The sequence below is a fragment of the Marinobacter bryozoorum genome, from assembly GCF_023156245.1.
In the GTDB taxonomy this organism is placed as follows: Bacteria; Pseudomonadota; Gammaproteobacteria; order Pseudomonadales; family Oleiphilaceae; genus Marinobacter; species Marinobacter bryozoorum.
The window spans coordinates 56,511-111,819 of record NZ_JAKZAH010000008.1 but is presented as its reverse complement, the minus strand read 5'-3'; the positions used below and the strand labels follow the sequence as shown (position 1 = coordinate 111,819).

The following is a 55,309-nucleotide window of genomic DNA, read 5'->3' as shown; positions in this document are numbered from 1 at the left end:
GTATGCCGTGCTCGTCACAGATCTCACGGACTTTCTTCAGGAAGCTCGTCGGGGCAGGATAGAAGCCACCCTCACCCAGCACCGGCTCAAGGACGATCGCCGCGGTGTCTTTCGGGTTGGCATCGGTTTTCAGAGTCATTTTCAGGCCACGAATGGCCTCATCCTCGGATACGCCATGGTAAGGCACAGGGAACGGTGCCCGGAAAACCATGCCAGGCATGGGGCCGAAGTCCGTCGCGTAGGGGTTTACCTTGCCGTTCATTGCCATGGTCATAAAGGTACGGCCATGATAGCCACCATCGAAGCAGATCACGTTGGTCTTACCGGTTGCTGCCCGGGCTACCTTGACGGCGTTTTCCAGGGCCTCGGCGCCGGAGTTGGCCAGCATTACCTTGGCGTGGCCGCGCACCGGCACCACCTGGCTTAGCTTTTCGGCCACGCGAACATACCCTTCATAGGGCATGACCGTCTGGCAGGTGTGCATCAACTTTTCCAGCTGGGCCTTGACCGCTTCAACCACTTTCGGGTGACGGTGGCCAATATTAAGGACGCCAATACCGCCGGCAAAGTCGATCATCCGTTTACCGTTGGCATCCCACAGCTCGGCATTGCGGGCGTGATCCGCAAACTGTTCGTTCGGGCTGGCAGCACCGGCGGCCACGTACCGTTCTTTCAGCTTTTGCAGTTCTTCGTTAGTCATGCTTTGCCTCGGGTCTGTTCAGGGGGTTGATGTACTCTCAGTATGGTTGAATAAAGGCCCAACTTGCCACCCTCGCGCGGGGAAAACCTTCACCTCTCCCGAAAAATAAATATAACTAATGCAGAGCTATCAGAACAATTCAGTTGATTGATTCGACGCCCGGTTTCATAGTGGCTCCTACACATACACAACCCACGTCCACTGCCTGGAGGCATCTATGGATTTTCAGTATTCCGCCAAGGTCGAGTCGCTGCGCAAACAGTTAACCGACTTTATGGATGAGCACATCTACCCCAACGAAGCGCTTTACCAGCAGCAAAAAGAAGAGAACAACGAACGGGGACGGGCTTACGCCAGGGTGCCCATCGTCGATGAGCTCAAGGAAAAGGCTCGGGCCCAGGGCCTGTGGAACCTGTTCCTGCCAGAAGAGGAGTACGGCCCCGGCCTGACCAACCTCGAGTACGCCCCGCTGGCGGAGATCATGGGCCGCGTGCTCTGGTCGTCTGAAGTGTTCAACTGCGCCGCACCGGACACCGGCAATATGGAAGTACTGGCCCGCTACGGCAGCGAGGAGCAGAAAGCCACCTGGCTGCAGCCACTGCTGGACGGCAAGATCCGCTCATCCTTTGCCATGACCGAGCCTGCCGTAGCCTCCAGCGACGCTACCAATATCGAAACCCGTATCCAGCGCGACGGTGACGAGTACGTTGTTAATGGTCGCAAGTGGTTTATTACCGGTGGCTGTGGCGAAGAAACCAAGTTCTTCATCGTGATGGGCAAGTCGGATCCGGATAACGCCGACCGCCACAAGCAGCAGTCGATGATCATCGTGCCGAAAGACACTCCCGGGGTTACCATTGTCCGGGACATGCCGGTGTATGGTTATTACCATGCTCCCAAGGGCCATCCGGAGATCCTGTTCGAAAACGTGCGGGTGCCGGCCAGCAACCTGATCCTGGGCGAGGGCCGTGGATTCGAGATCGCCCAGGGCCGCCTGGGGCCGGGCCGGATTCACCACTGCATGCGGGTGATCGGCCAGGCTGAGCGCGCCTTTGAAATCATGTGTCAGCGGCTGGTATCACGCCAGGCCTTCCACAAGAAACTGTCCGACCAGGGCGTCTGGCGTGAACGCATTGCCGACTGCCGGATCGACATCGACCAGACCCGCCTGATGGTACTGCAGGCCGCCCAGATGATGGACCTGGTGGGCAACAAGGTCGCCAAGCAGCAGATCGCCATGATCAAGGTGGCCGCGCCGGCCATGGCCCTGAGGGTCATCGACTGGGCTATCCAGGCCCACGGTGCCGGCGGCTACACCGAGGACTTCCCGCTGGCGGACATGTGGGTGTACGCCCGTCACCTGCGCACTGCCGACGGCCCCGACGAGGTTCACCGTAACGCCATTGCCAAGGAAGTGCTGAAAGCTTACCTGTAACCTTTCACCTGAATCCGTGACTTCAACGAGCTGAACTCACGCCCAAAGCCTGCAATAACAAGGCTTAGAGCGATATAATAGCATCTGACATCCATTCACCCAGTTAGTGCTTTCGGCTCATGCGTACCTTTACTCTCCAGCAATCCCGAACCGAAGTCTATACACCCAACGGCGGGCTGGCCCTGGTCGGTCATTGGCTGAACCGGCATACATCGCTCACCAAAACCGCCCGCACCGTCGTCAAGCGGCACGGTATTCCGAACATTGAACTGATCCGGACCTATCTTGGCCTGATCACGCTGGGCAAAAGTGACTTCGAGGCGGCCGAGCCGGTTCGAACGGACCCATTTTTCAAGTCTGCGCTGGGCATCAAGCAATCGCCATCGTCGGCCCGGTTGCGCCAGCGATTTGATGAAGACGCTCAAGGCCTGACCCCCCTGCTGGACGATGCCAGCGTCGAGTTTCTTCAGTCCGTCGAAGCTCCGGTGTCACCTCTGGCGATGGGCCACGTTGCGCTGGATATGGATGTCTTTCCCATGGACAACAGCCAGACTCATAAGGAGGGTGTCAGCTACACCTACAAGGGCTACGACGGTTATGCACCGCTGGCCGCCTACCTGGGGCAGGAAGGCTGGTGCCTGGGTTGCGAGCTGCGCCCTGGCAGCCAGCACGCCAACAAGGGATTTCTCGATACCCTCAAACGGGTGTTACCCCGGGCTCGATCACTGACGGATAAGCCCATTTTGTTGCGCCTGGACAGCGCACACGATGCCCGTGCCAATCGCGATTTCCTGCGCGAGCAGGACCAGATCGACTTCCTGATCAAGTGGAACCCTCGTAAAGAAGATCCGCTCGTCTGGGCAGACAAGGCCCAGGCCCGGAAAGCCTGGTCACTGGAGCGCGACGGCAAAATGGAAGCGGTTCTGTCAGAAACGATTCCGGACGAGCCCGGTCTGCGCCGCATCGTGAAGGTCACCGTTCGTACCTGCGATGCCGAGGGCCAGCTGTATCTCGAACCGGAAGTCAGCCTCGAAGGCTGGGTGACCTCGTTGCCGGCCGAAGTAGCCGACGAGCAACACATCATGGCGCTGTACAGCGATCACGCCACCAGTGAGCAGTTCCACAGCGAGTTCAAGACCGACCTGGACCTGGAACGACTTCCGTCCGGGAAATTCGACACCAACAACCTGGTCATGGCCTTCGCGACGATGGGTTACAACGTGTTGCGCTGGATGGGTCTGCGACTGACCGGCCCGGATGCACCGGTTCGCCACCCGGCCAAGCGTCGCCGCCTGAGAACCGTGATGCAGGAAATCATGACTATGGCCTGCCGCCTGGTACACAGCGGCCGGCAGTGGATCCTGAGATTTGGTCGGCACTGTCCAGGCTTTGCGGTTTACCGAGATCTTTATCGGGGCCTTGCTTCCGCCGGATAGGCCAACTCAACCACTGGCAAAAAACAATCCTCCCGGAATCCTCTGCCGGGACAGCCCGCTATTGCCTAAACACTGCATGCTGGTTATTTATCAACCAATCTCGGACCATCGGTTGCTCCCGCTCTTTGCTTCCTGACCTCAAAGTCAGAATCTCACCCAGTTATCGCCTCTTGTTGGCGCAGAGGTGGGCTTGACGGGTATATTGGCGAGCGAAGTCACTGATTCAGGTTTCAGGTCAGCGCGCCGGGACTTGTCAGACCCGGCGCGCTGTTACCCTCACTCCATCCGTTCCCTGCTCACGTCCTGATGGACCGCCCGCAGACACCCGACCGACGTCTTCTTACACAAAGCGTTACGCCCCGTTACGGCACCTGCACTGAAGATTAACTACACTTCACTATACTCAGGAGCAGCCAGTCTCAACACGGAGGACGCCGGCTATGCCCTTCGGCGCCGATTCCATCGCCTGCCATAACCCCAGCGCACTGTTTGAACTGTGTAATGAGCGTTATTTCAACTACGCTTTGCGCCCGGATAATGGCTTTTGCGTGCGCTATGGCAACACCGGCCAGCACCTGGCGCGGCTGCGCACCTGCCCCGACAACCTCACCCCTCGTGCCATCAACCTGAGTCCGCGTCTCAGGGACCACCCACAGGCCCTGCGGAGCGCTCTGGTGAGGGAAATGATTCCCATGCTGGGACGACAATGCTACCGGGATACCGGCGACAGCCGCTTCCTGGATCAACATCCCCTGCATGGCCATCTGTTCATCGAACCGGGTATCGGGGCGTTTTTCCTCGCCCAGATGGAGCTACTGAACCTCGCGTTCCCGGAGCTTGCGCTCACAGTCAAACCCAGGTTCGGCAGCGGCTCGCTGTTTGACCAGCGGCGGATCCCTGCGGCCAGGGTGCTTGTGGTACCTGTCGACGCCCTGGCCAACACCGGCATTATCTACCGCCTGCATGACAGTGCACCTGCCGACTGGAAACAGTTGCGTGAAACCGCCTGGTTGCATCACGGCGCCCGCGAGGTGCAGCTGCTGAAAGTGGCCGGGGCGCTGGCGGAGGGCTTGCCGGTACTGCGGAAGGATAACCAGCCCCGCGCCAACCTGCGCCCGAAGCTGGAAGAGGATTTCGACCTGCTGGTCCAGGAATTACGCGACCATCGACTGACTGCAGAGTTCCAGGCAACCGATATCGATGCAGCCCCCCGGTCCGTCAGTGAGCAACTTGCGCGGTGGCGTCCGGAGACTTACTCGAGTTACTGAACTCCCCCGTGATCACCCGCAGCTTGCCTGGATGGCAGGACGCATTGAATGGCGTCTGCCCCGCGACGTCGCCATCCACGGTTACCGTTTTTGGCTGACGGGTGCTGATCCGACACCAGGGACTATGCACTTCAACCACCGTACGATTGTCCCTGGGCGGACGGCCCAGAAGGCGCGTCAGTACAAAGGCCGCCAGCAGGCCGGGTATGGACGCCGGCCGGATGGCCACGATCACCAGCGCACCGTTGGTGATACCGGCGTTAGGCACCTCACTGCCTCCACCGAAATAGGCACCGTTGGCCACGGCGATGGATAGCCACCGGCCCGTAAGCGTCGCCTGATCAGTACGTATAACCGCCCGGAATCCCCGCCTGGAAAAAATTCGCCGGACCAGCGACAGGGCATAACTGACCTGGCCAAAGAGTTTCTTGGATGAACCGTCAGCATTGGCGTCACGGGCAGGCATGGTACCCAGACCGACATGGGCGACGTTCAGGAAGATGCCGTTATCGTATTCGGCAATATCGACCCATTCGGCCCGGTCTGCGGCGACAGCCTCACAGATGGCATCCGGGATATTCTCGATGCCCAGGTTACGGAAAAAATCGTTGGCGGTACCGGAGGGCAGTACCGCCAGGGTTGCCCCGGCATCGAGACAGATTTTCGCGGCCGCATTCACCGAGCCATCGCCACCAGCGGCGAGCAGGCGGTCACCCGGGGCCAGGGCATCAACCCAACGCTGGTCCTCAAGGTCACAGACCCTCAGGTCGGTTATCCCGACCTCGGCCAGGTGCGACTTCCAGAAATCCCCGTTGCACTCGCCGTCGCCGGCATGGGGGTTTGCCAACAGCCAGTCTGTCATTATGGTCCTCCGATACCGGTTGCGCCCCCTGCGGGGTGAACCTTCAGGTTAACGCATCCGGCCATAACGGCGGTAACAATCCGTTAAGGGCGACTGTCAATCAAGGGCTGCGTGTTCTCCCGTTCGGCCAGGTACCAGGGCCTCGGCGGCGTGCCGGCGAAAGGCTGTGCCAACCGGTTCTCCACGCTGTTATAGACGAAGAACAGGTTGGCCCGGGGCCACGGCGACATATTGCGATTGGACGCGTGCAGCGTGTTGCATTCGAACAGCAACAGCGAGCCCGCCGGCCCCGTGGGCGCCTGGATACTGTCGGTGCCTGCCAGTTGTTCGATGTCTGACCGGGACGGCAGGCCCACCTGTTGATGCTTGAGTGAACTGGCCCAGTTTTCATCCGGCGTCCGCCCCACGCAGGGTACGAACTGGTTATGCGAGCCGGGAATCAGCATAAGCGGTCCATTGAATGCATTGTTCTCCGTCAGCATGATGGACGCGCTCACGGCTCGCATGGCGGGCATGCCGTCCTCACTGTGCCAGGTCTCGAAATCCGAGTGCCACTCGAAGCCATTACCGCAGAATCCGGCCTTGCTGTTGATTCGGGACTGGTGAATATAAACCTCGGAACCCAGGATTTGCCGGACCATATCCAGCAAGCGGGGGTCACGGGTCATGCGATCAAATGCCTCGGAGAGCTCGTGCATGGCGAATACAGAGCGGATCTCCTGCCGCTCCTGGTCCATGACGACCTGCTCAAGGTCCGTAATATCCCTGCGGCTGGCCATATCACGCAACTCTTCCAGGAAGGGCGACACGGCGGTCTCCGGAAAGAAGCCTTCCATCCAGAGGAAGCCATCCCTTTCAAAACGATCCAGCTGTTCGCGATCCAGGGGACCACGCTCCCGTGTTGCGCCAGCGCTGTGAACGACCGGCTCCTGGCGGGGAAACATATCCGGTACGAAGTCATCTCGGGTCGGATAAAAATCGGTTCTCTGTAACATTTCTAATTTCTCCACATTCCCTATTGGGTGTCAGAAGTGTTCCGTAGGCCCCGAATAACGCGGGTGGAACGGCTTTTGGAATGTAAAGAAACGTAACAAAGGCATTTTGAGGCAGATATAACACAGGTTATGACCAACCGTGTCGGGGAGGCTCGGGGGCACTAATAACCAAACCTTAATCGGGAGGTAGCTTTCCCGACAGGTCCGGCTAAGGGGAGGATGCGTCAATCGCTATATCGGTGCCGATTCGGAGGTTAATGCCCGGTCCGCGATATGATCCGGTGTTTCCGCCTGATGGCGCCGGATATATACGTCTACCAATTTCTCAAGAACAAACCGGCGAACGGGCTTGTGATAACAGGCCTGCATGCCGGATTTCAGGCAGCGTTCCCGAAACTCGGGGGTGTCGTTGGTGGAAATACCAACGATAGGCACGTCTGACGGCAGCAGCTCCCGCAGACGGATCTCGTGGGCTGTCTCGGGACCATCGAGTCGCGGCATCTGGCCGTCCATCAACACCAGGTCCCAGTGGCCTTCCCGGACGGTTTCCAGGGCTTCCATGCCGTCCGCGGCGCTGACGGGCTCGACATTCAGCCGGATTAACTGCTTGCGGAGGATCATCCGGTTAATGGGGTCATCATCCACCACCAGCACCCGTGGCAGTGACTGCGCCTCCGGCGTAACATCGTCTGCCTCGCTGTTATGGGACTGCCAGGGATCAACCCTGATATCCGCGACCGGGGAGTTGGCTGCCGCCTTTCGTTCTCGGCGACGCCGCACCCGCTCGTTACCGAACTGCAGCATCTTGATCCACAGGATCAGGGCCGCCTCCAGCACCAGAATGCCACCAATCAGCACGAACGGACCGTAAACCGGTAGTCCCGGCTCTCGCCAGCTGTCTCCGGGCACAGTAAGACTGTTCCACACAAGGGCAGGAACAATCGCTGCTGCCGCCACGACCAGGTAACTGACAAGCCGGAACCCTCGGGCCTCATGCAAGCGCGGGATAGTGGAGAGAAAGCGTTTGAGCCCGCCGGCTAAGGCGATCCAGCGGGCTGGTTCAAGCTCGGATTTTCTGCGGACAATTCCCATTGCTGTCCTCCAAGGTGGTCATAAGGCATCGCGAAGATACCTTTTGCGACCCAAAAAACCGGAGATTCCATCTCGACCGGAGAGTGACAGTGGTGTGTGCCTTCCGTTACAGGATTTATTGTTCGGGGCTCCACGTCACTCTTCTGGCAAGACAACCTGTCCAAACCATGAATTCTGGTTCACATAATGTAACACTCTGCAACATACTGCGACATAACATAGGTTATGTTCGGTCAGGACCGCTGTCTTCCTTTCCGGATTATGACCCTTTCGTAATAGAGAGTGAAAGACAAAGCCTACAGAATCATGAAACCGGCGCGAGAAAGCCGACCCTCAGGACGCGAAAGGAGCAACCATGACGGACAGCTGCATTATTCGCCATTTCGAGCACTATGCGGAGCTAGGACAGGACGACCGGGAACTGCTCGACTCCCTGGAAAAAACACCCAAAGACTTTTCCAAGGGACAGCTAATCTGGCAGCAGGGCATGGAGTCCGACCACTTCTACACGGTGCGTAGTGGCTGGGCCTGCAGTTTTCGCAATATGGAAGATGGCTCACGCCAGGTACAGGACCTGTATGTACCCGGGGATATAGTCGGTCTGCGGGAATTTGCGTTTCGCCGCCGGGTTTCAAACCTCCTCACGGTGACGAACACCACCCTCTGCCCCTTCCCCAAGAACCGCCTGACGGATGTGTTTTCGACGTCACGGTTGCTGTGTAACCTGTTCTTCCTGATTGCCGCCCGGGACCAGGCGATCCTGGTGGAACGGCTGATCAACCTGGGACGCCGAACAGCCCGTGAGAAAGTCGCCCACTTCCTGCTGGAAATGGCCCACCGTTTGGACAAGGCCTGCATGGACGTCCACGACTGCAACCACCTGCCCCTGACCCAGGTATTGCTGGCGGATGCCCTGGGCATGAGTACTGTGCACGCCAACCGGACCCTTAATGAACTCAAACAGGAATCCCTCACCGCGCTCGGCCCTGACGGCATTACGTTGCTCGACCGGGACGGTCTGAAAGACGTCGCCGGGTTTGACCCTGAGTACCTGGACGCAGACGTGGAAGGCCTGCTGAAGAACATCGGTGCCCCGGCCAGCAGCCAGCCTGCCTGACCGTACAAATAATCCGGTGTTTACCCCAACCTGTTACCCGACACACCCGAATTGCGTATAAAGGCGCTCTCGGGCGATCAGTAACTGTACAATCTGTTACCCAGTCATTACTTTCTGGAACAGACAGCGGAGCCATCCGGGTCTAGTGTTATATCAAGGGCTGGTTTATGACTAGCCCGGCTACACAAATCAGGTATTACCCATAAACAACAACAAAACCGGACACTGACTGATCCGGGATGGGAGTCGTCGATCATGTCTGCACCTGTTGATCATCTTCAGGAACGCCTTCTCGATGCCGGTGAAACCCTCACCGATATCATGCCCTCAGCCATCACCCTCGCAATGATGCTTCGCCACCGGTCCATGGCCGCCTGGCTGCATCGTGAGTTCGAGGGTTATGCCCCAGAGACCGAACTGCCGGGATATCGCCACGATGTCAGCGGACACATTGTGGCACGCTCCCCCCAGTACGGCTGGATTCCGGCACCGGTGGACGAGCATCAGCTGGAGCAATTCGGCCACCTGGATCTGCGCGAAGGTGTCTCCGAGCTGGAGAAGACCTGCATGAACTGCAAAAAAGGCAACGGGCATCGTATCGCCCTGCCCCCGGAGCAGCTGAGGGACCTGCAGCAGAAAATTAACCTGACCGCCGAGTTGGCCATCAATGTCAGCCGTACCACCTATTGCGATGTCATCCGCACCATTCGCGGCACCCTCTACCTGTGGACAACGGCGGTTATCGATTCCGGCCTGGCCGGCGACCATAACTCCTTTACCCGGGAAGAGAAGGAACAGGTGGCCAGCCTGGATCAACCTGGCCGCTTCTGGCGGGAGGCGACGGAGTCACTGACCAGACTGCCAGTGCCCACCGTAAGGGAGGCAGGCTTCCTTGAGCGCATGTTTGGCCGGGCCAGCTGATCTGGCCTTTCCAGATCCGTAATAACAGCGGCAAAAAGAGAACGGTTTAACAATTGTTGTCAGCCCCGAAACCTGTTAAACCGTATACTAGAGATACATCTTGAGTCGACGTCTGGTACTGCATGCCGCTGTTTTTTCGCAAGTCGCCGAATCGGAAGCGCCTGTCCAAAGTAGTTGCCATCCAGCGACAGGTGGATATTCCTGCCTCACGGGCCCGTATCGGCATGCACGTGGTGGGCCTGGACCGCCCGTGGGAGCAGGTCCCGGTTCTTTTCCAGAAATTCGTGATCGATAAGCCTGAGCAGGTGGAAATCCTCCGCACCCACTGTCAGTGGATCACTGTCGAGCGAACCGCGTGGACAGAGCAGATTGCCCAGGAAGCCCTGGCACACCTTAAGGCCACAGCAGCGGGTTCAGACTTCGAGGCGAAGCGCCCTCTGGCTGAGGAGCTGCCCCACGCGTCAAGCACCTACCGCAATGCCCAAACCTACATTGATGACTTGCTGGCGAAGGTTGCCAGGGGCGAACAGCTTCCTCTGGAGGAAGCGCGGACCGTTATACGCAAATGCGTGCAGAGCATCGACAACAACCCGAACGCAATGTTCTGGCTGACCCGTATTCGGCATCGCGATGCCTACACAGCTGAACACTGTGTACGAGTAGGCATTCTCGCCATTACCTTCGGGCGCTTCATCGGATTCAGCGATGAGCAGCTGGAAACGATCGGGTTGTGCGGCATGTTGCACGATGTCGGCAAAATGCGGGTCCCTTCGGAAGTACTGAACAAGCCCGGGGCCCTGACCGTCGACGAATGGAAGGTGATGCGCGGTCACCCCGAGCTCGGGCACAGTCTACTGAGCTCGGACCATCAGCTCGAACCCGACGTGCTTACTTCAACCCTTTCCCACCACGAGCGTCTGGACGGTAAAGGTTATCCCCACGGCCTGGATGGCTCAGCGATCACCCAGTTCACGAGAATAGTCAGTATCATCGATGCCTACGATGCGATGACTTCCGACCGGGTGTATCGCAAAGGAATGCCGACGTCTGACGCCCTGTCTATCCTCTACAAGAATCGGGGCGAGCAATTCGACGATGTGCTGGTTGAGGCATTTATCCGAATGATCGGCATCTATCCTCCCGGCTCGCTGGTGGAACTGAACACCGGGGAAGTAGCAGTGGTATTGGCCACCAGTCCTCGCAAGAAGCTACACCCGCTGGTGGAAGTGGTGCTGGACCGGGACGGCCACCCCTGCCTGCCCCGGGTACTCAACCTGAGTGAAAGCCCCGAGGCCGACGAAGGCGTTATCTATACTATTCGCAAGACCCTCCCGGATGGCGCCAATGGTTTCAGCCTGGCCGAGCACATCCGCCACCAGAGCGATCCGGCACAACCTCAGCCACAGCCCGCTACGAAACCAGGGCCCCGTTGATCATCGCCCTCAATTCCTCCCGCACCGGGTAGGACGAAGAGGGAATCAGCTGGGTCATAAAGACCATTACCAGCTCCTCTACCGGGTCCACGAAGAAGTTGGTGCTGGCCAGGCCACCCCAGCCATACTCTCCTACCGAGCCATTGGTGCGGGACTTGGCCACGTCCGTTTTCACCGAGAAGCCAAGGCCGAACCCGCTTCCCTCATAGGGGGTCTCACTGAACGCCCCCGTGGAGAATCCCGGCAGGTCCTGGTTGTCCGGCAGATGGTTCAGGCGCATGAACTCCAGGGTCTTGCGACCGATGATGCGCTGACCATCCAACTCCCCTCCCTGGCACAACGCCTGGGCAAATCGAAAATAATCGTCCACGGTGGACACCAGGCCGGCGCCACCTGAGAGGAAGTTGGGGGCCTTCCGGTAGTGGGAGGTTTCCGGGTCATCCTGCAAGGACATGGTATCCCCCGGCTGATAGAGATAGCAGGCGGCGAACCGCTCAAGCAGGTCATCCCGCACCCGGAAACCAGTGTCGCCCATGCCGAGCGGCTCGAAGATATGCTGGCGGAAGTACTCGTCCAGGGGCTGACCGGAGAGCAGCTGTACCAGGTAACCCAATACATCCGTAGCAACCGAGTAGTTCCAGGCCGTTCCCGGGTCGAACTCCAGGGGCATGTTGGCAAGCTGTTCGATCAGCTTGTCCAGGGTCAGCTCCCGGCTACCGTCCAGCTTCAGCGCCCGATAGGCGGCGTCGACATTGCTGCGGCACAGAAAACCGTAAGTGAGACCGGACATGTGAGTGAACAGGTCCCGGATGGTCATGGTGGTCGCCGCCGGCCGGGTCATGAAGTTCGGGTGTATGCCACTGTCGTAGACCCGCAGGTGCTTCCAGGACGGAATGTACTTGTGTACCGGGTCATCCAGCAGGAAGCGCCCCTGCTCGTACAGCTGCATCATGGCGATGGAGGTGACCGGCTTGGTCATGGAATAGATGCGGAACACCGTGTCCCGCCGTGCTGGCTTGTTACGTTCGATGTCCATCAGCCCCTGCGCCTTGACCCAGGCAACCTCACCACGGCGGGCCACCAGCGTCACGGCGCCGGGAAACCTGCCGGCAGAGATATAACGCTCCTCCAGGTGGCGACTGATATTTTCAAGACGGTCCAGCGACAGACCAGCAACGACATTGGATTCTGACATGGGTTAATCCTGCTGATTGTGGCCGGTAACCGCTATCCTGAACCCGGTTACCCCGGGTCCCTTGAACTTGCACATACCGGCGTCATTGTTCTTGGTAGAGATGATTCAGACTGGCCAGCTTATGCGATAGCGGCCTGAGGGAGAAGCCCATGAGACTGGTTTTGACACTGATTATCATGGTGGCCGCGATAGCCGTCACCGCCTACGCCCACTGGCAGCTGGCGCACCAGGTACCTGCCAGCCCCAGGCGATGGCTCGGCCATGGCCTGATCGCGTTCGTCGCCGTAACGTTCGGCTGGGCAGTCACGGGTGTCTACATGGGCGCAGAGGAAGGTGGCGGTATTGCCGCCTTCCTGACTGCAGTTGGCGTGGCACACCTGCCGCCGGCCATTGTGCTGTTCCTCAAACAGCAGCAGGGACGCTGAGCGGGGTTGCGGTTGGCCCCTTTCGTGATAAGATCACCGATACTGTATATTTAACCAGTAATGGTGAGCTGAATGAAAACCCGGGGCACGGCACTCAACCCCCATAATCGCTTCCAGCCCATTGCCACCGACCGCCAAGTGGACGATGACTGGTACCGTGATCCGGAAGATGAACTCTCTCCGGATTCCATGGCAACCCAGGTGTCAGAAGAAGCCGTTCGCACGATCATCAGCCGTAACCAGTCGCCGGACGTGCCGTTTGACCAGTCCATCAATCCCTACCGGGGATGCGAACATGCCTGCATTTATTGCTTTGCCCGGCCGACCCATGCCTACTGGGACATGTCTCCCGGGCTGGACTTTGAAACCCGCCTGATCGCCAAGCCAAACGCGGCAATGCGACTACGGCAGGAACTGGACAAGCCGGGTTATCAGCCCGCCACCATTGCCCTGGGGGTCAACACCGACGCTTACCAGCCCATCGAAAGGGAACGGCGGATCACGAGGGAAGTGCTGCAGGTTCTGCTGGAATACCGGCACCCGGTGTCCATTATCACCAAGGGTGGGCTGATCCTCCGGGACCTGGACCTGCTCTCTGAACTGGCCAGCCAGGGGCTTTGCTCGGTTCGTGTCAGCCTTACCACCCTGGACAACGACCTCAAACGGATCATGGAGCCTCGTACCGCTGCACCGGCGACCCGCCTGAAAATCCTGCGGGAATTGTCAGCGGCAGGCGTGCCTGCCGGCATCATCATGGGGCCGGTGATTCCTTTCGTTAACGACCATGAACTGGAGCGAGTCCTGGAAGCGGCCGCCTCGGCAGGGGCAAAGCGGGCAAGTTGGATCATGCTGAGGCTGCCGCTGGAGCTGGATGAACTCTTCCAGGACTGGCTCCAACGGCATATTCCGCAGCGAGCGGAACATGTGATGAACCGCATCCGCGACCTCCGCGGTGGCAAAAGCTACCGGAGCGAATTCGGCCAGCGGATGACCGGTTCCGGCCCCTACGCGGACCTGATACGCCAGCGATTCAATCGGCAGGCCCGGGCCACCGGCCTGAACCGGGAGCCCGAACCGGCCCTGCGAACTGACCTGTTCCGCCGACCAGGCGGCGAACAAATGGGGCTGTTCTGAAACCAGGTGAGCCTTGTCAGAGAAACGCCTGCACCAGCCCCGCTGCGCTGACGACAAGCAGGACGATACCCAGGACCCGGAAGAAGACCGGTGTTTCCGCCTGCAACATCCTCTTGTGTACCCTGAGCCCGATCACATGGCCGACGGCCGCGCAGGGCAACAGCCACAGGTGATGGATCAGTTGCAGGTCCACATCCGCCCAGATAAACGCAGCCAGCTTGATGAACACCAGGATGAACCAGAGCGCAAACAAGGTGTCCCGGAGCTTCTCCTTCGCCACCTGCTGGGCCGCCACGGCGATGATCAGGGGCGCACCGATCAGAGAGGTACCACTGATATAACCGCCAACCATCAGAAAGAGGATGTCCACCGCCCGGTTATTGCTGCGAAATGGCCGGTTGAACACATACGACAGGGCATAAATCGCCACGATGACAAAGATAATGGCGCTGAGCACCCTCGATGGCAGCGTGATCAGGCCGAACACGCCGATCAGCTTGGGCACCATCATCACGGCCAGCAGGTACCACAGGTAACGCCAGTCCACGGTACTCTCGCGGCGCTCACCGGCCCGCCGTTCCGCCCCGGTACGGCGGTTATTCAGCCAGATGGTAAGGGAGGAGAACACCAGCAGGTGAATGGCGATAATGGGAAGGAAGACCAACGGCTGATCATGGACCAGCAACAGGAAGGGCAACGAGAGCACCGCGCCACCAAAACCCAGCCCGGATCGCACAAATCCGCTCCAGACGAAGATCAGCGCAATAAGGACATATTGGTAGGCGGCCAGTGAAGACATCCGATACAGCTCCCGGGTTATACTCGGCAAAACGGGTGGAAATGATACAGGGATTCGCCGGTGCTGGCAGGGTCCGACTCCACTCCCCCCACTCAGCCAGACAGGATGCCGGCCCATGAGCGAACCACCCCGCCAACCCAACCGGAAAAGAGACCGCCTGTACCAGCTGGGCAAGCGAATGATCGAGTCGCGCCATGTGCTCTGGGGGCTGGGGCTTGCATCCTTCCTGGAATCCATCATCGTACCCATTCCCCTTGAAGCGATCCTGATCCCGCTGATGCAGGCACGGCGCCACCAGCTGTTCCTGCTCGCGGGCATTGCCCTGCTTGGCTGTCTGCTGGGTGCCGCCACAGGGTATGCTGTGGGTTATTTCGTGTTTGAAGCCATCGGCCAGCAGCTGGTGGAGTGGGTCTCCACCCCGGAGCAGTTTGAACGGGTACGACAGAACATGGAATCCGGTGGTTTCTGGTTCGTGCTCAGTGTCGGCGTGATACCGGTACCCTTCCAGATCGCCATGCTGGCGGCTGGCGCCACCGGATATTCCTTTGCCCTTTTTATGGTGGCATCGGCGATTTCCCGGGCAATTCGCTATTTCGGCCTTGCACTGCTGGTGCTTATCGCGGGCAACAGGGCCCAGGCACTGTTCGAAAGGCACAAGCTTAAAACCATGGTCATAATCACCCTGGTAGTCGCCCTTGCCTGGGGCCTGTCCATGCTCGCTAATGGATCATCCTGAACAGTCACCACTGGAGACAGAATGAGCAGCAAGAAACCAACCAGGCCACAAAAACCGCAGAGTGAGTCCGATGAAGATGCCGTCGCCTTCGCCCAGGGAATTTTCGAACTGGCCCGTAATGGTGGGGCCGGGGTCCTGGCCACCCTGTTCAGCGCCGGTGTGCCGGTGAACGTTCGTACCAGTGAGGGCGAAAGCCTGCTGATGCTGGCAGTACGCCATGGTCATATCGAAACCGCCCGCCTGTTATTGGAAAACGGTGTCGACCCGAAGCTGGAAGACGCCCGGGGGGACACCGCGGCGGATATTGCCCGCAAGCAGGGGGCTACCGACATCATCGCATTGCTCGACCAATACCAGGATTGACGGTAGCACGTCATGGCTTCGTACGAACCGGTTCGTCCATTTATATTGTGCACAACTTAATTGACAAAAATATTTGTCGAGAGTAAGGTGTTTTCATCCGGCCAGAGTCTGACCCGACGCCGGACAACAATCCGTTTCCGGACCACAAAAGGAACCTTCTATGTCTTTGGAAAAAGTACTCTATACCGCATCTGCCGAAGCTACCGGCGGCCGCGATGGTCGCGCCATTTCTTCCGATGGCGTCCTTGATGTGGCGCTGACGACACCTCGCGAACTTGGCGGTGCCGGTGGCGAAGGCACCAACCCGGAGCAGCTGTTTGCCGCCGGTTACTCGGCGTGTTTCATCGGTGCCATGAAAGTGGTTGCTGGCAAGGCGAAGCTACCCATGCCAGAGGCTGCGTCCGTAGAAGGCCTGGTAGGTATCGGCGCCACCAACGGTGGTTTCGGCATCCAGGTCGAACTGCGGATCTCCCTGCCAGGCATGGATGAGGACCAGGCCAACCAGCTGATCGAGCAGGCCCACCAGGTTTGCCCCTATTCCAATGCCACCCGCGGCAACATCGACGTCACCCTGACCCGCGTTGACTAGGAGTCTGCGCAGCAGAAAGTCCCGCAGCTGCGTGTTGCAGACAGACTGATTTTCAGGGCCACTGCCTGCCAGCGTGGCCCTTTTCATTGTTACTGCGACGTCAAAGCCGTTTCCCCCCGGTGCAGGGGCTACGCCAAACCAGTAAACTGTCCTTTTCATCTCGCGGAGTTCCCATGCCCTGGATCAAGGCCTTTATCAGCGGTTTCCTCGCCACACTGGTTTTCCATCAGGGGCTCTATGCCCTGTTCTGGCTGGCAGGAATGGTCCCGGCAGCCCCTTTCAATCTGTCACCGGTACCGCCACTGGGTGTTCCGGCGGTTATCTCCCTCGCCTTCTTCGGAGGTTTGTGGGGGCTCGTTCTGTGGGCAATCGTCGGACGGCTGGCTACCGGGGCGTTCTGGTCCCTGATGGTGTTACTGGGGGCCGTCGGTCCGACAGCCGTTGCCATGCTGGTGGTCTTCCCCCTCAAGGGCATCGATGTTACCGCACAAACCTGGGTGGGAGGCCTGGTACTGAACGGCTTCTGGGGGCTCGGCGTTGCGGTTTTCCAAACCCTGCTGGGCGCCCGGCGGGCAACGATCACGAGGTAACCTGCGATGACCCTGACTACCTGGCTTGCAGTCGTCACAATCTGCACCCTGGGGGCGATGTCTCCCGGACCCTCCCTGGCACTGGTCCTGAAGCAGACCCTGGCCGGCGGCCGGGGCAACGGTATGATCGTGGCCGCCAGCCACGGTATCGGAATCGGGCTCTACGCTTTCCTGAGCATTATCGGGCTGGCTGCGGTGATTACCACCTCCCCGGCCCTGTTTGCTGCCCTGCAGTGGGGCGGCGCGGCCTACCTGGCCTGGCTCGGCTTCAAGGGCCTGACAGCCCGGAAAGGCGAAGCAGGCGAACTGCCGGAGGTCCCCACCACCGCCAGCGCAGCCCGGGATGGCTTCATGCTCGCTTTCCTGAACCCCAAGGTGGCGGTGTTCTTCATCGCGCTGTTCAGCCAGGTGGTGGGACCAGATACCCCCCTGATGGCAAAGCTGGCCTATGCGGCGACAGCCATGGTAATCGACATCGGCTGGTACATGATCGTGGCCTGGCTTTTTTCCAGCCCCCGCCTGCTGGCAAGCCTGAAACGGAACGTGGTCTGGCTGGAGCGGTTTTTCGGTGTACTGCTGATTGCCCTGGCGGGGCGTCTGGTGGCAGGTATCCTCAAGGCCTGACAACAGCGCCCCGCCTGGTTGGTTATTCCAGCATGGTCAGGTATTGCTTCAACACCACGGCGTTGTTGTGCTCATCATCCTTCGCACCGTACAGGAGTGTCACTGCCTCACCCCTGGCACGTTCGGCAAGTGGGCGCAGGATGTCCCGATGGTCTTTCAGCTCAGCAAGGTAGCTGCGCCTGAATTCGTCCCATGAAAGATCACCGGCATGGAAGTCCTTACGCAACTGGGACGAGGGCGCTACTTCCTTCAACCATTCGTCAGCGGCCAGTGACTCCTTCGAAATGCCACGGGGCCAGATGCGGTCCACCAGCACCCGGTAACCCTTGTGACGGGATTCCTCATAAACACGCTCAAGTCGGATTGTCATATCGCCTGCCCTCCCCTCTTCAGTGATTCACGCTCTTCAATTGCTATCATCATAGTCGACCACTTGGCACGACTCTGTCAGGGGCTTTCGGAATTTTAATTACCAACCGGGGTTTTATTGCTAACCTTCACTACAAGATAGGTAACTTCAGGGATAGCTATCGGAACGGCAGGAAGCCAACACCAATCAAACCGTAACAAGGAGCTGCCTCATGGACCTGATTCGAATTCTGGTCGCCATCCTGCTACCCCCGCTCGGCGTTTTCCTGCAGGTGGGTATTGGCAAGCATTTCTGGATTAACATACTGCTGACACTCCTCGGCTACATACCGGGCATCGTGCATGCGGTGTGGGTCATCGCGAAGAAATAACCCATGAGACCCCTCACCATCGATATCGTGTCAGACATCGCCTGCCCCTGGTGCGCCATCGGCTACGCCCGGCTCCAACAGGCGATGAATTCACTGGCTGACGAAATGACGTTCGATGTGCGCTGGCACGCCTTCGAACTGAACCCCGACCCCGGCGGCGACGGCCAGCCAATCCTCGAAGCACTGGCAAGGAAGTACGGTCGCAGCCCCGCAGAGGTGGAAGCCGCCCAGGCGGACATGATGCGCATAGCTGACGGGCTGGGCCTGAACTTCAACCGCATGCAGGAACGCTATACCCGCAATACCTTTGACGGGCACCGGCTGGTGAAGTGGGCAGCCGAACATGGCAAGCAGACGGAGATGAAGCTCGCCCTGTTCGATGCCTACTTTGGCCATGCAGAGAACATCGCTGACCCCGATGTACTGCGCTCCCGGGCGGAAAGCATCGGCCTGGATGCCAAGGAAGCCAACGATGTGCTGGCATCTGACCGCTACGGGGAGGCTGTGCGCGAGGATGAGGCCTACTGGCAACAGGCCGGTGTCAGTGCCGTCCCGGCATTCGTGCTGAACCGCCGCTACATGGTGCCCGGCGCCCAGGAGCCTGACACGCTGGTGCAGTACCTGCGCAAGGCTGCAGTTGCAGAAAGCGAACACTGATCTGACGTCACGTCGACATGTATGAAACCAGTTGCACACACGCCGGACCGCTGGTAATTTTGTGCAACTGGTTGCATTAAGACGTTCGGACATCGCCGGGCGCTCTCAGCCACCTGTATCACCGTTTCCCATTGCCGCAGGCGTCAACAAAAACTCTACGCAGGCGGCATCAGTCTTTCAGGAGCTGTCATGTCGTTACCCGATTCCCTCAAGGGCTTGTCCCTTCCGGCCGTCGCCTCTCCCCTGTTCATTATCTCCAACCCGGACCTGGTCATTGCCCAGTGCAAGGCCGGCATTGTTGGCTCGTTCCCGGCATTGAACGCACGCCCGGCGCACGTACTCGACGAGTGGCTGGATCGAATTACCACGGAACTGGCGGAGTACAACGCCAGGAACCCGGACAAGCCAGCCGCGCCCTTTGCCGTCAACCAGATTGTGCATCGCTCGAATGACCGCCTGGAACACGACCTGGATCTTTGCGCCAAGTACAAGGTGCCCATCGTTATTACCTCCCTGGGTGCCCGGGAAGACCTGAACCAGAAAGTCCATTCGTGGGGAGGTATCACCCTGCACGACGTCATCAATAACAACTTCGCCCGCAAGGCAATCGAGAAAGGGGCCGATGGCCTGATCGCGGTAGCCGCTGGCGCTGGCGGCCACGCCGGCACCCAGTCCCCCTTCGCACTCGTCCAGGAGATCCGTGAGTGGTTTGACGGCCCGTTACTGTTGTCCGGCTCCATCGCCAACGGCAATGCGGTACTGGCGGCCCAGGCCGCAGGTGCTGACCTGGCCTATATCGGCTCCGCCTTTATTGCCACCGAAGAAGCCAACGCCGACCAGGCCTACAAGCAGATGATCGTGGACAGCACAGCGGAAGATATTGTCTATTCGAACCTGTTTACCGGTGTCCACGGCAACTATCTGAAGAAGAGTATCGAGAACGCCGGCCTGGATCCCGCTGCCCTGCCGGAATCAGACCCCTCCAAGATGAATTTTGGCTCCGGCAGCGAGTCCAAGAGCAAGGCATGGCGTGATATCTGGGGCGCAGGCCAGGGCGTTGGCGCCGTCAAGTCGGTGGGCAACGTCGACACACTCGTTAGCCGCCTGATCGCCGAGTACCAGCAAGCCCGCAAACGACTGGGGCTCCAGGTACCCGAGCGCAAGCCCACAACCGAACCCGCCTGATACCAGGCCAGACTGCGGGGGCCATTATGGCCCCCGTTTATGTTTTGATACGCCTTCCCCGGCCCTGTCGAAAAACCGCTTGCGGGCTTCAGACAGTCAAGTTACTCCAAACTCGCTCACCGGTACGAAAACGGATTTCAGAGTCGCTTCAGGCTCAGGCGCCCCCGGGAATTCACCCAGCCAGGAAGGCATTGAATCTACGGGTCAAAGTACGTCCAGTGTTTCCCTTGCCCATCTCAGCCAATCTTCCTCTGCCGAGATCCCCTTACGCAGCACCTGGTGCTGCAGGCGCTGCCCCCGGGTCGGGCTTTCTGCCGCGAAGTCCCTGGCCTCGATGGCCTGGTAGGTGGACAAGCGATCTTCGTGCCAGAGAATAAGGCGCTCCAGCTCCTGGCGGACACCCACCGGACCAAGCACGGCCTCCGCCCGCAGCTTGACCATCAACGCCTCGTTGCTTTCACCGGAGCTGCCCGGCTCCGCCGCCCATCGGCGCAGCTCTTCACGCCCTTCAGGTAACACGTGGTAGACCTTGCGCTTGCGACTGCCATCATCGCCCTTCTCTTCCACCTCAACCCAGCCGGAAGCCGCCATTCGGCGTAGTTCCCGGTAGATCTGCTGGTGGCTTGCCTGCCAGAAGTGACCAATGGACCGGTCAAAGCGGCGAGCGAGCTGATAGCCGGTGGAAGGTTTTTCAAGGAGCGAAGTGAGCAAGGCGTGTTGAATGGACATGGCCGGATTCTATCGGTAAAGCCCGTCGCCGCCAATGGCAGGAAGCAACGGTGAGCGCCAATATTGTTATTACATTCAGGGCAGAGGTGACCCGAGTTTCCATAAATGCCACTGATATAGAGGTCAGACTCTTTGTTGCCATAACGCTCTGTGATGCAGTTACGTTCGAGTGCCAAATCGTGAAAGACGGCCCCGGAGGCCTGGACTAAAGTCCTGCCAGGGCGGTCAATAGCTGGGGGCGATCCGGTCAGCCCGGCGCCTGGAAAACAGAAACCGCTGCTGGCACAGGAAAAACATGGCTAACAACAACAATGCAACCAGTCAGTGTCTGCGCACACCTCGCCTGGTGATTCTCGGTCGGGAAGCCGCCTTTCTCGGCACCTGCCTCAGTCGTCAGGAGGTCTACAGGACGACCCAGGAACTGATGCTGGTATGCCTGCACGGCGAGATGGTTATCCAGCCCGGTGCGGGCAATTCCATCGTTACCCGTAGCTGCCTGGTGCCTCCTGGCGTGCTGCTTGACCAGACACGGATCGACACACGCAAGGCAGTCATGGGGCTTTGCTTTCTTCAGCCCTTCTCCCAGGATTATCCAGCCCTGGCCAGCCTGATGGTGCCCCTTGAAGAGGGTATCTGTTATCGACACCCCGACGAAGACGACCTAATCAGAGCCATGACCCGTGCCCGCAACCAGCCGGGAATTTCTGCAGGTACTGCGGTGAAACGGATTCGCCAAGCCCTGATTCCGGAACGCCTGCGGGGACTTACCTTCCGTGAATTCGACCCCCGTGTACTCGCTGTGGCGAGGCGTATACGCACATCCCTGCACAACGCACCACCCCTTGCCCGGCTGGCCCGGGAGGTGGACTTGTCGGAGTCACGGCTGGAGAAGCTTTTCAAGGAGCAGGCAGGGCTGCCCATCACCCAGTACCGGGTTCGCTACCGGGTGTTTATCAGCACCATTATCATGGCGCTAGGGTATTCGGTGACCGAGGCGGCATTACTGGCGGGATTTTCAAACTCTGCACACCTGTCCCGCTGCTACCGTCAGGTCAATGGTCTAACACCCTCATCCACCTTCCTGAGCCCTCCGTACCTCGATTCCGTCATTGATGAATCCGCCATCGAGCTGGTCAACCCGCTACTTGAGGGGCAACCCGTCGCCTGAACCCCGTGGAGAAGCCGGCAATAGCTGCTATGGTTGTCCTCAACAGGCCGGGAAAGGAACCGATATTGACCAACCCTACTGACAGCTGGAGCCAGCTCAGCCCCCGCCAGGCCATTGACCTGCAAAGGCAGTTGGCCAGCCAGGTCATCCAGCGGGACGACTTGCCGGAAATAAAAACCGTGGCCGGTGTGGATGTGGGCTTTGAAAACCGCGACACAGCCCGTGCGGCCGTTGTTGTATTGCGACTGGCCGACCTGGAACCGCTCGACTATGCCATCGCTCGCCTCCCGGTCGCTATGCCCTATATCCCCGGGCTGCTGTCGTTCCGGGAGTGTCCAGCCATCCTCGACGCCCTGTCCAGACTCACTATACGGCCGGACCTGCTGCTCTGCGACGGCCAGGGCATCGCCCACCCCCGCCGGCTCGGGGTCGCTTCACACACCGGCCTGCTCACAGGTCTGCCAGCCATTGGTGTCGGCAAGAGCCGACTCACCGGCGAACATGACGCGGTACCAGACAGGAAAGGGGCATGGGTGCCACTGGAGGACAGGGGCGAGGTTATTGGAGCAGTGTTGCGCACCCGGGCGGGCGTCAAGCCACTCTATATTTCACCGGGCCATCGCATCAGCCTGGCCACTTCCATCGAGTACGTGATGGCCTGCCTCACCCGCTACCGGCTACCCGAAACCACCCGCTGGGCCGACGGTGTTGCCTCGGCCCGGGGGCAGCGATGGCTGGAGCGGCTCAAGAACCTGCCGGGAGCCGGTTAGGTCGAGGCAACCGCCGGGCCCCTATCAACCGGGGCACTGATTACAGTTTGTACATCGAACCCCTGGACAGGCGACCTCACCGACCACTTCTCACACCACCGGGCGCCTCGCGAAAACCCCGGCTATCAAAGCGTGAACTGATTCCGTTGCGGTGCCAATCTGTGAAAGCCTCTGCCGCGCCACCGAACTACTGTGAGCTCCGGGTGCAGGGAACTGTGCAACTTTCCTACCGCGCAAAGCCCTGCCACTTCTGCAAAACAATCCACAACAAAGCACTGCAACAGGAACAACAAAATGTCTCACAAATTTGCCAATAACCCGCTGCGGTCTTTCATCGCAGCCGCCTCACTGGTGTTCTCTGCTTCGGCCCTCGCTGTCGGCGGCGGCGGTTCCGACGGCGGAGACGACAGCTGCACCAGTAACTGTGGTTTCGAGCGAGGTCCGGATCCCACCGAATCCTTCCTCGAAGCTTCCCGCGGACCGTTCAGCGTTCGTACCGAAAGGGTATCGAGCTTTGTCGGTGGCTTCGGTGGAGGCACCATCCATTATCCCACTGGTACCAGCGGTACGATGGGCGCAGTCGTGGTCATTCCCGGGTTCGTCTCGGCGGAGTCCTCAATCGAGTGGTGGGGACCGAAACTGGCCTCCCATGGCTTCGTCGTCATGACCATCGACACCAACAGCGGCTTTGATCAGCCGCCCAGCCGGGCAACCCAGATCAACAATGCCCTGGATTACCTGCTTGAAGAGAATGACAGCAGGTCAAGCGCTATTTCCGGCATGATCGACACCAGCCGCCTGGGTGTCATAGGCTGGTCCATGGGCGGTGGCGGTACCTTGCGGGTTGCCTCCGAAGGCCGCCTCAAGGCTGCTATTCCCCTGGCACCCTGGGATACCTCCAGTTTCCGGTTCCGCAGTATCGACACACCCACCCTGATCATCGCCTGTGAATCGGACGTGATAGCGCCAGTTCGCAGTCACGCCGACCCGTTCTACAATGCCATTCCATCGTCGACCGACAAGGCCTTTGTAGAGATCAATAACGGCAGTCACTACTGCGGTAATGGTGGCAACAGCTACAACGACGTGCTGAGCCGCTTCGGTGTGTCCTGGATGAAGCTGCACCTGGATAACGATCAGCGCTACAACCAGTTCCTGTGTGGTCCGGACCACGAACGAGACTGGGATATTTCCGAATACCGGGGCACCTGCCCCTACTGAGGCCTGGTTATCTGATCACTGAAAGAAAGGCTATCTGAACCGAACCTCCCCTTGGGCCATGGCAGATGCCATGGCCCTTTTTCCTTGTCAGCAACGACGCCCTCAGGCGCGTCCCAGGAACTTGCGCTCTTCCACATTGATCCGGATACGATCACCGGTGGAAATATGCTCGGGCACCTGCACTACCAGCCCGGTGGACAGCCTGGCAGGCTTGGTACGAGCGGTGGCGGAACCTCCCTTGACTGACGGGTCCGTCTCCTCAATAGGCAGGTCTACCGTTGGTGGCAACCCCAGCGCCACCGGGGCATCGTTGAGCAGGACCACCATCACTCCCTGGGTCTCTTCATTGATAAACAGCAACTCGTCGGCGATGGATTCGCGATTCAGGCTGTACTGGGTGTAATCCTCGACATCCATGAACACGAATTCGTCGCCATCGGAATAGGAAAAGGTGGCCGGTCTGCGTACCAGGTCCGCCAGGTTAAGCATGTCCGAATCCTTGAAGGTCTCATCCAGCTTGGCTCCGGTAACCACATCGTACATTCGCATACGATAAAGGCTTCCCCCGGCCCGGCCCTGGGGCACAGAACGTTCGATATCCTTTACAAAATAGACACTTCCTTGGTACTCAATGGCCTGGTTCTTCTTGATCTCACTGGCTTTTGGCATGTGGTCCTCGCAATACCGGGTGGTCTCAGGTGGTCTATATACCACGACCGGCGTTAAAGCCCCAGCCCGACACCCGCTCACGTCATGCCGCCATTACGCTCGGGACGTTTCTTTATAAACGGACGGGGCCTGGCTAAACAGCTACTGACCCGCCTGGCGGGCAACATAACGGGAAAACTCGTCGAAACCACCCACATACTCGCTACCCACCAGAATTTGCGGCACGGTGTACACCGGATGACCGACCTTTGCGGCGACGTCTTCCTTGGTAAGGCCCAGCGCAGGCATATCGATGAACTCGTGCTCAAAACCCTTCTGATCACAGAGCTGGCGTGCCATGGCGCAAAATCCACAACTCATGCGACCGTATATCGTTACCTTATCCAAGACTCACCTCCGGGTTATTCTGAAAATGGATGCCTGCAATCATGGCGCCAATCCATTCATGCAAAAAGTTAATACTTTGAATTAAGTCGATAGCAATACCCGATTACCCGCCAGGCACGACTCGCCAGGCCCCTACCGGTCAGTACCGTACAGGAAAGCCCGTAACAATGACTCACCATTGAACTCTGCCCGCAGCACCGAAATCAACGTGTAGACACCGATCAGTTTACGGTTAAGGAAGACGAACTCTTTCGGCGGCACCCGGAAATACCGACTGATCGCCGACCTGGCAGCATCCCGCGCCACCCGTGAAGGCAGGTCGCTCTGTTTCCAGCGGTACTGGCCCTGCTCGTTAACCGCGTAGTCTGGCCAGCCCCGGGTAGCGGGCGCCAATGGCTCAAGCACTGACATGCAAACCTCGGCAAACTTGTCGAGCACTTCGTCCGGCCACTCCCGCTTCATGAAGTGCAGCCGGACACCGCCGTCGATGACCGCCGGCAGGTCCTCCTCATAGGATGCACGGATCATCTGGATAACCGGGTCCAGGAAATCATCGCTGTACTGCTGGACCGCACCAAAATCCAGCAGTACGACCTGATCCTGGTTATTATCCCCTTCCCCGGCCAGGCGAATACGGTAATTGCCAAAATTGGGATCGGTCTGGATTTCTCCCCACTCGAACAGTTCCCGAAAGAACAACTCCAGGGCTGCCTTACCCAACTCACTTCGACGTTCCAGCGAAAGCGCGGCGACTGCTTCGGAGCCTACTGGATGCCCACTTTCATAGGTCTGGGCGATGATGTGAGGCGTGGTGTATTCCGGCAGCACCCGGGGTACCACGAAACGGCCATCACCCGCCAGCCGCTCCCGGAAGCGTTCGGTGGTAGCGGCTTCCAGGGCGTAGTCCACCTCCCGGTGCATCATTTCCCGGACTTCCTCGAGCCAGTCGTTGAACTCAGGGCCGAAGGACACCAGGCGGGCCACCCGAAGTAGTTGCGCAACGGCATCCAGGTCGCTGTCAACCGCCTGGTCCACACCGGGGTACTGAATCTTCAGCACCAGTTCCAGTCCGTCAGACCGGCGCCTCGCCCGGTGCACCTGGCCAAGGGATGCAGCCCCGATAGGCTCCGGATCGACATCAAATTCTGCCTTACGCCCTGGCCCCAGCTCTTCGCGAATGACCTTCTCCACCGCCTTCCACTCCAGGGCAGAGGTCTGGTCCTCGAGGGTATGCAAGGCCTCGGTTACTTCTTCCGGCAAAAAGTGCTCACCATACAAAGCCATCATCTGGCCAATCTTGACCACACTTCCCTTGAGCTGACCCAGCTCGTCGACCAGGAACTGTGCCTGCTTCGACAGCATGGCCCGATGGCGTTGCTCCCGCTGGTCCGCACTGGAAAGCCAGTTGGTGGCCATGTGGGAAGCCATACGGGTGCCCGCAAACAGGCCGGCCCGGGTCATGCTGAGCCGGCGCTCGAAGCTGCCTGTGCGAATGCGGGCTACGGTTTTTCCTTTACGGGATCTGGACATGGCCTACCTGACAGGTCGTCGTTATCCGAGGTGGATAGAGATGATCAGCTACCCGGTTCATCCTGCCTGGATAAGAACCCTGGCTGTACATGGAAAAGGATACCAGCCTCAGGAGGCGGTTTCGTGAACGGCGGGCCGATGAATATTGCTGTCGTCATATCCCAGCGCCCTTGCCAGGGTATCTGAAAGCTGCTCAGACAGCTCCTGGAGAGCGACGGTGGCGCTGAAATCCCTCACCTGGCACATGGGTAATCCGGAGAAGCCGCACGGGTTGATGCGGCTGAATGGCTCCATATCCATGTCCACGTTCAGTGCCAGTCCATGGAAGGAGCAGCCCCGTCGGACCCTGAGTCCCAGGGAGGCAATCTTGGCGCCGTCAACATACACTCCCGGGGCATCCGGTCGTGGCGCTGAGGCAATCCCGTGCCTGGCCAGCACGGCAACCAGTGACTGTTCGATAATATCCACCAGTTGGCGCACACCAAGGCCCGCCCGGGGCAGGTCGATCATCAGGTAAATCACCAGCTGGCCGGGGCCGTGATAGGTTACCTGGCCACCACGGTCTACCTGGACCACCGGGATATCACCGGGCGCCAGGATATGCTCCGCCTTTCCGGCCTGGCCCTGGGTATAGACCGGGGGATGCTGGACGCACCAGAGTTCATCGGCCGCCGTACGATCCCGCTCCGCCGTGAACGCCTTCATGGCTTCCCAGACAGACTCATAGGGCTGTAGCCCCAGGTCACGAACGATCAGCGGGGTCGAACAATCGGGCATCAGAGCACCATGTGAACCCGGCCACTGGCCTTGAGATCCTCGAAAAGGGCCTTTAGCTGAGGCTCGCCAGTGGCAACGATGGTCAGCCGGACGGACGTGAAGCGCCCGTTGCGGCTGTCGGTAACCGTGATGTGTTCGTCACGGATGCCCGGGGCATGCCCTTCTACCACAGAGACCACGAAATCGGTGAAATCCGGCGCGGCATTCCCGATGACCTTGATGACATAGTCACAGGGGAACTCAATTTTGGGCGCAGTAGGTTGAGACATGGAACCGTCCCTCCTGTTAATACCTGTCACAGAACCTGCTCAGTTAAACAGGTTATGGAAGAACAGTTTGATGGAGTCAAGCAGGCGCTTGAACAAGCCCCCCTCAGGCACCGGTTCAATGGCGACCAGGGGCCGCTCTGCCAGCACCTCACCATCAAAGCTGATGGTTACCGTGCCCAGCTCGTCGCCGGCAGACACCGGAGCCTTGATCACCGAGTCGACCTCCACCACGGATTCAAGGGAATCCCTTGCACCGCGGGGTATCGTGAGCACCATGTCGGAAGCAAGGCCAAGGTTCAGCTGGTCCTTTTCACCACCCCAAACACGGCTTTCGAGCAGGGATTCACCGCTGTCAAACAGGTTCGCGGTCTCGTAATAGCGGAACCCATAGTTGAGCATCTTCTGCACTTCCCGGGCCCGGGCTTCACTGCTGTCTGTGCCCATAACCACAGCAATCAGGCGGCTACCCTCACGCTCAGCCGAAGCCACCAGGCAATAACCGGCTTCCTCGGTGTGTCCGGTTTTCAGGCCATCCACGGAGGGGTCACGCCATAACAGTGAATTACGGTTAGGCTGACGAATATTGTTGTAGGTGAAGTGCTTCTCCGAGTACAGGGGGTAGTTCTCAGGATAATCGTTGATAATCGCTGCCGCCAGCAGTGCCAGGTCGTAGGCGGTAGAGTACTGGCTCTCATGGGGCAGGCCGGTGGCCGTCTCGAAGCGGGTATTATTCATACCCAGTAGCTGTGCCTGCTGGTTCATGACATCCGCAAAGGCACCCTCGGAGCCGGCGACATGTTCCGCAAGGGCCACGGAGGCATCGTTGCCGGACTGAATAACAACCCCCTTGAGCAAGTCTTCCACGCTGACCCGGGACCCCTCCTGGATAAACATCCGGGAGCCACCCGTCTTCCAGGCTTCGACGCTGATGGGCACCATCTCGTCCATAGAGAGGCGCCCCTCATCCAGCTCCCGCTCGACGATATAGGCCGTCATCATCTTGGTCAGGCTGGCGGGGGGCAGGCGTTCATCACTATTGGCTTCCATGATGACTTTACCGCTGGCCGGATCCATCAGCACGTAGGAACTGCCATTGATCTGCGGCGGCGAGGGGATCAATACCTGTTGAGCCTGGGCGGCCAGTGGCAACAAAGCCACCAGGACAAGGGATATCAACAGGCGAGGCATGGCTTTATGAGTCATGGGTTTGGTCACATTACTTCCGGGTCAGTGGATTGGCCGGCACCTGGCCGGCGAGGAATGAGTTCAGTGTCGGTCTGTCAGTACCATTGCCTGGCGGAAGCCTTCAGATGCCAGCCGCTCCATGGCGCGCTCCGCATCGATAGAGTCGCCGAACGGACCTACCTGCACCCGGTGAAAATCACCGGAAGCGGTTGTGATCTGGCGCACCCGTACCGGTTCGCCGGTACGGCTCCGAACGGCCTGCTCCAGACGGCGGGCCGGTGCTACCTGACTGAATGAACCCAACTGCACAAACAGGGCGTTCCCGTCCAGCGGTGACGGTTCTGGCTGGGCACCGGTCGCTTCCGCCACGACGGCACTTGCATTACTACCTTCAGGCGACCAGGACTGGCCAGCCAGCGTCATGGAGCCATCCTGTAGGACGGTAATAGAAGCCACCTCCACCCGGGCAGTCCCCTGCCCCAGGAAGTCCAGCTTCTTGGCAGCCGCCCAGGACAAGTCTATCAGACGGTCACCATGAAAGGGCCCCCGGTCATTGACCCGCACAATCACCGAACGACCGTTATCGAGGTTAGTGACCCGGGCATAGCTGGGAAGCGGCAGGCTCTTGTGGGCGGCGGACATCTCGTACATGTCGTAGATCTCGCCATTGGACGTCTTGTGGCCATGGAACTTCTTGCCATACCAGCTGGCGATGCCCCGCTGAACATATCCATCAGCGTCGTTTGCCGCCATTACCCGGTACTGCTTGCCCCAGACCGTATAGGGCGACTTGTTGCCTGCGGACCGCGGCGCCTCATACCTGGGTACCGCGTTGCCGGTGCCACTGACGTCCACGTCCTGCGCTGGCCCGTGGTCCTGGGCGATGGTGTAGCGCCCGGAATGATCCGTTTCCGTTGGCGTGGAAGAGCAACCAGCCACCACCAGTGCCAGCACGGCAAGGGCCGCTGCCAGGCGCAGGTCAGAGAGCGTCTTGGTCATGTTCTTTTCCTGCCATTGAGTTCCTTGATATGCCCTGCCTCAACTGCTCGGCCATTTCGTTCACGGCAAGGGCGTAAAGGTGACTGTGGTTGTACCGGGTAATCACATAGAAGTTGTGGTAGGTAAGCCACCACCGGACCCCGTCCGGACCTTCTACCCTTACTGCCCGGGCTGGTTCACCTTCCGCGATTCCTGCGGGCAGGTCGAGGCCTGCAGCATGGTAATCAGAGACCGTAAAACGGGGTTTAAGTTCCCCGCTAACCAGCCTGTCCGGCATTTCCACATCCACCGGCAGCCGGGTAGCCACGGCACCACCTGGTCGCCAGCGGTGTTGGTGGAAATAATTGGCCACACTGCCGATGGCGTCAACCGGGTTGTCAAAGATGTCGGCCACGCCATCGTTGTCAAAATCCACGGCGTAGTGACGGTAGCTGGAAGCAATAAACTGTCCATACCCCATGGCTCCCGCATAGGAGCCCTTCAGCTGCTCTGGCTGAAAGCCCTGTTCCCTCACCATCAGGAAGAACTGCTTGAGCTCACTGCGGAAGAACCGGCTTCGCGGCGGATAGTCAAAGGCCAGGGTCGCCAGGGCATCCAGCACCCGATAGGATCCCCGATAGCGCCCATACCAGGTTTCCACGCCAATAATCGCGGCGATGACTTCCCGGGCCACCCCGAACTCGGCCTCAGCGCGATCGAACGCCGCCTCATGGACCTGCAGGAAATCGATGCCCTGGGCAATCCGTTCGGGCTTGATAAAGATCTCCCTGTATTCGCGCCAGGTAAGCGTCTTTTCAGCCGGGGAACTGATGTGGTCAAGTACCTGGTCATTCCGCTGCGCGCCGGCGAGCCAGTCACGGAGGCAGTCCCGGTCAAAGCCGTGTTCGTCCACCAGCTCGCGGATCAGCGCCTTGCCTTCAGACGTAGTGACATAGTCGCCATCGGCAAGGACCGGTCCGGCCAGGAGGAATAGCAGGGGAAAAAACGACCAATTCAGGAACTTCATGGACATAAAACAGCCAACTTTTTGCCGGCAGGTTACCACGAGGTTACAGAGCGCACCATTACCGGACATTACGCCGTGATCATCCTTCGGTGGGTATGGATCGCCATCAGAACGCCGAAGGCGGACATCAGCGTCACAATCGACGTACCACCATAACTGACCAGCGGTAGCGGCACCCCGACAACGGGCAGCAAACCGCTGACCATTCCAATGTTCACCACGATGTAGACAACGAATGTCATGGTCAGGGCCCCAGCCAGCAATCGGCTGAAAGAATCCTGTGCGTTAACGGCAATGTACAGGCAGCGCAGGATAATCAGTGTGTAGACTGCCAACAAGGTCAGAAGCCCGACAAAGCCGAATTCCTCGGCCAGTACCGCCACGATGAAGTCGGTATGGCTTTCTGGCAGGAACTCGAGATGGGACTGCGTACCCTGGAGCCAGCCCTTGCCGCTCCAGCCACCGGACCCGATAGCGGTAGTGGACTGAATGATATTCCAGCCCGCACCCAGCGGATCACTCTGGGGATCCAGCAAAGTCAGCACCCGTTGTTTCTGGTAATCCCGCATCACAAAGTGCCACATCAGCGGAGCCGCCACACCCAGCAAAGCAATGAAGCCGGCGATCAGCTTCCAGCTCAGCCCCGCGAAGAACACCACGAACATACCCGCAGCCCCCACCAGCAGTGCCGTTCCCAGATCTGGCTGCTGAATGATCAGCCCCATGGGTAACAGTACCAGCCCTACCGAGAGCACAACGTGCCGGAAACGAGGCGGAAGGTAGTGCCGGGACAGGTACCAGGCCGCCATCATCGGAACCACCAGCTTCATGATTTCCGAGGGCTGGAACCGGGGCAATCCCGGTAAGGCCAGCCACCGCTGCGCACCCTTGGCGCCCACCCCTACCAGCAACACTGCGATCAGGCCCGCCATGCCCGCGGCATACATCCACGGCGACCAGCGCCGGTATACGGAAGGATCCAGCTGGGCAAAGACAAACAAGGCCACAAACGCAACCCCGAACCGAATGGCCTGTGACTTGACCGCAGCCATGCTGGCATCGGCTCCGCTATAGAGAACAACCAGTCCCCCACCCGCCAGCAACATCAGCAGCAACAGTAGCAGGGGGTCCAGGTGCAGGCGGTGCCAAAAGCCCATGGGCCGTTGCAGGCTGCCACTGACCTGGGCACTGGCCGTCCGTCCCATCATGGCTGAGTCCCCCCGGCCTGACTGATCACGGGGGATTCATCATCCGGGCGTTCCAGCCAGGCATCAAACATGGCGCGGGCAACCGGTGCAGCGGTACCACTGCCGCTACCACCGTTCTCGACGATGACAGAAACCACAATGCGGGGATCATCCACCGGGGCGAAGCCAATAAAAAGCGCGTGGTCCCGCAGACGTTCCCGCACTTCCTCTTCGTCGTATTCCTCGTCTTCGGCCAGGCTGAACACCTGGGCGGTGCCGGTTTTGCCTGCCATACGGTAGTCTGCGCCTTCCGCAGCCCGGCGTGCAGTGCCCTTGGGGCCGTGCATGACATCCTCCATCGAGTCGACGACAAACTCCCAGTCGTCGTGGTTGTCCACCGTCAGGTCTGCCATGGTTTCGCCCGGGAGCACCGCCTCCAGGGGTGTGTCACCCTCGACATCCTTGAGCATTCGTGGCTGAACCCACCGTCCCCGGTTCGCCACCACCATGGTTGCCGTTGCCAGCTGCATGGGCGTCGCCAGGAAGAAGCCTTGGCCAATGCTCATGTTCACTGAATCGCCGGTATACCAGGGTTCGTTACGCATGCCCTGCTTCCAGTCCCTGGACGGCAACAGGCCTGGCAGGGCACCACTAACGTCCAGGGTTGCGTCCATACCGAACCCGAACCCGGCAAGGTACCGATGCATGCCATCAACACCCATTTCAACACCTAGGTCATAGAAATAGATGTCACAGGATTCCGCCACCGCCCGGCGCCCATCAACCCAGCCATGACCGCCCCGTTTCCAGTCCCGGTATCGACGTCCTTTGTCATTGATCTGGTAATAGCCGGGATCCCAGATGGAGGTCTCCCGTGTCACCGTGCCGCTGTCCAGCCCTGCCATCAGAAGCATGGGTTTTATGGTCGACCCCGGTGGGTATTGACCGCGCAGAGCCCGGTTGAACAACGGTTTATCCCTGGAATCCCGGAGCTTCTGGTAATCGTCCACGCTGATTCCGGTTACGAACTGGTTGGCATCGAAGCCGGGAACACTGGCCAGCGCCAGGATGCCGCCAGTACGGGAGTCAATGGCGACAATCGCACCACGGTGCCCCTCAAGGAGCTCGAAGGCACGCTTTTGCATGCGCATATCAAGGTGCAGGGCCAGGTTTTCCCCGGGCACTGGGCTTTCTCTCTCAAGCACCCGAAGCGTCCGGCCCCGTGCATTGGTTTCTACATGTTCGTAGCCTACGGTGCCATGAAGCACCTTTTCATAGACCTTTTCGACACCTGACTTTCCGATGTAGTTGGTTCCGGCGTAATTCACCGGGTCAATGCGCTGCAACTCCTCCCGGTTGACCCGCCCGACATACCCCAGGGCATGGGCGTTCAGTTCACCGAACGGGTAGTGACGAACGAGTTCAGCGCTGACTTCGACACCAGGTAGCTCGTGCCGGTGAACCGCCATGCTGGCAATTTCCTGCTCGGTCAGGTCGTAATGCAGTGGCAACTCCTGGAAGGGTCGGCGGGGCTCCTTCAACCGGCGGCGGAACCGCTCGACATTCTCGTCGGAAACGGTCAGCAAGGACTGTAGCCGCTCAAGGGTGGCGTCCATGTCCTCTACCCGCTCGGGCACCAGGGTTACACTGAAAACCGGGCGGTTTTCAGCGATCAGCGTTCCGTTACGGTCATAGATCAGGCCGCGGGTCGGCGGCACAGAGCGAACCTGAACCCGGTTGCGGTCAGAGATAGTGGTGTAGGTTTCGTGTTCGATGACCTGCAGCTGGTAGAAACGGCCCGCCAGGATTCCGAACATCACAACCACCAGCCCCAACATCACCAGGGTGCGACGATGGAAAAGTCGCCGTTCAGCGGCTGTGTCCTTGAATTCGCCCCAGGCCATGGGAAGGTCCTACGCGCGGTGGTACGGGTGGTTTCGGGTGATGGTCCACGCCCGGTACAGCTGCTCGGCGAGCAGGATCCGTACCAGCGGATGGGGCAGGGTCAGCGGAGACAGGGACCATTGCTGGTCGGCCCTTTCCCGGCAGGACGAATGGAGGCCATCGGGCCCGCCCACCAGGAAGCTGACATCGCGGCCCTCCAGCTGCCAGCTTTCAAGCTGCCCAGCCAGCTGTTCCGTGGACCAGGGGCGACCACCAACTTCCAGGGCAACCACGCGGTCGCTGTCATCGGTAGCCGCCAGAACGGCACCGGCCTCCTGACGCATCAGCCGGCTGATGTCCGGGTTCTTGCCCCGGTGGGGCATGGCGATCTCGCTCAACTCCAGCGGCAACTCCCGGGGCATACGGCGTGCGTACTCCCGGAACCCCTCGGTGACCCAGCCGGGCATTTTCTGGCCAACACAGACCAACTTCAGCCGCATGGTTATTCGCTGCCGGCAGCCCCCAGCCCCGGGGCGTCTCGCCACAGGCGCTCGAGGTCGTAGAATTCGCGGGTCGCTGGCATCATGACGTGGACCACCACATCGCCCAGGTCGACCAGGATCCAGTCACTGGAGTCGCCGCCTTCGACCTTCGCTTCCCGAATGCCGCGGTCTTTCAGCTCCCTGGTCACTGACTCAGCCAGTGAACGCAAGTGCCGGCCGGAGGTGCCGGAAGCAAGGACCATGAAATCCGTCACACTGGTGCGATCGGTCACATCCAGGACACTGATGTCCTTCGCCTTAAGGTTTTCCAGTGCTTCGACAACAATATCTTTCAGTTCTTCTGCCTGCATAATAATCCTGTAATGTGCACCCGGTTGCGGCCGGGCACAGGGGCATGGGGTAAGTTGGCAAGTGCGAGTTGGCTAGTGTATCACCAATCAACCCCTATGCTCATTGCCATTGCGGCCATAAAGCCCCAATTCATCAATCCGCGCCAGAACTGCATCGGGTACCAGGTATCGAGCAGAGCGGCCAGTAACCAGGCGCTCCCTGATACCCGTGGCAGAAATATCCAGCAGCGGTGGCTCGACCTCCAGAATGCAGCCGGCCGGGGCGGTGTGGAGCAAGGCTATATCGCTCACCCAACGCTCAGACAACAACCGCGAAGGCATAGAGTCCGGCGCCAGGCCGGGCCCGGGCCGTGAGACCAGGATGATGTGTGCCAGTTCCGGAATCACTGACCACTCCTGCCAGCGATCAAAGCCTGAGAACGAATCGGTGCCCAGCACCATCACCAGGGGCTCGTCTGGGCCAAGCTCGTCCCTCAGGTGACGTAGTGTGTCCGCCGTATAGGATGAGCCGCCCCGGACCAGCTCCCGGTCATCCACGCCAAGACCAGGCTCTTCCGCGACCGCCAGCTTCAGCAGCTCCAGGCGATGTTCACTGGAGCCGCCCGGATCGCCCCTGTGGGGCGGAATATGGCAGGGAACCAGGTCAATCCGGTTAACCCCGAGCATCTCCCGTAGCTCAATGGCCACCCGCAGGTGGCCATTGTGAATCGGGTCGAAAGTACCGCCGTAGATAATGTGCATAATCAGGTACGGATATGCCCGTCTCCGAACACCACGTACTTCTGCGACGTCAGTCCCTCCAGGCCTACGGGGCCACGGGCGTGGATCTTGTCGGTGGAAATACCGATCTCTGCCCCCAGGCCATACTCGAAACCGTCCGCAAAGCGGGTGGACGCATTGACCATCACCGAGCTGGAGTCCACTTCCGTGATAAACCGCCGGGCGCGGGTATAGTTTTCCGTGATAATGCTGTCAGTGTGCTGCGAGCTGTAGCAGTTGATATGCGCAATGGCACCGTCGAGACCATCCACTACCCGGACCGCCAGCACTGGGCCCAGGTACTCTTCGTACCAGTCGTCCTCGGTCGCCGCCACCATGTCCGGCACAATTGACCGGCTGGTGTCACAGCCACGCAATTCTACCGAATGCTCCCGGAAGGTTGCGGCCAGCAACGGCAGGATATCCTCCGCGATTTCCCGGTCCACCAACAGCGTTTCCATCGTGTTGCAGGTACCGTAACGCTGTGTTTTTGCATTGACCACCACATTCAGCGCCTTCTCGGGATCCGCATGGGCATCGATATAGACATGGCACACGCCATCCAGGTGCTTGATCACCGGTACACGTGCATCCCGACTGATACGCTCGATCAATCCCTTGCCGCCCCGCGGCACAATCACATCCACGAAGTCGGGCATGGTGATCAACTCACCGACTGCAGCACGGTCGGTGGTACGAATCACCTGAACCGAGGTCTCCGGCAGGCCTGCTTCTTTCAAGCCGACCACCAGGCAGGCAGCAATCGCCTGGTTGGAATGAATGGCTTCCGAGCCACCCCGGAGGATCGTGGCGTTACCGGATTTCAGGCACAGGCTGGCCGCCTCAACGGTCACATTGGGTCGTGATTCATAGATAATACCAATCACACCCAGCGGTACCCGCATCTTGCCGACCTGGATACCGGAAGGCCGGTAGGCCATATCGGTAATCGCACCAATAGGGTCCGGCAAGCCCGCCACCTGGCGCAGGCCTTCAATCATGGCATCGATGCGAGCCGGCGTCAGTTCCAGTCGATCCAGCATGGACGCCTCCAGCCCGTTACTGCGGCCGTTCTCCACGTCCTTGCGATTGGCCTCCGCCAGCTCGGCACGGGCACCATCCAGCGCCTCGGCCGTCGCCAGCAGCGCCTGGTTACGGGTGGCCGTGGAGGAACGGGCAATGGCGCTGGCTGCCTGGCGGGCCTGCTGGCCCACTTCCGCCATGTAGGCTGCAATATCCATGGATCAATCACTCCGCTTTAACACTGGTGCATCAATAAAAATCAGGGCGTTATTATGCCCGACGTCGGCGCGTTTGGCACATTGATGTTATCATTGACAGTAAACTGACAGTCCAATGGAACCCACTTCAGGAAGGACGTGAACATGGCCCAGAAGGCCGAGCGATTTCTACTGAGCCGACTGGCCTGGCTGGGCGCCCTGACCCTTATAGCTCTGTCTGCCTTCTGCCTGGTTGTCAGGGACTTGCCAACTGCCCTGGCCGCCCTTGTCGCTTCCGGCATTGTCCTGACCAGTCCTGCCTTACCCCTCGCGCAACCCACCCGGGCCTGGCAGCTGATAAACCACATGCTGGTGCTTACGCTGGCCCTGGTACTGGTAAGCGGTCTCTGGTTCGACAGCTCAACGTTACTCTACTGGCTGTTTGCATTGCCCCTGATCACCCTTGGCCTGCTGCCGGCTCGCATTGGCTTCCCTCTAACGGTCATAGCCATCGCGGTCATCCTTGCGGGGCTGGGCGCCCTTACCGGCGACCCGGCCCGGCACCAGGTCATCGCCCCCCTGATACTGACCACCGCCCTTGCCGGCGTGTTCTTCCTGCTGTGGCACTATAAATCCCGGCAAATCGCTCCACTGCGGCACTCGGACGAACTGACCCAGGCGGCAAGCCGGGACTACCTCACCGCCGACCTCTACAAGGAAATACAGCGCAGCGAGCGGGAAGGCCTGGACCTCTCGGTGGTCATGCTGGGCCTGGACACCCACCTCAGCGAACCTGAAACCGATACCGACCTGCAAGCCCTGCTTCCCCGGGTCGGTCGCTACCTGCACTCCCGACTGCGTGACTTCGACACCTGGTACCGGGTGGCGGACCTGCAGTTCCTGGTCATTCTCCCCGGCGTGCCGACCGCAGGCGCCAGCAAACGGGCGGAGCAGATCCGCCTGGGGCTGATGTCACTGTTTGAATCCCATGGCCTCGAGGTTGCCGTGAGTGCCGGTGTCGCGGGACTGAATATCGGCGATGACGCCGACACCCTGCAGCAGGCCGTAGCCAGCGCACTGCAGGGGGCCCAGAAGAAAGGCGGCAACCGGGTGCAGGCCTGGAGCACCTGGTCTCATACGCCGCCCCCGGATACCGAGGGGAGCCCGGTCACGTGACAGAAACCCGCCTGCGAACACTGACCAGCGCCCTGGCCTACGGCCTGGGCTCCGCCGTCTTTGCCCTGCTCGCACTGCAGAACCTGCGTTACGGCTTTTACGGCCTGTTCTATCCGGCGGCCGGGCTGAGCGCCATCAGCCTGGGAGGCTGTGCCTACACCCTTTCAGCAAGCCGCTACCAGCTCCGGGCGAAGGGGCACTTGCCGGTGCTGCTGCTGTTACATGGACTGGCCCTGACAGGCGCCCTGAAGGCCGGCGCAAGCGGTATTTCCTGGAGCCTGCCCGTATTGGTCCTGACCTACCTGGTACTGCCCCTGCGCCGGGCTACCCTGCTCACGCTGCCGGTAGCTGCCCTGCTCGCCCTGGTACTGGCCTGGCAGTTACCCGCCGGTGAAAGCCTGCCGGCTATCGCAGCGTTATGGCTGCTGGTCGCCAGCGCGGGGCTGGCCAGCTGGCACTACGACCACATGACGCAGTCTGCCGAGGACCTGGCAATCATCGATCCGCTCACCGGGGCCCATAACGCCCGTTACCTCGACGAGACACTGCAGAAGGAGATCAGCCGGGCCAAGGCCACGACTCACCCGGTATCGATACTGATGATGGATATCGACCACCGCGACCAGATCAGCGACATGCTTGGCCGGGAACAAATGCCATTGCTGTACCGCAGGCTGGCGGAGCACCTTTTCACGCTGATTCGTGCAGGCGATACCTTGTATTTCCTCGGGGATGGCCGCTTTTGCCTCATCCTGCCATTTACACCGGAAGAGGGCGCCAGGGTTACGGGCGAACGGATACGCCGCAGTATCGCCGAAGCAGCCTGGCCCCATGTCGGACGTATGACGGTAAGCATGGGGGCCACCACCCATATCAGCCAGGACAGCCTGGGCGAGCGCTTGCGCCAGCGCGCTACTGACGCCCTTGAGGAAGCCCGTCGCCGTGGCCATGACCATGTCTGGTTCAGTGCCGATGTCCACCAGGTAGCCTGAGGCAACAAATGATCCAGGAGCTGACCCAGTGGCTGGCCGTTCACCCGGGCTGGCTCACCTCGGTGATTTTCGCAACAGCGTTACTGGAATCCCTTGCGATTGCCGGCATACTGGTGCCGGGCGTGGCGATCCTGTTTGCGGCGGCCGCCATGGCCGGCCAGGTCGGCACCCCATTGGTGGAGATTCTCGGCTGGGGCGCAGCGGGTGCCATTCTTGGTGACCTGCTGAGCTTCTGGCTGGGCCGGCAACTTCAGGGGCGACTGCACCAGGTCTGGCCCTTCCGGCGCCACCCGGTGATGATTCGCCGTGCAGAGAACCTGTTTGCCCACCATGGCGGCAAGAGCGTTGTCATCGGACGCTTCGTTGGGCCAGTGCGCCCTTTCATTCCCATGGTGGCGGGTGCATTCAACATGCCCGCCCGCCGCTTCGTGATGGTCAACGTTGCTTCCGCACTGGCCTGGGCCCCCTTCTACCTGTTGCCGGGCTACGCGGTAGGGGCGGCACTCTCCGGGCCTGAGCCCATCCCGCCGGCAATCTATGCCCTGGGCGCCGGCGGGGCTGTCGTCATACTGATAGCCTGGTTCCTGTTTGTCAGACTGCAACTGGGGCTGCGCAGCCGCAGCCGATTCTATCAGTGGCTGGAGCACGCGATGAGCAGCTATAACGCCACTCATCGTTTCTGGCGAGCACTCTACAGCGAGCGGCCTGCAGAGGGCGGAGAATTTCCGCTGGCGTCGCTCAGCCTCACCCTTGGCGCCACCGGAGGCTTTGCGCTGTGGGCATTGTTCAGTCAGAGCACCAGCCTGCTACTTCCGCTGGACCACTATTTCCAGCACATGACGGGCCTGCTCCGTTCACCCGTCACCGACCCGGCGCTGATCCTGCTGACACTCTTTGGAGACCCTCCTGTGCTGGCGACCGGGTGTGTCTTGATGGCTGCAGCTCTGCTGCTTCGCGGCTATTACAGCGCTGCCCTTCACCTGTTGGGGGCACTGGCACTCACATCGGTCAGCGTTACCCTGCTGAAGAACGGCCTCGCGGTAGACCGCCCGACACTGGTAAACGAACCACCCTCAAGCTTTGCATTCCCCAGCGGCCACGCCACCGGCATCACCGTCTTTGCGGGTATTACGGCTGCCTTCGTAGCCCGGGAATGGCGACCTTCCAGGCGCTGGAAGGTCTACCTCACACTCAGTATGCCGATGGTACTGGTTGCTACCAGCAGGGTGGCACTGGGCGTTCACTGGTTTACTGACGTTGTCGGAGGGCTATTGCTGGGCCTGGCCATTTGCGGCCTGGTCCGGGCGAGCTACAGTCGATATGACCGCCTGCCACTGTCGGTGGATGTATTGACCGGCCTGGCAGCCCTGGTGTGGGGCGCCTTTGTCGCGGGGTACCTTTGGTGGCAGTGGCCAGCAGCCCGGCTTGCCTATACGGTTACCGGGTAAGAGCTCAGTCCATGGCCTCCAGCAGGGAGGACAGCCTGTCCAGTCGCTCCAGGGGGTCCTGGACTTCCAGTAATCGCTGTTTTTCCTGGCCGTCCAGGGGCAGCAGTTCCACCAGTCGCCAGCCCACTTCCCGGGCGCTGCTGAAATCGACACGGAGGTCCAGCCTGTTCACCTCCGGATGACGCAGCAGGGCGCGGAGTACAGCAGCCAGTTCAGAGTGGCCTGGCGGAACTGCCTCTTCAGGCTCTTCCGGCAGACGCTCCGCGTCACCCAGATTCAGGCCATCCGGGGCGCGCCAGCTCCTGTTGACTGCGACCTTCCACAAGCCCTCAGCGGTAATACCCAGCAGGCCATTATCCAGTTGCTGGAAATCCACGATCTGCACATAGGTGCCAATATCGTAGAACACCGCCTGACTGCCAACTTCGCCCCCCTCCCGCAACAGCACCACCACAAATCCCCGTTGCTCCCGCAGGCACCTGGCCAGCATGTCCAGGTACCGGGGCTCAAACAGCTGGAGCGGAATACGGCCACCGGGAAGCACCGCAGTGCTCAGCGGGAACAAGGGCACATGGCCCAACATCTGCTGCTCAGCCAGGGCCATGGTCAATGCCCCGCCAACAATCTCTGCAGCTCGTCCAGTCGCTCACGGGCTGTCTCCACCAACTTAAGGCTCCGGGAAGCGGTCAACTCCAGCGCACCCAACCGGCGGTAGGCTGGCACTTGCTCGAACTCGGGCAGGCCCTCGTTCTGCTTCTCAGACATACGTGCGTGCAACCGGGACACGATCACCAGGTCGACCAGCTGTGGCTGCTCCTCGGCACACTCATAGAACCAGTCGTCTCCATGACGGGCGGCTTCAACGAATGCCGCCGAAAAGTGCCAGTTCTGCAGGATCGCGGCACCAATATCGGCCTGTAACGCAGTAATCGCCCGCTCCAGGGCAGACGGACTGGCCAGGAGCGAAGGATGGTGCTCCGCATGGACCAGCACCGGCACCGCGCCAATGTTATGGAGGAGCCCCGCCAGCAGCGCCTCCTCCGGCTCAACCCGGGTGGACGACTCTGCAAGCACCCAGGCCAGGGCACCCACGGTGCGCGCTTCCCGCCACAGTTTGTCCATCGCTTGCTGCAATTCAGGTTGCCGGCTGCGAAATACTTCACGCATGGCAAACACAGTCACCAGCTGCCGGGTCGTTTTCACGCCCAGGCGTACCACCCCGTCCCGGACATTGCGGACTTCGCTGAATCCACGATACAGCGCACTGTTGCAGGAACGGACCAGTTTCGCAGACATGGCTGGATCAGCGGTCAGGGCCCGGGCGATATCTTCGGCAGAGGAATCTTCACGGTCTGCCAACCGGCGAACCTTCCAGGCCACATCCGGCAGGCTCGGCAGGCTGACCTGATTGGATTTCAGTTCGGCATAGAACTCCATCAGTAACCGGTGCTCATCATCCGTGTCTGCCTCACGGCCACTGTGGTCATCGGAGTATTCAAGGGGGGCGGCCTGGAGCAGTTTATTAAGCACCGCCTGTTCAATCACCAGGAACTCGCAAGGCTGGACCGCCGTAACGTCAAACATACGCGGCTGCAGGCGGGCGATGGCGGTAACGGCCTTTTCGGTACCCGCGTTGACCGTTACCTGGCGCCCATCCGCGGATACCAGTTCCACAGCCCCTTTCAGGAGGAACAAGTCCATGCCGTCCCGGGCGCCCCGTTCGAGAATTCGCTGGCCGGGCCGGTGTACGCGCCGCTCGGCCCGACTGACCAGCACCACCAGCTGCTCGTCCGTCAGGCGGTTAAGTGGGTGAAACTCCCTGAGCCGGCCCAGTGCCAGGCTTTCTCGAACACTCATTGACAACTCCCTGTTCCGGACAGCGCAAACAATCACCCCGGTAAACATTGCCGAAGCGAACACCGCGGCCGGCTGTACGTCAACAGCCACCAGCACCCGCTGATGTCCCGGCCATTCCGGCAATGGAACGCTGGCTCCTGAAGTATTGTAAATACCGCCAGTGAAAACAACCATGCGATAAGCCGTTAATCTGGTATCCTCATCGGTTTGCATACAGCCCGCAACCCGCCCGCCTGGCCCTGCCCACCCGTGACATGACCAGCTCGGGACGAACCGTGGCATTAACTGAAAGCAGGATAAAACGAGAGAACAGCCATGCCAGATTATCGTTCACGCACCTCAACCGCCGGCCGCAACATGGCGGGGGCCCGGGCCCTCTGGCGCGCTACCGGGATGAAAAACGATGACTTCGGCAAGCCCATCATTGCCGTAGCCAACTCCTTCACCCAGTTCGTGCCCGGGCACGTGCACCTCAAAGACCTCGGCCAGCTGGTCTGCCGGGAGATCGAGGCCGCCGGCGGGGTCGCCAAGGAATTCAACACCATTGCGGTGGACGACGGCATCGCCATGGGCCACGACGGCATGCTCTATTCCCTGCCCTCCCGTGAAATCATCGCGGACTCGGTAGAGTACATGGTCAACGCCCACTGTGCCGACGCCCTGGTGTGCATCTCCAATTGCGACAAGATCACCCCGGGCATGCTGATGGCCGCCATGCGGCTGAACATCCCGACCATTTTCGTATCCGGCGGTCCCATGGAGGCTGGCAAGACCAAGCTCTCGGAACACAAGCTGGACCTGGTGGACGCCATGGTCATTGCGGCAGACCCCAACGCCAGTGACGAGCAAGTAGAGGAATACGAACGCAGCGCCTGCCCCACCTGCGGCTCCTGTTCCGGCATGTTCACCGCCAATTCCATGAACTGCCTGACCGAAGCCATCGGCCTGGCCCTGCCCGGCAACGGCTCTACCCTTGCCACCCACGCCGACCGCGAACGCCTGTTCCTGTGGGCTGGCCGGCAGATCGTGGAGAACGCCCGCCGTTACTATGAACAGGATGACGCCAGCGTTCTTCCCCTGAGCATTGCGTCCATGGCGGCTTTCGAAAACGCCATGGTCATGGACATCGCCATGGGCGGGTCCACAAACACTATCCTGCACCTGCTGGCTGCCGCCCAGGAAGGCGGCGTACCGTTCACCCTCAATGAAATCGACCAGCTTTCCCGCAGGGTGCCCCAGCTTTGTAAAGTGGCCCCGAACTCTCCCCTGTACCACATGGAAGATGTACACCGGGCCGGCGGCATCATGGGGATTCTCGGGGAGCTTGAACGGGGCGGACTGATCAATACTGACCTGCCCACAGTACACAGCCGCACCATGGCGGAAGCCCTGGACAAGTGGGACATCATGCGTAACCCGCCCGCAGACGTTGTGGAGTTCTACAAGGCCGGACCTGCGGGCATACCCACCCAGGAAGCCTTCAGCCAGAGCACCCGCTGGCCGTCACTGGACGGTGACCGGGAGAACGGCTGCATCCGCTCGGTGGAGCATGCCTATTCATCCGAGGGCGGCCTGGCCGTGCTCTACGGGAACATCGCCCGGGACGGCTGCGTGGTGAAAACCGCCGGTGTGGACGAGAGTATCTACGTCTTCGAAGGCCCGGCGCGGGTCTTTGAAAGCCAGGATGCTGCGGTCGAGGGCACCCTTGGTGACCAGGTCAAAGCCGGCGAGGTGGTCATCATCCGCTACGAGGGACCCAAGGGAGGACCGGGCATGCAGGAGATGCTGTACCCCACCAGCTACCTGAAGTCCAAGGGCCTGGGCAAGGAATGCGCCCTGCTCACCGATGGCCGGTTCTCGGGCGGTACTTCCGGGCTGTCTATCGGCCACGCGTCCCCGGAGGCGGCTGCAGGCGGGGCCATCGGCCTTATCGAGGATGGTGACCTGATCCGTATCGATATTCCCAACCGCACCATCAACGTGGAAATCGACCAGCATGAACTGGACCGCCGCCGTGAACAGCGCGATGCCGAGGGATGGAAACCGGCGGCACCCCGGGTACGCAAGGTGTCCGCTGCACTGAAGGCCTATGCGCTGCTGGCCACCAGCGCTGACAAGGGTGCTGTTCGGGACCTTTCCAGGCTCGACTGATCCGGACCGTTACGAAAACGCCAGCGACCGGGCATGGAACGACCGGCGCTGGCGTTATCTGCTACGCAAGCCAGGGCACTCGCTGAATTACTGGTCCTTTCGTGACAGTATCGGCTCCTGCTCGCTGAACTCCCGGATGAAAATTCCCCAGAACGCCATAAACAGCGCCGCCACCAGCGGCCCCATCACGAACCCGTTGATACCGAACATCACCAGCCCACCCAGGGTCGACAGCAATACGATGTAATCCGGCAGCTTGGTATCCCGGCCCACCAGGATCGGACGCAGCAGGTTATCCGCCAGGCCAATTACAATGGCACCGAAGGCGGTAAGAACAATTGCCGGGACATATTCCCCCACCGCTGCCAGGTAAATCGCAGCGGGCACCCACACCACCGCCGCGCCTACCGCTGGCAGCAGCGAGAAGATCGCCATAACCACACCCCACAGCAGGGCGCCGGTAATACCCAGTATCCAGAAAATCAGGCCGCCCAGGGCCCCCTGGATGATGGCGATCAGCAGGTTGCCTTTCACGGTTGCCCGGGTTACCTCGGCAAACTTGGCAAACAGCAACCGTTCGCGCTCATCGCCCAGGGGCAGCGCCTGGATCAGCAGGTCCACCAGTCGCGAGCCGTCCCGTAACAGAAAGAATGCCAGGTAGACCATCAGCGCCAGGCTCAGGAAAAACTGGAAGGTGTTCTGACCAAGCCCCAGAGCCTGCCTGGCAAGGAACTGGCTGGCACCCGCCACACCGGACACCAGGCGATCCCGCAACGCGGAGAAGTCCAGGTTGAACTGGGACAGGAAGGCCTCGATAGCCGGGAACGACTGGTTAACCTGATCCAGGTACTCACCGGGCCGGATGTCCCCGTCCTGGATTTTCTGGTACACCGCCAGGCCCTCCGCTACCAACGATGAAATCAGCACCATCACCGGGATGATGACGATCACCATGCAGATCAGCAGCGTCACAAAGGCAACCAGGTTCGGGCGGTCACCCATACGCCCGGCCAGTCGCTGGCGCACCGGATGGAAGATCAGCGCAATGGCCACGGCCCAGAATATGGGACCAAAGAAAGGCTTCAGCAGGAACAGGAAGGCCAGCGAAACCAGCAACAGGCTTCCCAGAAACGTCCAGCGCTCCAGGCTCTCGTACTTCATCAGACAGTATTCCTTTCTGTTGGGGTGCTATGGGCCCATGGCGTGCGGCATGGCCAGTTTTGCCCACGACAGGGTATAGTAATCGGTTGGGGTATTCATGATAAAGGCCGGCTATGTGATTTCCGGAACCGGCCGGCATCGATGAACGTGGATCGGGATACACGGTAAATCCGGGGCTTTTTTTCAAAGGTCGGAACAGTGACAGACGACTTCAATGAAGAAACAGCGTTGCAGGCAGCCGAGGCGCTGACTGCTGTGCTGGCCAGGCGCACCCATCGCCGCAAGGTAATGGGGCAGGAAGTGCTGGTGCCGGGACAACTGGGGGAAGCCCTGCGACTGCCCCAGTTGATCGGGCGCCTGCGCAGCCGGCAGCGGCGTCAGCGGGAGCGCGCCGTGGAAGCCTTTACGGTACTGTGGGACACCCTGTCACAGCAAACCCGTGACCAGGTTCTCCAGGAACTGGGCTGGTACGATCCGCGAGGACTGAGCTGGGAAGACAAACGCTCCAATCGCCGCCCCCGCCCTCCGGAAACCTGAACCGCCATCCCGGACTGCCCTTTCCGAAAGTGAACCACCGCTAATACCCCTGCCGTACAAACTCGCCAGGAAGGGACCTTTAATTGTCACATCCAGGCCTTATTGTGTAACGGGTACGCCTTTGGCCGGATCACCGGCCACGGACCAGGCGACCGTCATGGACATCAAAACAAGGAGCAACCATGAGTGAATATTACGATTTCTACACCGCAGTGTTGGCTGAAAACAGCACGGTTCCAACGCTTCTTTGCGGCCATTGCAGGTCTATCCTCCCTGCCAAGCGGATCTTCGCCAACGAAGGAGAGAACCGCTATGACCTTCCCTGCAACACCATCGGCCTGTGTTCGGCTGACGACTGCGGCGCAGTGAACTGCTGTGACGACGCCATGGCTGCCGCAGAACGGCAGCGTGACGAGAACCGCGTCGCAGTCTGATTCAAATCGATAACGCTCTGTTACGTAAAGCCCACACAAAGAATTGCCATCTGCTCTAAGCTGGTTCCCATCAGGTCCTCCGGACACGCTTGCAGTCAGCCAGAGCAGTCGATGGTATGCGTATTCTCAGAACCGACGAATCCCGTTTCCGGGATCTGCCGGACTTTCCTTTCCCGCCCCACTATGTCGAGGTAGGCACAGAGCTTCCGCTTCGCCTTCACTATGTGGACCACGGCCCGGAGAAAGCGGCGCCAGTGGTACTCCTGCATGGCGAACACGGCTGGGCCTACCTGTACCGCCACATGATTCCGCTGGTGGCAGGGGCGGGGCTGCGCGCCCTTGCGCCGGACCTGATAGGTTTTGGCCGGTCCGACAAGCCGGAGCACCAGCAAGACTATTCCTTTGACCGGCACCTGGACTGGCTGGAGCAGTGGCTACTGGCCCTCGACCTCAACAACGTCACCCTGGTATGCCAGAACCGAACATCGCTGCTCGCCCTCGCACTGGTCATGCGACAGCCAGACCGGTTCAGCCGGATTATCGCCGCCAATGCCGTGGTTCCCGGAGAGGACGAAACCAGGCCACCGGCCCACAGCATGTGGCAGATGTTTGCCCGTTACAGCCCATGGTTCCCGGTACCTCAACTGATCCAGCTGGGCACCACCCGCCCCCTGACGAGGGCAGAGAGGGACGCTTACGATGCCCCCTTCCCCAGCGATCGCTACAAGGCCGGGGCACGGTCATTCGCCAGCACCCTGGGGCAACCTCACAAGGAACTGAACCGCCAGCGGTTATGGCGATTCCTGGAGGGATGGCAGAAGCCGTTCATCACCTGCTTCAGCGATTCCGACCCGGGCACCCGTGGCGGGCACCTGCCGTTGCAGCGCAAGATTCCCGGCGCCCTGGGGCAGCCCCATATCACCCTCTCCGGCGGGCACTTCCTCCAGGAAGACGCCGCCGAGAGCTTTGCCAGGGTGATTATCGATGCCTGCCGGCCAAGCCTGGCGGCCTGACCAGCCGGAGCACCCCCGCGTCTAACCGAACACCGCCACAGTCTGGCGACTGATGGCGACCAGCTCACCCTGTCGGTTCCATATCTGCGCATGGGTGTTGGAGTAGCCGTCATCCGCCTTGTCAATTTCTGCCCGGTATAGAAGCCAGTCGTCGACCTTGATGGCCGGGCGGGGATCCATTATTTCAACGGACCAGGTCAGCGAGCTGTTGGGAGCAAACTCGGTCAGATGAGACAGGGGTACCGGTGGCCAGGCGTCGATCAGCGCGACGATGGCCGGATCGTCCAGCCTGGAAGGCGCCTCACGGAACTTCATCCAGCCGCCAATATCCCGGTGCTTCTCACCTGAAAACGGACGGCTACCGAAACACAAACGTGTCTCGATAAACTGGACAAAGTCGGGTGTGACGCCCTTAATGAAAGGCGTCGGCTCACAGTCTTCAGGGGCCGGCACTTGCGGGGCCGGCTGAGGCGCAACACTTACCAAGGATTCGCGACCACTACCATAGGCACCCATGGCTATCAGCCGGGTAGTGCCGTTCTGCACCATTCTGACCATGGCCTGACTGACCGCCTTGCCTTCCCGCAACAGTTCCACCTCAAGTGCAACCGGGATGCCCGGCTCAACCGGCCCCACGAAAGACACCTGCATGGCCCGCAGCGGACGCCCCGGCGTTACCACAGACTGCATCCGCTCACAGGCCAGGGCGCCTGTGACACCGCCGAACGTTGCCCGTCCCTGGGCCCAGACAGCAGGAATAGTCACTTCGTTGTTGGCCGCCGAGGCCAGGATTTCCTCGAGATTCATGGCAATGGTGTCTCCGGTTAATTGATGAGGATGCGTATTATATAAACCCAAAAGACTGCCCCAAAGCGCTTCATGACACAAGTCACACGGGCAATTACCTACCGCCGGATGCTCCGCACCGCTATAAAACCAGCTGACAACCGCGTATACTGCGCCGCGTCATCAACAGGATGACCAGACCCACGGACCCCAACGCCAAACCGGCGACCGGTCCGTGACGATACCAGCCGGGTTTATGGGGTTCGCGAACCGTCCAAGGTTCAACAGGCTACCCCGACGCGCTCAGCCGGTAGCTTCAGGAGCCCGTCCTTCTTCCGGTTTCAGGCTGTTACCGGCCTCCAGATCTGTGGCTCCCCCATCCCGAATACCAGGTAATTGAATGTCAGAACAAACCTTTGCTGAACTCGGCCTCGACCCGGCTGTGCTCGAAGCTGTCCGTACCGTTGGCTATGAAACCCCGTCTCCCATCCAGGCCCAGGCCATACCGGTGCTGCTGGAAGGACGCCACCTGCTGGGTATCGCCCAGACCGGTACCGGCAAGACGGCCGCCTTTGCGTTGCCCCTGCTCAGCCGCATCGACGCAGACGACCTGTCCACCCAGATTCTGGTACTGACCCCCACCCGGGAACTGGCCATCCAGGTCGCCGAAGCCTTTACTACCTATGCCAGCGGTTTCCGCCAGCTCCACGTGCTCCCCATCTACGGCGGCGCGGATTTCGCACCCCAGCTCAAGGCCCTGAACCGGGGCTCACAGGTCATCGTCGGCACCCCGGGGCGCCTGCTGGACCACCTGCGTCGCGGCAAGCTGAAGCTGAACAACCTGAAGGCCCTGGTGCTGGATGAAGCGGACGAGATGCTGCGCATGGGCTTTATCGACGATGTCGAAGCCATCCTTGCCAGCACTCCGGACAGCTGCCAGCGCGCGCTGTTCTCTGCCACCATGCCGCCGGCCATCGCCCGGGTTGCCAACACCTACCTGAGCGACGCCCGGGAAGTCAAAATCAAGAGCGAAACCCGCACGGTTGAGCGGATTTCCCAGTTCGTACTGCCGACCTTCGGTGAGCGCAAGCTGGATGCGCTGACCCGCATCCTGGAAGTGGAGCCGATCGATGCGGCCATTATCTTCGTGCGCACCAAGGCAGAAACCACCCTGCTGGCCGAGAAGCTGGCGGCCCGCGGTCACTCCGTGGCCCCCCTGAACGGCGACCTGAATCAGCGCCAGCGGGAACAGACCGTGGAAGACCTCAAGCGAGGCAAGAAGGACCTGATCATCGCCACTGACGTGGCTGCCCGGGGCCTGGATGTGCCACGGATTACCCACGTCATCAACTACGACGTGCCCTACGACAGCGAAGCCTATATTCACCGCGTGGGCCGCACGGGCCGCGCCGGTCGTGCCGGCAAGGCAATCCTGCTGGTCACCCCCCGTGAGCGCAGCTGGCTACGCACCCTGGAGCGTGCCACCAACTCGCCCATGGAGCCGTACGAACTACCCACTCCGGCGGCACTTCAGAAGCTCCGCCAGGAGCAGTTCGAAAGTCAGCTCATGGGCTTCACTGAAGACGGCAAGCTGGCCAAGGCCATGGGCCTTCTGGACGATATTGCCGAACGCAATGATATGGACATGGCCATGCTGGCCGGCGCCCTGGCCTGCTGGATGGAGTCCGCCCAACCGGGTTCGCTGCCACTGGAAACCCCGTCAGAGCTGCCGATACCGTCCGCCAACCCTCCCAGGGGCAAAGGCGGCCCGGGTGGCAAGCGTGGTAACTTCCGTAAGGGCGGACCGGGCGGCAAACCCGGCGGTTATCGGGGCAACAAGTCCGGTGGCAAGCCAGGCGCCAGGTCAGGCGGCAAGCGCGACGGCTTCAAGCCTGCCAAGCGCCGTCAGGCAGACTGAGGCCGCTGGTACACCACAAAGCTGTAGTCGTAGGGATTATTATCGGACGCGGAGAAATCCTCCCGTCCGATTTCCTGCCATTGCTCCAGGTCGATTTCCGGGAAGAAGGCATCGCCCTCTATCTCGGCATGGACCTGGGTAATGTAGATGCGGTCGATGTCCGGCAGCACCGCCTCGTAGATCTGCCCCCCACCGATCACCATCACTTCATCCACACCATCCAGCATGGCCTGGGCTTCGGCCTTCTTGAAGGCCTCGTCCAGAGTCTCGACCTTCGCCACACCCGGTGGCAACTCCAGCTCGTTTGAAGACACCACGATGTTCAGTCTTCCCGGCAGGGCTTTGCCAATAGATTCCCAGGTCCTGCGCCCCATGATGATGGGCTTGCCCATTGTGGCCTGCTTGAAATACTTCAGGTCCCCGGGCAAATACCACGGCAATTTGTTATTACGGCCAATAACCCGGTTGCGGGACATGGCTACGATCAGGGCTTTTCTCATCTTTCAGGGTCCTTACTTTGTTCCGTGTTTTCGGGTTTCGGGGGCGGGCCTGCTGTCGGGGGGTGGTTTCCGGGACACGCCGCAAGTACGTCCATGTAGGCTCCTCAAAAAGGTCCCTCTTTTTGAGGGTCCCGGAAACCACCCCCCGACATCAGTCCTTCAAACCCTTGGCGTAGCCTGAAAGTACAAACGAGGCCAACATCAGATTTTTTTGCAGTGCGGAGCAGCAAAGCCGGGCCCAGACCGGGCAAAACACTATCTGCCGAACTCGTCACTATGGACGTACGGGTGGCTGGGGACCCTTTCCGGAACCTTCGAAAAGAGGGACCTTTTCGAAGAGCCTACATGGACGTACTTGCGGCGTGTTCCGGAAAGGGTCCCCAGCTGGCCGTGCGTGGACACCGGAGTGTCGGTTTGAATAAAGCCTCAGGTTCCGACTTGAAAGAGGTCTCAAGCTCCACCTTGAGAAGACGCTGGCCTGCCCAACCAATCGGACTAAACAGCAATAGGCGCCTTGATAACACCCTGCGGCTCATACCCCTCGATTTCGAAGTCCTCATACTGATACTCGAAAATCGAATCCGGCTTCCGCAAGATCCTCAGCGTAGGCAACCGGCCCGGCTTGCGCTTGAGTTGCTCGAACACAATGTCATCCGTCAGGTGGTTCTGGTAAAGATGGCAGTCCCCGAAGGTGTGCACAAACTCCCCTACCTCCAGGTCACACTGCTGAGCAATCATATGGGTCAGCAAACTGTAGGAGGCAATATTGAACGGCACCCCGAGGAACAGGTCGGCGCTGCGCTGGTACAGCTGACAGGACAGCCGTCCGTCCGCCACATAGAACTGGAACAGGCAATGGCACGGCGCCAGCGCCATACGACCCTCACGGGCATTATCCTGGGGACTCATGGACTCATCCGGCAGCTCCGCCGGGTTCCACGCCGTCACAATATGTCGACGGGAGTTCGGCTTGGTGCGGATCTGCTCGATCACCTCGCTGATCTGATCCACCACCCGACCGTCCGGGCACTGCCAGCTTCGCCACTGCTTGCCGTAGATTGGACCCAGATCACCGTTATCCAGGGCCCACTCGTCCCAGATCGAGACCTTCCGCTCCCGCAGCCAGTTGTTGTCTGTCGAACCCTGCAGGAACCACAGCAACTCATAGATAATGCTGCGCAGGTGTACCTTCTTGGTGGTGAGTAGCGGAAAGCCCTGTTCCAGGTCAAACCGCAACTGCCGGCCAAACACCGAGCGTGTACCCACGCCGGTGCGGTCGCCCTTGTCGGTACCGGTGGCGACCACATCCTTCATCAATTCGAGATAGGCTTTCATGACTTTGCGCCCCTGTAGGCAAACGCCATCAGCGCCATACCGGCGATCACCATGGGCAGGGAAAGCAGTTGTCCCATGGTGAGCCAGTCAAAGGCAAGGTACCCCAGCTGGGGGTCCGGCTGACGGAAGAATTCATTGATCACCCGGAAGCATCCGTAAAGGATCAGAAACAGTCCGGAGACTGCCATGGTCGGGCGAGGTTTGGAAGAGAACAGCCACAGGACCACGAACAGGGCCACACCCTCCAGCGCAAACTGGTAGAGCTGGGAGGGGTGGCGTGCCAGGGCGTCGGGCGCCTGGGGAAACACCATGCCCCAGGGCACATCGGTCGGCTTGCCCCACAGTTCGCCGTTAATGAAATTACCGATCCGGCCAGCGCCCAGGCCAACCGGTACCAGGGGCGCCACGAAGTCCGCAATCCGAAAGAAACTACTGCCGATTTTACGGCCATACCACCACATCGCCAGCATCACGCCAATCAGGCCACCGTGGAAGGACATCCCTCCTTCCCACACCCGCAGCAGCCAAAGCGGGTCCCCGAGGAACTGGTCAAAATTGTAAAACACCACGTAGCCAAAGCGTCCACCCAGAATAACCCCCAGGGCAATATAGAACAGCAGGTCGCCCACTTGCTGTTCGTTCACCGGCGTCCAGTCCTTGCGGGCCCGGAGCTTGCCCAGCCACCAGCCGACGGCAAAGCCGACCAGGTAGGTCAGACCGTACCAGTGAATCTTCAGTGGCCCCAGGGAGATGGCCACCGGGTCAATTTGCGGGTGATTGAGCATTGAGAAACCTCAGAGAAGGAAGCGAGCGCCGACGATCAGCAACAGGACGGCAAACAACCGCTTGAGCAGCTTTGCATCCAGCCGGTGCGCCAGGGTGGCGCCGAAACGGGCGAACAATACACTGGTGGCAACGATACCAATCAGCGCCGGCAGGTACACGAAACCGACCGCGTAGTCGGGTAGTGCCGGATGCCCCCAGCCGGTCCACAGGTTGGTGGTTGCCCCCGCAATGGCAATGGGCAGACCGCATGCGGCGGATGTGGCCACCGCCTGTTGCATGGGCACACTTCGCCAGCTCAGGAAAGGGACCGTCAGGGTACCACCGCCAATACCAAAAATGGCGGATGCCCAGCCAATCACGCCACCGGCACCGGCCAGTCCCCCGTGACCCGGAACCGGGCGGGCGGTTTTCGGATTGATGTCCAGCAACATCTTGAGGCCCACCAGGATGACAAAGACACCAATCACCAGTTCCAGTACCGGGCCACTCAGCAACGAGGCCGTCCAGGCCCCAAGGGCTGCACCCACCACAATCCCGGCCACCATGGGCTGGAAGACCTCCCAGCGCACCGCACCTTTGAGGTGGTGGGAGCGAACCGAGCTGATGGATGTGAACACAATGGTCGCCAGGGACGTGCCCACGGCCAGGTGCGCGGCAATCTCGCCACTGATACCCTGCATTCCGAAACTGAAAATCAGCACCGGCACGATGACCAGACCACCGCCAATACCGAACAGCCCTGCCAGGGTGCCAGCCAGGGCGCCGAGGGCGAGGTAAAGTCCGAATACCATAACCAGGGACATAAGCACCGCCGTTCGTTGAAAAACAAAGCGTGTATCATACACAAACGATGGTGGCCAAGCACCGGCCCGGCGCCGTGCCCACCTGACTCTGTCTTAGCCACTGCCATGGAAACCCTATGTGCCTGATACTGTTTGCCATCGACCAACACCCTGAGTTTCCCCTGGTGCTGGCCGCCAATCGGGACGAGTTCTATGACCGCCCGACCACCCCTATGCACTGGTGGCCTGGCAATCACTACCTGGCGGGTCGTGATGATCGCTCCGGCGGCACCTGGCTGGCGGTATCCGCCAACGGCACAATCACTGCAGTAACCAACGTACGCGAGGGTAGCGGTGAACCAGGGCGACTCACTCGCGGCAAGCTGCCGATACTGGCGCTTGAGCAACCGGTTGATGAACTGAAACAGCACCTGGCCGACAATGGCAATCTCTACGCGGGCTTCAACCTGGTCCAGCTAACCGGCCGGGAGGGATGGTATTACAGTAACCGCGATGCCCACCCTGGCCGCCGGCTCCACCGGGGCACCTATGGGCTCAGCAACCACCTGCTGCAAAGCCCCTGGCCCAAGCTGGTCAGGCTGCGCGAGCAACTGCGCAGCAACCTTGCCACCTGCAACCCGCAACAGCCAGATTCGTTACACGACATGCTGCTCGAACCGCTGGGGGATAACACACCAGCACCTGACCACCTGTTGCCGGATACCGGTATCGGAATCGAACAGGAGCGCTTCCTGTCCTCTCCGTTTATTACGTCGGATTTCTATGGCACTCGGGCCAGCACGGTGGTCACGGTCGCTCGTTCCGGAGAAGTCCGGGTGACAGAGCAGCAGTGGGAACGCGAGGGGCGCCAGGGCGAGCAGCAACGATTCTGCTGGAAGCGACCGGGCCCTGGTGTGACTTGAGGTTCGGCAGGACGGATCGCTCTGGTATACTCCCCGAACCCGATGTCCTGTCTTGCAAGACCCCCGGACACCCCTTCGTGAATCTGACGGAGAGCCCCATGGCTGATACCCCGGACACCACATCCATCGCCGATTTCGAAAAATCACTGGCCGAACTCGAGGGCCTGGTGCGGGACCTTGAGCAGGGCGAGCTTTCCCTGGAGCAATCCCTTGGCGCCTTCGAGCGGGGCGTCCGACTGACTCGCGAATGCCAGCAGGCCCTTCGCCAGGCTGAGCAGCGTGTACAGCAACTGGTGGAGCGGGACGACGGCAGCCTGGAAACCCGGCCGTTCAACCCGCCAGAGAGCGGCGGGGAGACTGGCTGACCATGCCCTACGCCCGTACCGAAGACTTCCTCGCCACCTGCGCCGCGCTCACCGACCACGCACTGGAAGAACGCCTGCCGGCGACCGAGGAAGCCCCCGGCCGCCTGCACGAAGCCATGCGCTATAGCGTATTGGGCGGCGGCAAGCGCATACGCCCGGCCCTGGCCATGGCTGCCGCCTGTGCTGTCGGCGGTGAACCCGAACAGGCACTGGTTTGCGCCTGTGCCGTGGAGCTG

Annotated in this window: 60 protein-coding genes (2 of these 60 only partly in view); 30 read left to right on the top strand and 30 right to left on the bottom strand. The window is 60.2% G+C overall.

What is annotated here, in order from left to right; translation table 11 throughout:
* Positions 1–700, bottom strand: partial view of a 4-aminobutyrate--2-oxoglutarate transaminase gene (gabT, locus tag MLC59_RS07155; protein WP_248232647.1) — the 5' portion only. 572 nt of this gene lie to the left of the window's left edge; only the first 700 of its 1,272 coding nucleotides appear in the window; its start codon is at positions 698–700; the stop codon falls past the left edge of the window.
* A gap of 217 nt (positions 701–917) precedes the next feature.
* Here gabT and MLC59_RS07150 point away from each other — a divergent pair, with 217 nt between their 5' ends.
* The 3 genes from MLC59_RS07150 (at position 918) to MLC59_RS07140 (ending at position 4,839) form a co-directional block, all read left to right on the top strand.
* Entirely contained in the window at positions 918–2,135 is a 1,218-nt protein-coding gene (locus tag MLC59_RS07150) for an acyl-CoA dehydrogenase family protein (RefSeq protein ID WP_248232646.1), read from the top strand.
* 119 nt (positions 2,136–2,254) lie between these two features.
* Positions 2,255–3,571: an IS1380 family transposase gene (locus MLC59_RS07145; protein WP_248232645.1), complete on the top strand. Its 1,317-nt coding sequence runs from the start codon at positions 2,255–2,257 to the stop codon at positions 3,569–3,571.
* A 440-nt stretch (positions 3,572–4,011) separates the two neighbouring features.
* Positions 4,012–4,839 (top strand): hypothetical protein, encoded by an 828-nt coding sequence (locus MLC59_RS07140; RefSeq protein ID WP_248232644.1) that lies wholly within the window; start codon positions 4,012–4,014, stop codon positions 4,837–4,839.
* Here MLC59_RS07140 and MLC59_RS07135 read toward each other — a convergent pair.
* The 3 genes from MLC59_RS07135 to MLC59_RS07125 all read right to left on the bottom strand — a co-directional run bounded on the left by MLC59_RS07135 (position 4,790) and on the right by MLC59_RS07125 (position 7,788).
* Entirely contained in the window at positions 4,790–5,701 is a 912-nt protein-coding gene (locus MLC59_RS07135) for a diacylglycerol/lipid kinase family protein (protein ID WP_248232643.1), read from the bottom strand. The genes MLC59_RS07140 and MLC59_RS07135 overlap by 50 nt on opposite strands.
* Before the next feature lie 83 nt (positions 5,702–5,784).
* A complete protein-coding gene (thpD, locus tag MLC59_RS07130; RefSeq protein ID WP_248232642.1) occupies positions 5,785–6,696 on the bottom strand; it encodes an ectoine hydroxylase in 912 nt (303 codons plus the stop codon).
* 231 nt (positions 6,697–6,927) lie between these two features.
* Positions 6,928–7,788, bottom strand: a complete 861-nt coding sequence (locus MLC59_RS07125) for a response regulator (RefSeq protein WP_248232641.1) — start codon at positions 7,786–7,788, stop codon at positions 6,928–6,930.
* A gap of 355 nt (positions 7,789–8,143) precedes the next feature.
* Between MLC59_RS07125 and MLC59_RS07120 the strand changes: the two genes are divergently transcribed.
* The 3 genes from MLC59_RS07120 (at position 8,144) to MLC59_RS07110 (ending at position 11,259) form a co-directional block, all read left to right on the top strand.
* Positions 8,144–8,905: a Crp/Fnr family transcriptional regulator gene (locus MLC59_RS07120; RefSeq protein ID WP_248232640.1), complete on the top strand. Its 762-nt coding sequence runs from the start codon at positions 8,144–8,146 to the stop codon at positions 8,903–8,905.
* Positions 8,906–9,160: 255 nt separating this feature from the next.
* A complete protein-coding gene (locus MLC59_RS07115) occupies positions 9,161–9,826 on the top strand; it encodes an AbiTii domain-containing protein (RefSeq protein ID WP_248232639.1) in 666 nt (221 codons plus the stop codon).
* A 122-nt stretch (positions 9,827–9,948) separates the two neighbouring features.
* A complete protein-coding gene (locus MLC59_RS07110) occupies positions 9,949–11,259 on the top strand; it encodes an HD-GYP domain-containing protein (protein WP_248232638.1) in 1,311 nt (436 codons plus the stop codon).
* Here the strand turns inward: MLC59_RS07110 and MLC59_RS07105 are convergent.
* Positions 11,237–12,454, bottom strand: a complete 1,218-nt coding sequence (locus MLC59_RS07105) for a serine hydrolase domain-containing protein (RefSeq protein ID WP_248232637.1) — start codon at positions 12,452–12,454, stop codon at positions 11,237–11,239. The two genes, MLC59_RS07110 and MLC59_RS07105, sit on opposite strands and share 23 nt — an antisense overlap.
* 149 nt (positions 12,455–12,603) lie before the next feature.
* Between MLC59_RS07105 and MLC59_RS07100 the strand changes: the two genes are divergently transcribed.
* Entirely contained in the window at positions 12,604–12,879 is a 276-nt protein-coding gene (locus tag MLC59_RS07100; RefSeq protein WP_248232636.1) for a hypothetical protein, read from the top strand.
* 72 nt (positions 12,880–12,951) lie between these two features.
* Positions 12,952–14,013 carry a PA0069 family radical SAM protein gene (locus tag MLC59_RS07095; RefSeq protein ID WP_248232635.1) on the top strand — a complete coding sequence of 354 codons (1,062 nt, stop codon included), beginning with the start codon at positions 12,952–12,954 and terminating at the stop codon, positions 14,011–14,013.
* 16 nt (positions 14,014–14,029) lie between these two features.
* Here the strand turns inward: MLC59_RS07095 and MLC59_RS07090 are convergent, their stop codons facing one another.
* Positions 14,030–14,812 carry a sulfite exporter TauE/SafE family protein gene (locus MLC59_RS07090; RefSeq protein ID WP_248232634.1) on the bottom strand — a complete coding sequence of 261 codons (783 nt, stop codon included), beginning with the start codon at positions 14,810–14,812 and terminating at the stop codon, positions 14,030–14,032.
* A gap of 115 nt (positions 14,813–14,927) precedes the next feature.
* On the opposite strand from MLC59_RS07090, the gene MLC59_RS07085 reads away from it, so the two are divergent.
* From MLC59_RS07085 to MLC59_RS07065, 5 genes are all read left to right on the top strand, one after another.
* A complete protein-coding gene (locus MLC59_RS07085; RefSeq protein WP_248232633.1) occupies positions 14,928–15,548 on the top strand; it encodes a YqaA family protein in 621 nt (206 codons plus the stop codon).
* A gap of 21 nt (positions 15,549–15,569) precedes the next feature.
* A complete protein-coding gene (locus tag MLC59_RS07080; protein WP_248232632.1) occupies positions 15,570–15,911 on the top strand; it encodes an ankyrin repeat domain-containing protein in 342 nt (113 codons plus the stop codon).
* A 160-nt stretch (positions 15,912–16,071) separates the two neighbouring features.
* The gene (locus MLC59_RS07075) at positions 16,072–16,500 is read left to right on the top strand and encodes an organic hydroperoxide resistance protein (RefSeq protein ID WP_248232631.1); all 429 of its coding nucleotides are present in this window, start codon (positions 16,072–16,074) and stop codon (positions 16,498–16,500) included.
* A gap of 173 nt (positions 16,501–16,673) precedes the next feature.
* The gene (locus MLC59_RS07070; RefSeq protein ID WP_248232630.1) at positions 16,674–17,090 is read left to right on the top strand and encodes a hypothetical protein; all 417 of its coding nucleotides are present in this window, start codon (positions 16,674–16,676) and stop codon (positions 17,088–17,090) included.
* A gap of 6 nt (positions 17,091–17,096) precedes the next feature.
* Positions 17,097–17,714 carry a LysE family translocator gene (locus tag MLC59_RS07065; protein ID WP_248232629.1) on the top strand — a complete coding sequence of 206 codons (618 nt, stop codon included), beginning with the start codon at positions 17,097–17,099 and terminating at the stop codon, positions 17,712–17,714.
* Positions 17,715–17,736: 22 nt separating this feature from the next.
* Here MLC59_RS07065 and MLC59_RS07060 read toward each other — a convergent pair whose 3' ends face one another.
* Positions 17,737–18,084 (bottom strand): DUF488 domain-containing protein, encoded by a 348-nt coding sequence (locus tag MLC59_RS07060; protein ID WP_248232628.1) that lies wholly within the window; start codon positions 18,082–18,084, stop codon positions 17,737–17,739.
* Between the two features lie 211 nt (positions 18,085–18,295).
* Here MLC59_RS07060 and MLC59_RS07055 point away from each other — a divergent pair, with 211 nt between their 5' ends.
* From MLC59_RS07055 to MLC59_RS07045, 3 genes are all read left to right on the top strand, one after another.
* The gene (locus tag MLC59_RS07055) at positions 18,296–18,454 is read left to right on the top strand and encodes a YqaE/Pmp3 family membrane protein (RefSeq protein WP_248232627.1); all 159 of its coding nucleotides are present in this window, start codon (positions 18,296–18,298) and stop codon (positions 18,452–18,454) included.
* 3 nt (positions 18,455–18,457) lie between these two features.
* Positions 18,458–19,111 (top strand): DsbA family oxidoreductase, encoded by a 654-nt coding sequence (locus MLC59_RS07050; RefSeq protein WP_248232626.1) that lies wholly within the window; start codon positions 18,458–18,460, stop codon positions 19,109–19,111.
* A gap of 189 nt (positions 19,112–19,300) precedes the next feature.
* Positions 19,301–20,296, top strand: a complete 996-nt coding sequence (locus MLC59_RS07045) for an NAD(P)H-dependent flavin oxidoreductase (RefSeq protein ID WP_248232625.1) — start codon at positions 19,301–19,303, stop codon at positions 20,294–20,296.
* Between the two features lie 204 nt (positions 20,297–20,500).
* Here MLC59_RS07045 and MLC59_RS07040 read toward each other — a convergent pair whose 3' ends face one another.
* Entirely contained in the window at positions 20,501–21,025 is a 525-nt protein-coding gene (locus MLC59_RS07040; RefSeq protein ID WP_248232624.1) for a PadR family transcriptional regulator, read from the bottom strand.
* A 295-nt stretch (positions 21,026–21,320) separates the two neighbouring features.
* On the opposite strand from MLC59_RS07040, the gene MLC59_RS07035 reads away from it, so the two are divergent.
* The 3 genes from MLC59_RS07035 to MLC59_RS07025 all read left to right on the top strand — a co-directional run bounded on the left by MLC59_RS07035 (position 21,321) and on the right by MLC59_RS07025 (position 24,184).
* Entirely contained in the window at positions 21,321–22,193 is an 873-nt protein-coding gene (locus MLC59_RS07035; protein ID WP_248232623.1) for a helix-turn-helix domain-containing protein, read from the top strand.
* A 62-nt stretch (positions 22,194–22,255) separates the two neighbouring features.
* The gene (gene nfi, locus MLC59_RS07030) at positions 22,256–22,963 is read left to right on the top strand and encodes a deoxyribonuclease V (RefSeq protein ID WP_248232664.1); all 708 of its coding nucleotides are present in this window, start codon (positions 22,256–22,258) and stop codon (positions 22,961–22,963) included.
* A gap of 294 nt (positions 22,964–23,257) precedes the next feature.
* Positions 23,258–24,184 (top strand): alpha/beta hydrolase family protein, encoded by a 927-nt coding sequence (locus MLC59_RS07025; RefSeq protein ID WP_248232622.1) that lies wholly within the window; start codon positions 23,258–23,260, stop codon positions 24,182–24,184.
* 102 nt (positions 24,185–24,286) lie between these two features.
* On the opposite strand, the gene efpL is transcribed toward MLC59_RS07025, so the two are convergent.
* The 14 genes from efpL to MLC59_RS06955 all read right to left on the bottom strand — a co-directional run bounded on the left by efpL (position 24,287) and on the right by MLC59_RS06955 (position 36,930).
* The gene (gene efpL / locus MLC59_RS07020; protein WP_248232621.1) at positions 24,287–24,853 is read right to left on the bottom strand and encodes an elongation factor P-like protein EfpL; all 567 of its coding nucleotides are present in this window, start codon (positions 24,851–24,853) and stop codon (positions 24,287–24,289) included.
* A gap of 141 nt (positions 24,854–24,994) precedes the next feature.
* On the bottom strand, positions 24,995–25,240 hold the full coding sequence (locus MLC59_RS07015) for a GrxA family glutaredoxin (protein ID WP_248232620.1): 246 nt from the start codon (positions 25,238–25,240) through the stop codon (positions 24,995–24,997).
* 132 nt (positions 25,241–25,372) lie between these two features.
* Positions 25,373–26,770: an ABC1 kinase family protein gene (locus MLC59_RS07010; RefSeq protein WP_248232619.1), complete on the bottom strand. Its 1,398-nt coding sequence runs from the start codon at positions 26,768–26,770 to the stop codon at positions 25,373–25,375.
* A gap of 108 nt (positions 26,771–26,878) precedes the next feature.
* Entirely contained in the window at positions 26,879–27,547 is a 669-nt protein-coding gene (gene lipB, locus MLC59_RS07005) for a lipoyl(octanoyl) transferase LipB (RefSeq protein WP_248232618.1), read from the bottom strand.
* Positions 27,547–27,816 (bottom strand): HP0495 family protein, encoded by a 270-nt coding sequence (locus tag MLC59_RS07000; RefSeq protein ID WP_248232617.1) that lies wholly within the window; start codon positions 27,814–27,816, stop codon positions 27,547–27,549. Before MLC59_RS07000 ends, lipB begins: the two co-directional genes overlap by 1 nt.
* 39 nt (positions 27,817–27,855) lie before the next feature.
* Entirely contained in the window at positions 27,856–29,019 is a 1,164-nt protein-coding gene (locus tag MLC59_RS06995) for a D-alanyl-D-alanine carboxypeptidase family protein (protein ID WP_427901706.1), read from the bottom strand.
* 63 nt (positions 29,020–29,082) lie between these two features.
* Positions 29,083–30,000 carry a septal ring lytic transglycosylase RlpA family protein gene (locus MLC59_RS06990; protein ID WP_248232616.1) on the bottom strand — a complete coding sequence of 306 codons (918 nt, stop codon included), beginning with the start codon at positions 29,998–30,000 and terminating at the stop codon, positions 29,083–29,085.
* Positions 29,981–31,006 carry a lytic murein transglycosylase B gene (gene mltB / locus MLC59_RS06985; protein WP_248232615.1) on the bottom strand — a complete coding sequence of 342 codons (1,026 nt, stop codon included), beginning with the start codon at positions 31,004–31,006 and terminating at the stop codon, positions 29,981–29,983. Before mltB ends, MLC59_RS06990 begins: the two co-directional genes overlap by 20 nt.
* A gap of 68 nt (positions 31,007–31,074) precedes the next feature.
* Positions 31,075–32,214 carry a rod shape-determining protein RodA gene (gene rodA / locus MLC59_RS06980; RefSeq protein WP_427901705.1) on the bottom strand — a complete coding sequence of 380 codons (1,140 nt, stop codon included), beginning with the start codon at positions 32,212–32,214 and terminating at the stop codon, positions 31,075–31,077.
* A complete protein-coding gene (mrdA, locus tag MLC59_RS06975; RefSeq protein ID WP_248232613.1) occupies positions 32,211–34,097 on the bottom strand; it encodes a penicillin-binding protein 2 in 1,887 nt (628 codons plus the stop codon). Before mrdA ends, rodA begins: the two co-directional genes overlap by 4 nt.
* Before the next feature lie 9 nt (positions 34,098–34,106).
* Positions 34,107–34,577: a 23S rRNA (pseudouridine(1915)-N(3))-methyltransferase RlmH gene (rlmH, locus tag MLC59_RS06970; protein WP_248232611.1), complete on the bottom strand. Its 471-nt coding sequence runs from the start codon at positions 34,575–34,577 to the stop codon at positions 34,107–34,109.
* A 2-nt stretch (positions 34,578–34,579) separates the two neighbouring features.
* Positions 34,580–34,930 carry a ribosome silencing factor gene (gene rsfS / locus MLC59_RS06965; RefSeq protein WP_248232609.1) on the bottom strand — a complete coding sequence of 117 codons (351 nt, stop codon included), beginning with the start codon at positions 34,928–34,930 and terminating at the stop codon, positions 34,580–34,582.
* Between the two features lie 87 nt (positions 34,931–35,017).
* Complete coding sequence (nadD, locus tag MLC59_RS06960) at positions 35,018–35,671, bottom strand: nicotinate-nucleotide adenylyltransferase (protein ID WP_248232607.1); 654 nt, start codon at positions 35,669–35,671, stop codon at positions 35,018–35,020.
* A gap of 2 nt (positions 35,672–35,673) precedes the next feature.
* Entirely contained in the window at positions 35,674–36,930 is a 1,257-nt protein-coding gene (locus MLC59_RS06955) for a glutamate-5-semialdehyde dehydrogenase (protein WP_248232604.1), read from the bottom strand.
* A 144-nt stretch (positions 36,931–37,074) separates the two neighbouring features.
* Here MLC59_RS06955 and MLC59_RS06950 point away from each other — a divergent pair, with 144 nt between their 5' ends.
* Genes MLC59_RS06950 through MLC59_RS06940 form a run of 3 tightly spaced genes read left to right on the top strand, consistent with a single transcriptional unit; the run spans position 37,075 to position 40,525 of the window.
* Entirely contained in the window at positions 37,075–38,085 is a 1,011-nt protein-coding gene (locus tag MLC59_RS06950) for a GGDEF domain-containing protein (protein ID WP_248232598.1), read from the top strand.
* On the top strand, positions 38,082–39,077 hold the full coding sequence (locus MLC59_RS06945) for a diguanylate cyclase domain-containing protein (protein ID WP_248232590.1): 996 nt from the start codon (positions 38,082–38,084) through the stop codon (positions 39,075–39,077). Before MLC59_RS06950 ends, MLC59_RS06945 begins: the two co-directional genes overlap by 4 nt.
* Before the next feature lie 8 nt (positions 39,078–39,085).
* Positions 39,086–40,525, top strand: coding sequence for a bifunctional DedA family/phosphatase PAP2 family protein (locus tag MLC59_RS06940; RefSeq protein WP_248232585.1), 1,440 nt, complete (start codon positions 39,086–39,088; stop codon positions 40,523–40,525).
* A gap of 4 nt (positions 40,526–40,529) precedes the next feature.
* Here the strand turns inward: MLC59_RS06940 and MLC59_RS06935 are convergent, their stop codons facing one another.
* Together MLC59_RS06935 and MLC59_RS06930 are read right to left on the bottom strand one after the other, a co-directional pair.
* Complete coding sequence (locus MLC59_RS06935) at positions 40,530–41,129, bottom strand: LON peptidase substrate-binding domain-containing protein (RefSeq protein WP_248232580.1); 600 nt, start codon at positions 41,127–41,129, stop codon at positions 40,530–40,532.
* 2 nt (positions 41,130–41,131) lie between these two features.
* Complete coding sequence (locus MLC59_RS06930) at positions 41,132–42,382, bottom strand: HDOD domain-containing protein (RefSeq protein WP_248232579.1); 1,251 nt, start codon at positions 42,380–42,382, stop codon at positions 41,132–41,134.
* Positions 42,383–42,697: 315 nt separating this feature from the next.
* Here MLC59_RS06930 and ilvD point away from each other — a divergent pair, with 315 nt between their 5' ends.
* The gene (gene ilvD / locus MLC59_RS06925; RefSeq protein ID WP_248232569.1) at positions 42,698–44,533 is read left to right on the top strand and encodes a dihydroxy-acid dehydratase; all 1,836 of its coding nucleotides are present in this window, start codon (positions 42,698–42,700) and stop codon (positions 44,531–44,533) included.
* A gap of 87 nt (positions 44,534–44,620) precedes the next feature.
* Here the strand turns inward: ilvD and MLC59_RS06920 are convergent, their stop codons facing one another.
* On the bottom strand, positions 44,621–45,694 hold the full coding sequence (locus MLC59_RS06920) for an AI-2E family transporter (protein WP_248232567.1): 1,074 nt from the start codon (positions 45,692–45,694) through the stop codon (positions 44,621–44,623).
* A gap of 198 nt (positions 45,695–45,892) precedes the next feature.
* Between MLC59_RS06920 and MLC59_RS06915 the strand changes: the two genes are divergently transcribed.
* The 3 genes from MLC59_RS06915 to MLC59_RS06905 all read left to right on the top strand — a co-directional run bounded on the left by MLC59_RS06915 (position 45,893) and on the right by MLC59_RS06905 (position 47,678).
* The gene (locus tag MLC59_RS06915) at positions 45,893–46,231 is read left to right on the top strand and encodes a hypothetical protein (protein WP_248232565.1); all 339 of its coding nucleotides are present in this window, start codon (positions 45,893–45,895) and stop codon (positions 46,229–46,231) included.
* A gap of 182 nt (positions 46,232–46,413) precedes the next feature.
* Positions 46,414–46,665 (top strand): hypothetical protein, encoded by a 252-nt coding sequence (locus MLC59_RS06910; RefSeq protein ID WP_248232559.1) that lies wholly within the window; start codon positions 46,414–46,416, stop codon positions 46,663–46,665.
* 116 nt (positions 46,666–46,781) lie between these two features.
* The gene (locus MLC59_RS06905) at positions 46,782–47,678 is read left to right on the top strand and encodes a haloalkane dehalogenase (protein WP_248232557.1); all 897 of its coding nucleotides are present in this window, start codon (positions 46,782–46,784) and stop codon (positions 47,676–47,678) included.
* A gap of 21 nt (positions 47,679–47,699) precedes the next feature.
* On the opposite strand, the gene MLC59_RS06900 is transcribed toward MLC59_RS06905, so the two are convergent.
* A complete protein-coding gene (locus MLC59_RS06900) occupies positions 47,700–48,485 on the bottom strand; it encodes an acyl-CoA thioesterase (RefSeq protein WP_248232551.1) in 786 nt (261 codons plus the stop codon).
* 379 nt (positions 48,486–48,864) lie between these two features.
* Here MLC59_RS06900 and MLC59_RS06895 point away from each other — a divergent pair, with 379 nt between their 5' ends.
* Positions 48,865–50,382 (top strand): DEAD/DEAH box helicase, encoded by a 1,518-nt coding sequence (locus tag MLC59_RS06895; protein ID WP_248232549.1) that lies wholly within the window; start codon positions 48,865–48,867, stop codon positions 50,380–50,382.
* Here the strand turns inward: MLC59_RS06895 and MLC59_RS06890 are convergent.
* The 4 genes from MLC59_RS06890 to MLC59_RS06875 all read right to left on the bottom strand — a co-directional run bounded on the left by MLC59_RS06890 (position 50,370) and on the right by MLC59_RS06875 (position 53,794).
* Positions 50,370–50,882 carry a dihydrofolate reductase gene (locus tag MLC59_RS06890; RefSeq protein ID WP_248232540.1) on the bottom strand — a complete coding sequence of 171 codons (513 nt, stop codon included), beginning with the start codon at positions 50,880–50,882 and terminating at the stop codon, positions 50,370–50,372. The genes MLC59_RS06895 and MLC59_RS06890 overlap by 13 nt on opposite strands.
* Before the next feature lie 495 nt (positions 50,883–51,377).
* Positions 51,378–52,217: a thymidylate synthase gene (locus MLC59_RS06885; protein WP_248232536.1), complete on the bottom strand. Its 840-nt coding sequence runs from the start codon at positions 52,215–52,217 to the stop codon at positions 51,378–51,380.
* Complete coding sequence (gene lgt, locus MLC59_RS06880) at positions 52,214–53,002, bottom strand: prolipoprotein diacylglyceryl transferase (RefSeq protein WP_248232535.1); 789 nt, start codon at positions 53,000–53,002, stop codon at positions 52,214–52,216. Before lgt ends, MLC59_RS06885 begins: the two co-directional genes overlap by 4 nt.
* Positions 53,003–53,011: 9 nt before the next feature.
* Positions 53,012–53,794, bottom strand: a complete 783-nt coding sequence (locus MLC59_RS06875) for a sulfite exporter TauE/SafE family protein (protein WP_248232659.1) — start codon at positions 53,792–53,794, stop codon at positions 53,012–53,014.
* A 128-nt stretch (positions 53,795–53,922) separates the two neighbouring features.
* Here MLC59_RS06875 and MLC59_RS06870 point away from each other — a divergent pair, with 128 nt between their 5' ends.
* The 3 genes from MLC59_RS06870 to MLC59_RS06860 form a co-directional block, all read left to right on the top strand.
* Positions 53,923–54,708, top strand: coding sequence for an NRDE family protein (locus MLC59_RS06870; RefSeq protein ID WP_248232524.1), 786 nt, complete (start codon positions 53,923–53,925; stop codon positions 54,706–54,708).
* A gap of 98 nt (positions 54,709–54,806) precedes the next feature.
* Positions 54,807–55,073, top strand: a complete 267-nt coding sequence (locus MLC59_RS06865) for an exodeoxyribonuclease VII small subunit (protein WP_248232512.1) — start codon at positions 54,807–54,809, stop codon at positions 55,071–55,073.
* Between the two features lie 2 nt (positions 55,074–55,075).
* Positions 55,076–55,309 carry the start of a polyprenyl synthetase family protein gene (locus MLC59_RS06860; protein WP_248232509.1) on the top strand. 666 nt of this gene lie beyond the right edge of the window, so 234 of the gene's 900 nt are visible here — the first part of the coding sequence; it begins with the start codon at positions 55,076–55,078; its stop codon lies beyond the right edge, outside the window.

Coding starts and splice junctions, on each gene's coding strand:
- MLC59_RS07080 (WP_248232632.1), top strand. CDS start 15,570: ATGAGCAGCAAGAAACCAACCAGGCCACAAAAACCGCAGAGTGAGTCC.
- MLC59_RS07090 (WP_248232634.1), bottom strand. CDS start 14,812: ATGTCTTCACTGGCCGCCTACCAATATGTCCTTATTGCGCTGATCTTC.
- thpD (WP_248232642.1), bottom strand. CDS start 6,696: ATGTTACAGAGAACCGATTTTTATCCGACCCGAGATGACTTCGTACCG.
- MLC59_RS07135 (WP_248232643.1), bottom strand. CDS start 5,701: ATGACAGACTGGCTGTTGGCAAACCCCCATGCCGGCGACGGCGAGTGC.
- MLC59_RS07035 (WP_248232623.1), top strand. CDS start 21,321: ATGGCTAACAACAACAATGCAACCAGTCAGTGTCTGCGCACACCTCGC.
- MLC59_RS06935 (WP_248232580.1), bottom strand. CDS start 41,129: ATGGCCCTGGCTGAGCAGCAGATGTTGGGCCATGTGCCCTTGTTCCCG.
- MLC59_RS06955 (WP_248232604.1), bottom strand. CDS start 36,930: ATGGATATTGCAGCCTACATGGCGGAAGTGGGCCAGCAGGCCCGCCAG.
- nadD (WP_248232607.1), bottom strand. CDS start 35,671: ATGCACATTATCTACGGCGGTACTTTCGACCCGATTCACAATGGCCAC.
- MLC59_RS06890 (WP_248232540.1), bottom strand. CDS start 50,882: ATGAGAAAAGCCCTGATCGTAGCCATGTCCCGCAACCGGGTTATTGGC.
- MLC59_RS07000 (WP_248232617.1), bottom strand. CDS start 27,816: ATGTCTCAACCTACTGCGCCCAAAATTGAGTTCCCCTGTGACTATGTC.
- MLC59_RS07095 (WP_248232635.1), top strand. CDS start 12,952: ATGAAAACCCGGGGCACGGCACTCAACCCCCATAATCGCTTCCAGCCC.
- MLC59_RS06920 (WP_248232567.1), bottom strand. CDS start 45,694: ATGAAGTACGAGAGCCTGGAGCGCTGGACGTTTCTGGGAAGCCTGTTG.
- MLC59_RS07100 (WP_248232636.1), top strand. CDS start 12,604: ATGAGACTGGTTTTGACACTGATTATCATGGTGGCCGCGATAGCCGTC.
- rodA (WP_427901705.1), bottom strand. CDS start 32,214: ATGATGGGACGGACGGCCAGTGCCCAGGTCAGTGGCAGCCTGCAACGG.
- MLC59_RS07070 (WP_248232630.1), top strand. CDS start 16,674: ATGCCCTGGATCAAGGCCTTTATCAGCGGTTTCCTCGCCACACTGGTT.
- MLC59_RS06870 (WP_248232524.1), top strand. CDS start 53,923: ATGTGCCTGATACTGTTTGCCATCGACCAACACCCTGAGTTTCCCCTG.
- MLC59_RS07065 (WP_248232629.1), top strand. CDS start 17,097: ATGACCCTGACTACCTGGCTTGCAGTCGTCACAATCTGCACCCTGGGG.
- lipB (WP_248232618.1), bottom strand. CDS start 27,547: ATGCCCGATTGTTCGACCCCGCTGATCGTTCGTGACCTGGGGCTACAG.
- MLC59_RS07025 (WP_248232622.1), top strand. CDS start 23,258: ATGTCTCACAAATTTGCCAATAACCCGCTGCGGTCTTTCATCGCAGCC.
- MLC59_RS07105 (WP_248232637.1), bottom strand. CDS start 12,454: ATGTCAGAATCCAATGTCGTTGCTGGTCTGTCGCTGGACCGTCTTGAA.
- MLC59_RS06875 (WP_248232659.1), bottom strand. CDS start 53,794: ATGGTATTCGGACTTTACCTCGCCCTCGGCGCCCTGGCTGGCACCCTG.
- efpL (WP_248232621.1), bottom strand. CDS start 24,853: ATGCCAAAAGCCAGTGAGATCAAGAAGAACCAGGCCATTGAGTACCAA.
- MLC59_RS06950 (WP_248232598.1), top strand. CDS start 37,075: ATGGCCCAGAAGGCCGAGCGATTTCTACTGAGCCGACTGGCCTGGCTG.
- MLC59_RS07145 (WP_248232645.1), top strand. CDS start 2,255: ATGCGTACCTTTACTCTCCAGCAATCCCGAACCGAAGTCTATACACCC.
- MLC59_RS07140 (WP_248232644.1), top strand. CDS start 4,012: ATGCCCTTCGGCGCCGATTCCATCGCCTGCCATAACCCCAGCGCACTG.
- MLC59_RS07060 (WP_248232628.1), bottom strand. CDS start 18,084: ATGACAATCCGACTTGAGCGTGTTTATGAGGAATCCCGTCACAAGGGT.
- MLC59_RS06885 (WP_248232536.1), bottom strand. CDS start 52,217: ATGAAAGCCTATCTCGAATTGATGAAGGATGTGGTCGCCACCGGTACC.
- MLC59_RS06995 (WP_427901706.1), bottom strand. CDS start 29,019: ATGACTCATAAAGCCATGCCTCGCCTGTTGATATCCCTTGTCCTGGTG.
- MLC59_RS07085 (WP_248232633.1), top strand. CDS start 14,928: ATGAGCGAACCACCCCGCCAACCCAACCGGAAAAGAGACCGCCTGTAC.
- MLC59_RS06940 (WP_248232585.1), top strand. CDS start 39,086: ATGATCCAGGAGCTGACCCAGTGGCTGGCCGTTCACCCGGGCTGGCTC.
- MLC59_RS07120 (WP_248232640.1), top strand. CDS start 8,144: ATGACGGACAGCTGCATTATTCGCCATTTCGAGCACTATGCGGAGCTA.
- mrdA (WP_248232613.1), bottom strand. CDS start 34,097: ATGGCCTGGGGCGAATTCAAGGACACAGCCGCTGAACGGCGACTTTTC.
- lgt (WP_248232535.1), bottom strand. CDS start 53,002: ATGCTCAATCACCCGCAAATTGACCCGGTGGCCATCTCCCTGGGGCCA.
- MLC59_RS06930 (WP_248232579.1), bottom strand. CDS start 42,382: ATGAGTGTTCGAGAAAGCCTGGCACTGGGCCGGCTCAGGGAGTTTCAC.
- MLC59_RS07045 (WP_248232625.1), top strand. CDS start 19,301: ATGTCGTTACCCGATTCCCTCAAGGGCTTGTCCCTTCCGGCCGTCGCC.
- MLC59_RS07115 (WP_248232639.1), top strand. CDS start 9,161: ATGTCTGCACCTGTTGATCATCTTCAGGAACGCCTTCTCGATGCCGGT.
- MLC59_RS06990 (WP_248232616.1), bottom strand. CDS start 30,000: ATGACCAAGACGCTCTCTGACCTGCGCCTGGCAGCGGCCCTTGCCGTG.
- MLC59_RS07055 (WP_248232627.1), top strand. CDS start 18,296: ATGGACCTGATTCGAATTCTGGTCGCCATCCTGCTACCCCCGCTCGGC.
- MLC59_RS07040 (WP_248232624.1), bottom strand. CDS start 21,025: ATGTCCATTCAACACGCCTTGCTCACTTCGCTCCTTGAAAAACCTTCC.
- rlmH (WP_248232611.1), bottom strand. CDS start 34,577: ATGCGGCTGAAGTTGGTCTGTGTTGGCCAGAAAATGCCCGGCTGGGTC.
- MLC59_RS07010 (WP_248232619.1), bottom strand. CDS start 26,770: ATGTCCAGATCCCGTAAAGGAAAAACCGTAGCCCGCATTCGCACAGGC.
- MLC59_RS06905 (WP_248232557.1), top strand. CDS start 46,782: ATGCGTATTCTCAGAACCGACGAATCCCGTTTCCGGGATCTGCCGGAC.
- MLC59_RS07150 (WP_248232646.1), top strand. CDS start 918: ATGGATTTTCAGTATTCCGCCAAGGTCGAGTCGCTGCGCAAACAGTTA.
- mltB (WP_248232615.1), bottom strand. CDS start 31,006: ATGAAGTTCCTGAATTGGTCGTTTTTTCCCCTGCTATTCCTCCTGGCC.
- ilvD (WP_248232569.1), top strand. CDS start 42,698: ATGCCAGATTATCGTTCACGCACCTCAACCGCCGGCCGCAACATGGCG.
- MLC59_RS06910 (WP_248232559.1), top strand. CDS start 46,414: ATGAGTGAATATTACGATTTCTACACCGCAGTGTTGGCTGAAAACAGC.
- MLC59_RS07125 (WP_248232641.1), bottom strand. CDS start 7,788: ATGGGAATTGTCCGCAGAAAATCCGAGCTTGAACCAGCCCGCTGGATC.
- MLC59_RS06865 (WP_248232512.1), top strand. CDS start 54,807: ATGGCTGATACCCCGGACACCACATCCATCGCCGATTTCGAAAAATCA.
- MLC59_RS06900 (WP_248232551.1), bottom strand. CDS start 48,485: ATGAATCTCGAGGAAATCCTGGCCTCGGCGGCCAACAACGAAGTGACT.
- MLC59_RS07075 (WP_248232631.1), top strand. CDS start 16,072: ATGTCTTTGGAAAAAGTACTCTATACCGCATCTGCCGAAGCTACCGGC.
- MLC59_RS06895 (WP_248232549.1), top strand. CDS start 48,865: ATGTCAGAACAAACCTTTGCTGAACTCGGCCTCGACCCGGCTGTGCTC.
- rsfS (WP_248232609.1), bottom strand. CDS start 34,930: ATGCAGGCAGAAGAACTGAAAGATATTGTTGTCGAAGCACTGGAAAAC.
- MLC59_RS07110 (WP_248232638.1), top strand. CDS start 9,949: ATGCCGCTGTTTTTTCGCAAGTCGCCGAATCGGAAGCGCCTGTCCAAA.
- MLC59_RS07050 (WP_248232626.1), top strand. CDS start 18,458: ATGAGACCCCTCACCATCGATATCGTGTCAGACATCGCCTGCCCCTGG.